Source organism: Gordonia sp. DT219 (genome assembly GCF_049847065.1).
Classification (GTDB): Bacteria; Actinomycetota; Actinomycetes; order Mycobacteriales; family Mycobacteriaceae; genus Gordonia.
The window spans coordinates 1-51,487 of record NZ_JBNCNR010000025.1 but is presented as its reverse complement, the minus strand read 5'-3'; the positions used below and the strand labels follow the sequence as shown (position 1 = coordinate 51,487).

At 68.0% G+C, this 51,487-nt stretch carries 43 protein-coding genes; 35 read left to right on the top strand and 8 right to left on the bottom strand.

The window, feature by feature from the left end; translation table 11 throughout:
* Nucleotides 1-91: 91 nt before the first annotated feature.
* Genes ACPXB3_RS19475 through ACPXB3_RS19465 form a run of 3 tightly spaced genes read left to right on the top strand, consistent with a single transcriptional unit; the run spans nt 92 to nt 2,554 of the window.
* The gene (locus tag ACPXB3_RS19475; protein ID WP_425706560.1) at nt 92-979 is read left to right on the top strand and encodes an Fpg/Nei family DNA glycosylase; all 888 of its coding nucleotides are present in this window, start codon (nt 92-94) and stop codon (nt 977-979) included.
* A 41-nt stretch (nt 980-1,020) separates the two neighbouring features.
* Nucleotides 1,021-1,800, top strand: a complete 780-nt coding sequence (locus tag ACPXB3_RS19470) for an SAM-dependent methyltransferase (protein WP_425729152.1) — start codon at nt 1,021-1,023, stop codon at nt 1,798-1,800.
* Between the two features lie 10 nt (nt 1,801-1,810).
* A complete protein-coding gene (locus ACPXB3_RS19465) occupies nt 1,811-2,554 on the top strand; it encodes an SDR family oxidoreductase (RefSeq protein ID WP_425729144.1) in 744 nt (247 codons plus the stop codon).
* Here the strand turns inward: ACPXB3_RS19465 and ACPXB3_RS19460 are convergent.
* A complete protein-coding gene (locus ACPXB3_RS19460; RefSeq protein WP_425706557.1) occupies nt 2,535-3,260 on the bottom strand; it encodes a hypothetical protein in 726 nt (241 codons plus the stop codon). The genes ACPXB3_RS19465 and ACPXB3_RS19460 overlap by 20 nt on opposite strands.
* An 18-nt stretch (nt 3,261-3,278) precedes the next feature.
* On the opposite strand from ACPXB3_RS19460, the gene ACPXB3_RS19455 reads away from it, so the two are divergent.
* Nucleotides 3,279-3,812: a hypothetical protein gene (locus tag ACPXB3_RS19455; protein ID WP_425706556.1), complete on the top strand. Its 534-nt coding sequence runs from the start codon at nt 3,279-3,281 to the stop codon at nt 3,810-3,812.
* 19 nt (nt 3,813-3,831) lie between these two features.
* Here the strand turns inward: ACPXB3_RS19455 and pgi are convergent, their stop codons facing one another.
* The 3 genes from pgi to ACPXB3_RS19440 all read right to left on the bottom strand — a co-directional run bounded on the left by pgi (nt 3,832) and on the right by ACPXB3_RS19440 (nt 6,707).
* Nucleotides 3,832-5,535 (bottom strand): glucose-6-phosphate isomerase, encoded by a 1,704-nt coding sequence (gene pgi / locus ACPXB3_RS19450; protein ID WP_425729142.1) that lies wholly within the window; start codon nt 5,533-5,535, stop codon nt 3,832-3,834.
* Between the two features lie 37 nt (nt 5,536-5,572).
* Entirely contained in the window at nt 5,573-6,337 is a 765-nt protein-coding gene (locus ACPXB3_RS19445; RefSeq protein ID WP_425729140.1) for a class I SAM-dependent methyltransferase, read from the bottom strand.
* Nucleotides 6,338-6,419: 82 nt separating this feature from the next.
* On the bottom strand, nt 6,420-6,707 hold the full coding sequence (locus tag ACPXB3_RS19440) for a chorismate mutase (RefSeq protein ID WP_425729150.1): 288 nt from the start codon (nt 6,705-6,707) through the stop codon (nt 6,420-6,422).
* Nucleotides 6,708-7,003: 296 nt separating this feature from the next.
* Between ACPXB3_RS19440 and ACPXB3_RS19435 the strand changes: the two genes are divergently transcribed.
* On the top strand, nt 7,004-8,800 hold the full coding sequence (locus ACPXB3_RS19435) for a hypothetical protein (protein WP_425729148.1): 1,797 nt from the start codon (nt 7,004-7,006) through the stop codon (nt 8,798-8,800).
* 37 nt (nt 8,801-8,837) lie between these two features.
* Here ACPXB3_RS19435 and ACPXB3_RS19430 read toward each other — a convergent pair whose 3' ends face one another.
* On the bottom strand, nt 8,838-10,436 hold the full coding sequence (locus tag ACPXB3_RS19430; RefSeq protein ID WP_425729138.1) for a hypothetical protein: 1,599 nt from the start codon (nt 10,434-10,436) through the stop codon (nt 8,838-8,840).
* Between the two features lie 378 nt (nt 10,437-10,814).
* Between ACPXB3_RS19430 and ACPXB3_RS19425 the strand changes: the two genes are divergently transcribed.
* Nucleotides 10,815-13,334: a UvrD-helicase domain-containing protein gene (locus ACPXB3_RS19425; RefSeq protein WP_425729136.1), complete on the top strand. Its 2,520-nt coding sequence runs from the start codon at nt 10,815-10,817 to the stop codon at nt 13,332-13,334.
* A gap of 46 nt (nt 13,335-13,380) precedes the next feature.
* Here ACPXB3_RS19425 and ACPXB3_RS19420 read toward each other — a convergent pair whose 3' ends face one another.
* Nucleotides 13,381-14,505 carry a M23 family metallopeptidase gene (locus tag ACPXB3_RS19420; protein ID WP_425729134.1) on the bottom strand — a complete coding sequence of 375 codons (1,125 nt, stop codon included), beginning with the start codon at nt 14,503-14,505 and terminating at the stop codon, nt 13,381-13,383.
* A gap of 350 nt (nt 14,506-14,855) precedes the next feature.
* Here ACPXB3_RS19420 and sucC point away from each other — a divergent pair, with 350 nt between their 5' ends.
* Both sucC and sucD read left to right on the top strand, forming a co-directional pair.
* Entirely contained in the window at nt 14,856-16,019 is a 1,164-nt protein-coding gene (sucC, locus tag ACPXB3_RS19415; protein WP_425706550.1) for an ADP-forming succinate--CoA ligase subunit beta, read from the top strand.
* 12 nt (nt 16,020-16,031) lie between these two features.
* Nucleotides 16,032-16,934 (top strand): succinate--CoA ligase subunit alpha, encoded by a 903-nt coding sequence (sucD, locus tag ACPXB3_RS19410; protein ID WP_425729132.1) that lies wholly within the window; start codon nt 16,032-16,034, stop codon nt 16,932-16,934.
* Nucleotides 16,935-17,035: 101 nt separating this feature from the next.
* On the opposite strand, the gene ACPXB3_RS19405 is transcribed toward sucD, so the two are convergent.
* Entirely contained in the window at nt 17,036-17,497 is a 462-nt protein-coding gene (locus tag ACPXB3_RS19405) for an SRPBCC family protein (protein WP_425729130.1), read from the bottom strand.
* Between the two features lie 130 nt (nt 17,498-17,627).
* Between ACPXB3_RS19405 and ACPXB3_RS19400 the strand changes: the two genes are divergently transcribed.
* From ACPXB3_RS19400 to ACPXB3_RS19355, 10 genes are all read left to right on the top strand, one after another.
* Nucleotides 17,628-18,383, top strand: coding sequence for a hypothetical protein (locus tag ACPXB3_RS19400; protein WP_425729128.1), 756 nt, complete (start codon nt 17,628-17,630; stop codon nt 18,381-18,383).
* Nucleotides 18,376-18,846: an RDD family protein gene (locus ACPXB3_RS19395; RefSeq protein WP_425729126.1), complete on the top strand. Its 471-nt coding sequence runs from the start codon at nt 18,376-18,378 to the stop codon at nt 18,844-18,846. The genes ACPXB3_RS19400 and ACPXB3_RS19395 overlap by 8 nt, the downstream gene beginning before the upstream one ends.
* Nucleotides 18,843-20,321, top strand: coding sequence for a carboxyl transferase domain-containing protein (locus ACPXB3_RS19390; RefSeq protein ID WP_425729124.1), 1,479 nt, complete (start codon nt 18,843-18,845; stop codon nt 20,319-20,321). The genes ACPXB3_RS19395 and ACPXB3_RS19390 overlap by 4 nt, the downstream gene beginning before the upstream one ends.
* Nucleotides 20,318-20,713, top strand: coding sequence for an NUDIX hydrolase (locus ACPXB3_RS19385; RefSeq protein ID WP_425729122.1), 396 nt, complete (start codon nt 20,318-20,320; stop codon nt 20,711-20,713). The genes ACPXB3_RS19390 and ACPXB3_RS19385 overlap by 4 nt, the downstream gene beginning before the upstream one ends.
* A 171-nt stretch (nt 20,714-20,884) precedes the next feature.
* A complete protein-coding gene (locus ACPXB3_RS19380) occupies nt 20,885-21,757 on the top strand; it encodes a MetQ/NlpA family ABC transporter substrate-binding protein (protein ID WP_425729120.1) in 873 nt (290 codons plus the stop codon).
* Nucleotides 21,747-22,808 (top strand): methionine ABC transporter ATP-binding protein, encoded by a 1,062-nt coding sequence (locus tag ACPXB3_RS19375; RefSeq protein WP_425729118.1) that lies wholly within the window; start codon nt 21,747-21,749, stop codon nt 22,806-22,808. Before ACPXB3_RS19380 ends, ACPXB3_RS19375 begins: the two co-directional genes overlap by 11 nt.
* Nucleotides 22,805-23,503 (top strand): methionine ABC transporter permease, encoded by a 699-nt coding sequence (locus ACPXB3_RS19370; protein WP_425729116.1) that lies wholly within the window; start codon nt 22,805-22,807, stop codon nt 23,501-23,503. Before ACPXB3_RS19375 ends, ACPXB3_RS19370 begins: the two co-directional genes overlap by 4 nt.
* 90 nt (nt 23,504-23,593) lie before the next feature.
* Nucleotides 23,594-24,214, top strand: a complete 621-nt coding sequence (locus ACPXB3_RS19365) for a nitroreductase family protein (protein ID WP_425706540.1) — start codon at nt 23,594-23,596, stop codon at nt 24,212-24,214.
* 10 nt (nt 24,215-24,224) lie between these two features.
* On the top strand, nt 24,225-24,863 hold the full coding sequence (locus tag ACPXB3_RS19360) for a TetR/AcrR family transcriptional regulator (RefSeq protein ID WP_425729114.1): 639 nt from the start codon (nt 24,225-24,227) through the stop codon (nt 24,861-24,863).
* Between the two features lie 199 nt (nt 24,864-25,062).
* On the top strand, nt 25,063-25,740 hold the full coding sequence (locus ACPXB3_RS19355; RefSeq protein WP_425706538.1) for a DUF5336 domain-containing protein: 678 nt from the start codon (nt 25,063-25,065) through the stop codon (nt 25,738-25,740).
* Nucleotides 25,741-25,757: 17 nt separating this feature from the next.
* On the opposite strand, the gene ACPXB3_RS19350 is transcribed toward ACPXB3_RS19355, so the two are convergent.
* Nucleotides 25,758-29,348, bottom strand: a complete 3,591-nt coding sequence (locus ACPXB3_RS19350) for an indolepyruvate ferredoxin oxidoreductase family protein (RefSeq protein WP_425729112.1) — start codon at nt 29,346-29,348, stop codon at nt 25,758-25,760.
* Between the two features lie 208 nt (nt 29,349-29,556).
* Here ACPXB3_RS19350 and ACPXB3_RS19345 point away from each other — a divergent pair, with 208 nt between their 5' ends.
* The 17 genes from ACPXB3_RS19345 (at nt 29,557) to ACPXB3_RS19265 (ending at nt 51,235) form a co-directional block, all read left to right on the top strand.
* A complete protein-coding gene (locus tag ACPXB3_RS19345) occupies nt 29,557-31,164 on the top strand; it encodes a carboxyl transferase domain-containing protein (protein WP_425729110.1) in 1,608 nt (535 codons plus the stop codon).
* 84 nt (nt 31,165-31,248) lie between these two features.
* Nucleotides 31,249-33,321, top strand: coding sequence for an acetyl/propionyl/methylcrotonyl-CoA carboxylase subunit alpha (locus ACPXB3_RS19340; RefSeq protein WP_425706575.1), 2,073 nt, complete (start codon nt 31,249-31,251; stop codon nt 33,319-33,321).
* 61 nt (nt 33,322-33,382) lie between these two features.
* A complete protein-coding gene (locus tag ACPXB3_RS19335) occupies nt 33,383-34,528 on the top strand; it encodes an acyl-CoA dehydrogenase family protein (RefSeq protein ID WP_425706535.1) in 1,146 nt (381 codons plus the stop codon).
* Nucleotides 34,525-35,031, top strand: coding sequence for a MaoC family dehydratase (locus ACPXB3_RS19330; protein WP_425729108.1), 507 nt, complete (start codon nt 34,525-34,527; stop codon nt 35,029-35,031). Before ACPXB3_RS19335 ends, ACPXB3_RS19330 begins: the two co-directional genes overlap by 4 nt.
* A 57-nt stretch (nt 35,032-35,088) precedes the next feature.
* Nucleotides 35,089-35,982, top strand: a complete 894-nt coding sequence (locus ACPXB3_RS19325) for an HpcH/HpaI aldolase/citrate lyase family protein (RefSeq protein WP_425706533.1) — start codon at nt 35,089-35,091, stop codon at nt 35,980-35,982.
* A 5-nt stretch (nt 35,983-35,987) separates the two neighbouring features.
* Nucleotides 35,988-37,637 (top strand): AMP-binding protein, encoded by a 1,650-nt coding sequence (locus ACPXB3_RS19320; protein ID WP_425729106.1) that lies wholly within the window; start codon nt 35,988-35,990, stop codon nt 37,635-37,637.
* Nucleotides 37,638-37,681: 44 nt separating this feature from the next.
* Nucleotides 37,682-39,640: an acetoacetate--CoA ligase gene (locus tag ACPXB3_RS19315; protein WP_425729146.1), complete on the top strand. Its 1,959-nt coding sequence runs from the start codon at nt 37,682-37,684 to the stop codon at nt 39,638-39,640.
* A 194-nt stretch (nt 39,641-39,834) separates the two neighbouring features.
* The gene (locus ACPXB3_RS19310; RefSeq protein ID WP_425706531.1) at nt 39,835-41,148 is read left to right on the top strand and encodes a DUF5336 domain-containing protein; all 1,314 of its coding nucleotides are present in this window, start codon (nt 39,835-39,837) and stop codon (nt 41,146-41,148) included.
* A gap of 139 nt (nt 41,149-41,287) precedes the next feature.
* Nucleotides 41,288-42,883: a DUF6350 family protein gene (locus ACPXB3_RS19305; RefSeq protein WP_425706530.1), complete on the top strand. Its 1,596-nt coding sequence runs from the start codon at nt 41,288-41,290 to the stop codon at nt 42,881-42,883.
* Nucleotides 42,884-42,987: 104 nt separating this feature from the next.
* The gene (gene purN, locus ACPXB3_RS19300; RefSeq protein ID WP_425706573.1) at nt 42,988-43,569 is read left to right on the top strand and encodes a phosphoribosylglycinamide formyltransferase; all 582 of its coding nucleotides are present in this window, start codon (nt 42,988-42,990) and stop codon (nt 43,567-43,569) included.
* Entirely contained in the window at nt 43,566-45,170 is a 1,605-nt protein-coding gene (gene purH / locus ACPXB3_RS19295; RefSeq protein ID WP_425729104.1) for a bifunctional phosphoribosylaminoimidazolecarboxamide formyltransferase/IMP cyclohydrolase, read from the top strand. Before purN ends, purH begins: the two co-directional genes overlap by 4 nt.
* Before the next feature lie 39 nt (nt 45,171-45,209).
* On the top strand, nt 45,210-45,956 hold the full coding sequence (locus ACPXB3_RS19290; protein WP_425729102.1) for a sulfite exporter TauE/SafE family protein: 747 nt from the start codon (nt 45,210-45,212) through the stop codon (nt 45,954-45,956).
* An 83-nt stretch (nt 45,957-46,039) separates the two neighbouring features.
* The gene (locus ACPXB3_RS19285; RefSeq protein ID WP_425706527.1) at nt 46,040-46,909 is read left to right on the top strand and encodes an ABC transporter permease; all 870 of its coding nucleotides are present in this window, start codon (nt 46,040-46,042) and stop codon (nt 46,907-46,909) included.
* A 6-nt stretch (nt 46,910-46,915) separates the two neighbouring features.
* Nucleotides 46,916-47,995 carry an ABC transporter substrate-binding protein gene (locus ACPXB3_RS19280; RefSeq protein WP_425729100.1) on the top strand — a complete coding sequence of 360 codons (1,080 nt, stop codon included), beginning with the start codon at nt 46,916-46,918 and terminating at the stop codon, nt 47,993-47,995.
* Nucleotides 47,976-48,848, top strand: a complete 873-nt coding sequence (locus ACPXB3_RS19275; protein ID WP_425729098.1) for an ABC transporter ATP-binding protein — start codon at nt 47,976-47,978, stop codon at nt 48,846-48,848. The genes ACPXB3_RS19280 and ACPXB3_RS19275 overlap by 20 nt, the downstream gene beginning before the upstream one ends.
* 269 nt (nt 48,849-49,117) lie before the next feature.
* Nucleotides 49,118-50,059 (top strand): TauD/TfdA dioxygenase family protein, encoded by a 942-nt coding sequence (locus ACPXB3_RS19270; protein WP_425729096.1) that lies wholly within the window; start codon nt 49,118-49,120, stop codon nt 50,057-50,059.
* A 135-nt stretch (nt 50,060-50,194) separates the two neighbouring features.
* Nucleotides 50,195-51,235 (top strand): SDR family oxidoreductase, encoded by a 1,041-nt coding sequence (locus ACPXB3_RS19265; RefSeq protein ID WP_425729094.1) that lies wholly within the window; start codon nt 50,195-50,197, stop codon nt 51,233-51,235.
* Nucleotides 51,236-51,487 lie beyond the last annotated feature (252 nt).

The window sequence follows — 51,487 nt, the reverse complement described above, 5'->3', positions numbered from 1 at the left end:
AGCGGCTTTTGGGCGTCCAGTGCGTGCCATACCCAACCCTACAACATATTCAATGAATTAACGGCGCGGAACACTAGAGCACACTGGTGTCATGCCCGAACTGCCCGAGGTTGCCGCGATCGCCGATTTCGTCGACGGACGTGCCGCCGGATTCCCGATCCGGCGCGTCGACGTCGCCTCCCTGTCGGTCCTGAAGTCCGCCGATCCGCCGTATACCGCGCTCACCGGCCGCATCGTCGAATCGGTCGGCCGGGTGGGGAAGTACCTGATCGTGCGCACCGTCCCGGGCGCCGACACCGATCCCGAACCGGTGATCAACCTGGTCGTCCACCTGTCGCGTGCGGGCTGGCTGCGCTGGAGCGAGGAGCTCTCGCCCCGGCCGTTGCGCCCCGGCGGCAAGAGCCCGATCGCGTTGCGCGTGCACTGCGGCCTACCGGGCGAGGGATTCGACGTCACCGAGGCGGGCACGCAGAAGCGGCTGGCGGTGTGGATCGTCCGTGATATCACCGACGTCGAGCGGATCGCCTCACTGGGACCGGATGTGCTCGCACTCGACCGGGACGAGTTCGCCGACATCCTCGCCGGCGCGTCGGGACGCATCAAGAACGTGCTCACCGATCAACGGGTGCTGGCCGGGATCGGCAACGCCTACTCCGACGAGATCCTGCACGCCGCCCGGTTGTCGCCGTTCGCGACCGCGAAAACCCTGACCGCAGAACAGGTCGATGCCCTCTACGAGGCGATGCGCGACATCCTGACCGACGCGATCGGCCGGCTCGAAGGCCAGGGAGTCGCGAAACTCAAGTCGGAGAAGCGCACCGGGCTCAAGGTGCACGCCCGTACCGGATTGCCGTGCCCGGTGTGCGGTGACACGATCCGGGAGGTCGCCTTCAGCGACCGCTCGTTCCAGTACTGCCCGACCTGCCAGACCGGCGGCAAGGTGCTCGCCGACCGCCGGATGTCACGGCTGCTGAAGTGACCGGGGCTGAAGCGACCGGGACTGGGGCCGCGGAGGATCCGCTGGTGACCCGGCTCCGCGCGGCGGGATGTGTGTTCGCCGAGGAGGAGGCGTCGATCCTGCGGGAGGCCGCCACCGACGACGAAGACCTGGTGCGAATGTGTGCGCGCCGGGTCGCCGGGGAGCCGATCGAGCACATCGTCGGATGGGTGGAATTCGCCGGCCGGCGCCTGGCCGTCGGCCCCGGGGTGTTCGTGCCGCGCAAGCGTTCGGAACTCCTGGCCGCGGTGGGTATCGCCGCAGCTGCCGAACGGGTGCGGCCGGTCATCGTCGAACCCTATTGCGGGGCAGCGCCATTGGCGGCGACCATCCGCGACTGGCTGCCGGATGCGCGGGTGTACGCCACCGATGTCGACGAGACCGCACTGCGGTACGCGCGCCGAAACCTCGGCGACCCCACCAGCGTGTACGCCGGGCCGGATCTGACCGCATTGCCTGCGGCACTGCGTGGTTCGGTGGACGTGATCGTCGCGGTCCCGCCCTACGTCCCCGACACCGCGCTGGCGTTGATGCCGCACGAGGCCGCCGACCACGAGCCGCACCGCGCCCTGCTCGCCGGTCCCGACGGCCTCGACCACCTCACCACGCTCGCGGCGCAGGCTCCGCAGTGGCTCGTCGACGGTGGCGTCCTCGCGATGGAGCTGAACGCCGAGCAGATGCCCGCGGTGATCGCCCGCGCGCCGCACGCGGAACTCACCGTGTTCGCCGACGACGACTCGCACACCGTCGTCGTGCGTCTGACGTTCGCCCGACCGAACCGAGGTGAGAACGAGGTCCGGTAGGTTGGCGACCGTGAGTCGACGCGACAAGATCCTGATCACCGGTGCGAGCTCCGGGCTCGGCGAGGGCATGGCCCGCGAGTTCGCCGCCAAGGGCCGATCCCTGGCGCTGGCCGCTCGGCGGACCGACCGCCTCGACGCTCTCGCGAGCGAATTGCGGAGCAGCGCACCACAGGTCGCCACCGCCGGGCTCGACGTCACCGACGTCGACGCCGTGCCGGTGGTGTTCGGCAAGTTGCGCGACGAACTCGACGGCCTCGACCGGGTCATCGTCAACGCCGGACTCGGCAAGGGCGCACCGCTCGGCACCGGCAAGATGCACGCCAACATCGAGACGGTCCAGACCAATCTCGTCGGCGCGCTGGCCCAGGTGGAGGCGGCGCTGGAGATCTTCCGCGCCCAGGGGCACGGCCACCTGGTGCTGGTCAGCTCGATGAGTGGGGTACGCGGTCTCCCCAAGGCGCAGACCGCGTACTCGGCGTCGAAGGCCGGTCTGACGGCGCTCGGGCAGGGGCTGCAGGCCGAGTTCGCGAACTCGCCCATCACGGTGTCGATCCTGCTGCCCGGCTACATCGAGACCGACATCAACCGCGGCGTCAAGACCGCCATGATGACCGACACCGACAAAGGTGTGCGCGCGATGGTCGAGGCCATCGAGGCCGAGAAGGCCTATGCGCCCGTCCCGGGGTGGCCGTGGGTCCCGATCGCGGCGGCACTGCGATTCCTGCCGTCGGCGATCACGCGCCGGATGGTCTGACAGATGAGGGCGCACCGCTCGAGGTCGGCGGGGCGGGTGTGCCCCACACGACGGGTGACGCCTTGAAGTCGAATCCGTCCGCGGTGGTGGTGTCGGCCCAGTAGATGACGCTGCCGAGCTTCTGCTCGGAATCGGCGTAGGCCACCAGACAGGTGGCGTAGGCATCGCCCCGCTTCATCGTCTCCGGCGGCGACGGATTCGCGCACGCGGCCAGCGACACCGGCGGCGGCAAGGTCAGCGCCGGAGTCTTCCCGTCGACGCTGCCGGCCAGCCCGACCACCTTCGGGGCCGGTGCCGGCCGCGCGGCCAGCGAGGTCACCGTCACGTAGATGAAGTAGGCCTTGCCGCCCTGCGTGGCCGAATCCGGTACCCCTTCGCCCGGGGTGATGCCGGTGACCGTGTACATCGCGGTCGGCCCGTTCGGTGCGAAGGCGTCGGCGGGCAGGACCGCCGAACCGCCGAAGGCCAGCGCCGCACCCGGGGACGTGCGCGGCGGTGCACCCGGCGGCACCGACACCGAGGCCGACGTCGGAAACGACGAGGTACCCGGGGCCGAGGACGGCGTCGATGAGGAACACGCGCTGAGTGCCGACACGGCCGACACGCTTGCCACGAGTCCCACCAGAAGGCGGCCGGTCACCATGCGATGGCGCCGTTGCGCCCGATTCGACAGTCGCGGCGCACGCGACGGCACAGACGTTCTCACCTGCGTAAGGTAACCGATGTGTCGATTCACCACAGTCAACTGGTAGCCCGTGGCGCATTCCAGCTCCTCGGATCCGCCGATGCCGAGTCCGTCGACGAGCTGCTCCGCGACGTGTTCGGACGCGATGACATCGCCACGGTGGGCGCCGATTGGCGCGGCATCGTCTACTTCACTCTCGCTGACGATCCGGACATCGACGCGAACGCGGTCATCGGATTCGACGCCTCCAGCGGCAATTCCGGTCCGCTCGCGACCGTCGACGAGGTGATGGCCGCCCTCGGCGACGGCGACATCGCCGAGGCGGTCGATGCCGAGAGCTTCGACGCGTGGCGCAGCGCCACCGGCACGGCGGATATCGCGGTCGGTCAGTGCGTGCCGCCGGTGATGCCCGAGTTCATCGGCGGCGATCCCGCCGAACGCGTCACCGAACCGACGTCGCTCGTCTCCCACATCGCCAGCTGCGCCGCACTGATGGGGCGGATCGAGCAACTCGGACTGGCCCCTGGCGACGAGATCCCCGAGGACATCTTCGATTCCACCCGCTGGGAGTGACGGCACGGTGCACTGGCCGTCAGGCCTGCCGACCGCGGTGGGAGCGATACCACCGGACCAGCTCGTCACTCGACGAGTCCCCTAGTGGCGCAGGGGGTGTCGAGTCGGTGATGACCCCGAGCAGTTCCATCGCCTGGGTCTTGCCGAGTTCGACACCCCACTGGTCGAAGGAATTGATGCCCCAGATCGCGCCCTCGACGAAGACCTGATGCTCGTAGAGCGCGATCAGCTGGCCGATCACCGACGGCGTCAGCTCCGGCGCGAGGATCGACGTGGACGGCCGGTTTCCGGGCATCACCTTGTGCGGCACCACATCCGGGTCCACGCCCTCGGCGGCGATCTCGTCGGCGGTCTTCCCGAATGCGAGGACCTTGGTCTGCGCGAAGTAGTTGCTCATCAGCAGGTCGTGCATCGAGCCGGTGCCGTCGGCTGTCGGCAGATCGTCGGTGGGCACGGCGAATCCGATGAAGTCGGCCGGGATCATCCGGGTGCCCTGGTGCAGCAACTGGTAGAACGCGTGCTGTCCGTTGGTGCCCGGCTCGCCCCAGAACACCTCGCCGGTGTCGGTCGTCACGTGGTGCCCGTGCGCGGTGACCGACTTGCCGTTGGACTCCATGGTCAACTGCTGCAGGTAGGCGGCGAAGCGTGCCATGTCGTTGGAATAGGGCAGTACCACCCGTGATTGGGCATCGAAGAAGTTCGAGTACCACAGGCCGATCAGGCCCAGGATGACCGGTGCGTTCTGTTCGAGCGGCGCGGTCCGGAAGTGTTCGTCGACGACGTGGAATCCGTGCAGGAACTCGCCGAACCGTTGCTTGCCGATCGCGGCCATGACCGAGAGGCCGATCGCCGAATCGACCGAATACCGGCCGCCGACCCAGTCCCAGAAACCGAACATGTTGGCCGTGTCGATCCCGAACGCCGAGACGCGGTCGGCGTTGCTGCTCACCGCCACAAAGTGTTTGGCCACCGCATCGTCGGCGGCGCCGAGCTCCGACAGCAGCCACCGCTTGGCGGCGGCAGCGTTGGTGAGGGTTTCCAGCGTCCCGAAAGTCTTGGACGCCACGATGAACAGCGTCGTCTCGGCGTCGAGACCGGCGAGGGTGGCCACCATGTCGGCGGGGTCGACGTTGGAGACGAAATGGCAGTGGATCGGTGAATCGACGTAGTGGCGCAACGCCTGATACACCATCACCGGGCCGAGGTCGGAGCCGCCGATGCCGATGTTCACCACGTCGGTGATGGCTTTACCGGTGTGCCCCTTCCATTCTCCGCTGCGGAGCCGATCGGTGAAGGCGCCCATCGCGTCGAGGACCTCGTGTACGTCGGCGACCACATGCTGCCCGTCGACGACGAGTTCGGCGTCGGCGGGCAGCCGCAACGCGGTGTGCAGGACGGCCCGATCCTCGGAGGTGTTGATGTGGACGCCGGCGAACATGGCGTCGCGTCGCCGTTCGAGGCCGGCTTCCCGAGCGAGACCGAACAGCAATTCCAGGGTTTCGCGCAGCACACGATGTTTGGAGTAGTCGATGTGCAGGTCGCCGACATCGACGGTGAGCTCTCGGCCGCGTTCGGGATCGGCGGCGAAGACCTCCCGCAGATGCATCGAGTGGACGTGATCCTGGTGGGCGGCCAACGCCTGCCAGGACCGGGTGCCGGTGATGTCGTGACCGCTGGTGTCGAGGTCGCTGCTGTCGAGGCCACTGTCGGAGACGTCGCTCATGGATGCCACCCTATTCGGTTGGCGCGTCGCGTGAAGGTCAACGAACCGTCCCGCGGGCGTACCAGGCACGGGCGGTGAGGGTGAACGGGCCGTCGGGAAGCTTGGGCCGGCACAGTTCCCGGAGTCGCTCCTGCCGATCGGCGGGCAGCGACGCGAGATGGTTGCCTGCGGGGCCGACCGCGAAGGTGAACGGTGTCCAGAAGTCGTCGAAGTCGGTGTATTCGGCGTGCGCCAACAGCTCGCCGTCGACGACGTCGTCGAGTCCTGCCACGCGCAGTCGCCGCGCGATGTCACCCCGGGAGACACCCACATTCATCTGCTCGCCCACCACATCGGGATCGAGTTCGCGGGCGGCCTGCCAGAACACGGCCAGCATCGTCATCCCGCCCTCGACGAGATCCCACATGCAGGCGGCGACGACGCCGCCCGGCCGGGTGACCCGCGCCATCTCCCGCAGACCCTGATCGGCGTCGGTCATGAACCCGACGACCAGGCAGGAGGCAGCGGCGTCGAAGGCGGCATCCGGCCACGGCAGGTACTCGGCCGCGCCCTGGCGGACATCGGCGCCGGGGACGCGCTCGCGACAGGCGTCGACGAACTGTGGTGCGGGATCGATGCCCGCGACGTTGCCGGCGCCGACGCGCTCGGCCAGCACGCCGGTGAGTCCGCCCGGGCCGCAACCCACGTCGAGCACGCGCGCGCCGGCGCTCACCCCGGCGGCATCGACGAGCTGCGGTGCGAGGGTGCGCGTGTAGCGGCCCATGAAACCGTCGTAGCTCTCGGCAGGGGAGGTGAAGCCCATGGCTCCACCCAACGCCCGGGCGGGAAACGCTGTCAATGGCTGCCGGACCGGACGTCCGACGAACGATGGATATGCGGCCGCGTCAGCGACCCAGCGGCCCTCGCCCGAGTCGCAGCAGCAGCATCGCGAGAGTGTGTCCTTCTTGGCCGAGCTCGGCGAACCGCTCGAGGACCTTGACCTCTCGGCTGTGTACCAGCCGCGGCCCACCCGAGGCCATGCGTGCCGCGCCGACCTTCTTCGACACCGCCGACCGGCGTTTCACCGCGGCAAGAATGATCGCATCGAGGCGATCGATCTCCCGGCGCGAGACATCGATGTCGTCGGCGAGACCCGAGACATCGGCCTCGAGCCCGTAGTAGCCGAGGTCGATGGAATCGGCGAATGACGCGCCCGTGCTCTTGTCCGGCCCGGATTTGTCCGGCCCGGTGGTCGCCGGGCGGGTCGGGTCGGGGCTCGACGAGTCGCTGGGGTCGGTCACCGTGCCGATTTTGCCACGCGCGCGCCGCGCCGTGGACACTGGTCGCCATGCCGAGACACCGGGAGACGACAGCCCCATCCACGCGGCCCGCTTCGGGGGCGTCGGATTCGTCGGTGCATCGGTGGGCGTCGGTGGCAGTGCCTGCGGCGATCATCTTGATCGTTGCGCAGCTGATCGTGCGCGGCTGGATGGTGGCGACCGGAAACTTCTACTGGGACGACCTCATCCTCATCGGGCGTGCGTCGACGATGCCGATCCTGTCGTGGGACTACCTCGGGCACAGCCACGACGGTCACTTCATGCCCGCGGCGTTCCTGGTGGCCGGCATCTCGACAGTGTTGGCGCCGGTGCACTGGGTCGCCCCCGCGATCACCCTGCTGGTGTTGCAGGCGCTGGCCTCGGTGTCGGTATGGCGCATGATCCGCGTCCTGACCGCGCCCGCCGACGGTGGTCCGCGCCGCGGGCTCGTCGAACTCGCGTCCGTCGGCGCGTTGGCGTTCTACTTGTTCACGCCGATGACGGTGCCGTCGTTCGTGTGGTGGGCGGCCGGACTCAATGCATTGCCGATGCAGGCGGCGATGGCATGGATCGTCGCCGATGCGGTACTGCTGGCCCGTGGTGTCGCCGACCCGCGGCGGGTGCGGCGCATCGTCATCCGGTCGTCGCTGATCTTTCTGCTCGCGCTCACCTTCTTCGAGAAGTCGCTGTTCATCCTGCCGGTCGCGTTCGTCGTCGCGGTGCTGGTGAGCCGCGCGAACAGCCGTCCCGATGACGACGCCGCCGCGCACGGCACCGGGGCATTGGGCGTGGCCTTCGTCAACGGCCGCCGGTTGTGGGCGCCGCTGGCGGTGATCTTCGTGGCGTGGGGACTGCTGTTCTTCTCGGTCTCGGATGCGACGGCCGGGCAGCATTCGCTGTCGCAGACCGCGCAATTGGTGTGGCGTTCGATCAATCGGGGAGTGATCCCCGCGCTCGTCGGCGGTCCGTGGAAATGGGAACGCTGGGTGCCCAGCCCGCCGATGGGATTCTCCGCGACGTGGATGGTCGTACTCGGGTGGCTGCTGGTGGCCGCCGTGGTGATCTGGGCGGTGCGCGCACGGGTCGGCGCCGTGGCGGTGCTCGTGTGCACCGCGCTCTACCTCGTGGCGGCGCAGATCCCGGTGATGTGGAATCGGTCGTCGGCCAACACCGCCCTCGAACTGGCCCAGACCATGCGGTACCTACCGGATGCGGCGCTGGTGCTCACCATCGCGCTCGCCCTGCTGATCGCGGCACCGGTCCGTCGGAAAGCTGGAGAGCCGCAACAGATTTCAGATATCGGCAGGGTTTCGACGGCGGCCGGGGTGGCCCTCGCCGTGGCCGCGGCGCTGGCGTTCGCGTCGTCGCTCATCTCCACGGCGTCGTATCAATCCTCGTGGACCGACGACCCGACGGGTGCCTACCTGGCCAACACGAAACGGGCGCTGGCCGCCAACCGGGACAACACGATGTTCGATCAGGCACTGCCCCTCGAGGTGCTGTTGCCGGTGGCGTATCCGTACAACCAGATCAGCGCCACCTTCGGCCGCCTCGACGACCGTCCGACGTTCGGCGACAGCACCGACCGGCTGTTCGTGCTCGACAACGCGGGCAACCTCACGCCAGGTGCGGTCACTCCGCGCCGCACCATCAAGGCGGGGCGGGGGACATGTGCGCGGCCCGAGGTGACCGGTCCCGCCGCGCTGCGGCTCGACGGCCCGCTGATCGACTGGCGGTGGACGATCGCGCTCGGCTACTGCTCGAACATCACCGGCGACGCCGAGATGTCCCTGGACGGCGGCCACGCCGTTCGGGTGCGGTTGGCCGCCGGCCTCCACGTCCTCTACGTGCAGCTCGACGGACACGGCACCGAGGTCCGAATCCGGCCGGTCACACCATCATTGGCGGTGCACACCGGTGACGGACGGGTCGGCGAGGTCGTCGACGCCCGGCTGCTCGGCCAGTAGCCGGACGGGTCGGCGGCCCCTGCTCGGCTACCTGACCTCAGCTGCCCTGACCCGTTTCGGGCGGGTCGAAGTAGACCGAGATCTTGCTCGACTGGCCGGACTGGAGGACAAGTCCCTTCAATGCGTCGGCCGTGGATTGTTCGGCCACGTAGTAGGCGATGCGCCCGTCGTCGCCGATCGCCGCCACCTGCTTGGCCATCTGGTCGCGCAGCGTGGCGGTGCCCGCCCAGCTCGGATCGAAGCTGATGCCCGTGACATGTTGGGCGTATCCGGGAGCGAAGGTGATCAGGTAGGCGCCGGCGGGTCCGTAACCGTCGAAGAGATAGTCGCCGCGTTTGACCGCGTAGCTGCTCGGCAGGCCGGTGTGCTCGGAGGCGTAGGTGGCCGCGGGTGGTTGTTTGGTTCCGGTGCGGACCATCGTGAACTGACGCTTGGTGGCCTCGCTGTTGTCGTCGAGGTAGTTGTTCAGTGTGTCGGCGCCGTAGTCGAGGAACGGCAGGTACGAGAAGGTGACGTTGGGCCGGATCGAACCCCCACCGGAGCCCAGGTTGGTCGCGGTGCAGCGGGTGGTGGCGGTGCGATCGAAGTCCACGCGGATCACCGGCGTGCAGGTGCCGCCGAGCGCCCCGGCCGGCTGGCCGTTGACCACGAAATTGACCGTCAGTCCGTAGTTGACGTGCCCGGTCTTGTTGTCCGAGCCGTTGTAGGGCTTGCCGCTCACGGTGATGTCGTATCCGCACGCCACGTTGGAGCAGTCACCGGTCTGCTTCCAGCCGACCTGGTCGAGCTGCAGGCCGGGCTGCTTGTCCATCGTCATGCCGGGCAGCGGCGCCGACGCGAGATCGGCGATGAGGCCGTGCTGCTTGGTGAAGATGGGGGACACCTGGTCGAAGGACATCGGCGTGACGTCGGTGTCGATGGAGGTGCTGACGTCGCCCTCCTTGTAGTCGCCCTTGAGATGGGTGATCGCCTTGGTACCGGCATCGAAGGTGATCTCCCAGGCCCCGGCCTTGACCTTGTTGTCCGCGAGCTGCTGGATCACCGGATCGGAGGTGGGCCAGTAGCGGGCGTCGGGGGTGTCGCGGTTGGGTGCCGGCAGCTGCGCGCCGAGCGCCGGCGGATGCACCAGATCGTTGTTGCCCATGCGTCCGGCCAGCACGATCGGCGACAGTGCGTAGCCGAGGTTCGGCAGCGCCCATTCGCCGCTGGCCCACTTGTTGTCCGTCGGCGCCAGATCCACATTCTGCTGCGACGAGCCGAGGATCGTCTTCCAGAACGCAACCGGGGCCTTGGTGAAGTAGTAGTTGCCGATCTGGGTGTAGGCGCCCTGCTGCCCGTTGACCCGGATGGTGCCGTCGACGTTGCCGGACAGCGCCACCTGCAGATCGGAGAAGTCGACCCTCAGGGTGCGGCCACTGGCATATTTGCGGGTCAGCGACCCGGTGTAGCGCGCACCCGGACTGCTGCCGTATTGAAAGGCGGTCTGATCGAGGCTCTTCTGTGCGCGGAAGGCTGCGGTCGGTTCGGCCGCGCCCGAGAGGCTCCACGGAATGAACGACAGGACCAGCGCGACGATCACCGCCACCGCGCCGACGCTGGAGAGGACCAGGCCAATGACCTTCGAGGTGTTCTTCATCGCTCGCTTCCCGGGGCAGTGGGCATCGGACCGCGCAGCGCGACGATGTCCGTTTTCGGCCGAATGGTGACAACACTAGACATCGTCGGGCTACGTCCGGGAAACCGCCTGTGATGACTGAATGACGCATCCGGGGGTAGGTGCGTTCCTGCTCGCCGGGGCGTGGTGGCGCCCACGCGCGAACGCTGTGCTGCTGACTCGCTCACTCGGCCTCCCCCTGCCCACACGCGGCCGGTCCACCGCAGACTTCGCAGGCCCCCCGCCTAATCGCCTGCGCGGTCATCGTAGCCGGTACACCCCGTCCGCCCGGACCAGGCCACGCCCGCGCCCTTGCGGGCCGGAATCGGTGTCGGTGGGCCGGAGTAGCCTGACATATCGATGACCACCAGCTCTGCACCCGACGCCCGCACCCGGAATCTGCGCCCCGCCGGCACCGCCGCACCCGTCCCGGCGACCGGCGCCGCGGCGTCCGACGACCGGATCGAACAACTCCTCGACGGACTCAATCCGCAGCAACGTGCCGCCGTCGTGCACAGCGGAGGGCCGCTGTTGATCGTCGCCGGCGCCGGCTCGGGCAAGACCGCCGTCCTCACCCGCCGCATCGCATACCTCCTGGCGGCTCGTGACGTCACGCCCGGCCAGATCCTCGCCATCACCTTCACCAACAAGGCAGCCGCAGAGATGCGCGAGCGTGTCATCGGCCTCGTCGGTCCGCGGGCGGCCTACATGTGGGTGTCGACGTTCCACTCCACCTGTGTCCGAATCCTGCGGGCCCAGTCGGCTCTGCTGGGTAATCGCAATTCCAATTTCTCCATCTATGATGCCGACGATTCAAAACGTCTGTTGGGCATGATCATCCGCGATCTCGACCTCGACCCCAAGAAATTCAGTCCACGCGGGCTGGCGGTCAGCATCTCGAATCTGAAGAACGAGCTGACCGAGCCCGAGCAGGCGCACGCCGACGCCGGTGACGAGCCGACCGCCCGCACCATCGCCGAGATCTACGCGGAGTACCAGCGGCGCCTGCGGACCGCCAACGCCTTCGATTTCGACGATCTGATCGGCGAGACCGTCGCCCTGTTGCAGCGGCATCCCGAGGTCGCCGAGTACTACCGCCGCCGCTTCCGGCACGTCCTCGTCGACGAGTACCAGGACACCAACCACGCCCAGTACGTGCTGGTCCGGGAATTGGTGGGGCGCGAGGAGTCCGGGTCGGCGGTGCCGCCGTCGGAGTTGTGTGTCGTCGGTGATGCCGACCAGTCGATCTACGCGTTCCGCGGTGCCACGATCCGCAACATCGAGGAGTTCGAGCGGGACTTCCCGAATGCCGAAACCATTCTGCTGGAACAGAATTACCGGTCGACGCAGACCATCCTATCGGCTGCGAATGCCGTCATCGCCCGCAACCCGAATCGCCGGGACAAGCGGCTGTGGACCGACTCGGGCGATGGCGAGCTCATCGTCGGGTATGTCGCCGATTCCGATCGTGAGGAGGCGACGTTCATCGCCACCGAGATCGAGCGGCTGACCGACCACACGATCGGCGGCGCGCAGTCGAACACCTACTCCGACATCGCCGTGTTCTATCGCACCAACACCGGATCCCGGGCGCTCGAAGAGGTCTTCGTCCGCCACGGCATCCCGTACAAGGTGGTCGGCGGCACCCGGTTCTACGAACGCAAGGAGGTGCGCGACGTCGTCGCATACCTGCGCGTCGTCGCCAATCCGGAGGATTCGGTGAGTCTGCGGCGCATCCTGAACACCCCGCGCCGTGGTATCGGGGATCGCGCCGAGGCCTGTGTGGCCGTACACGCCGAGAACCGGGGGATCTCGTTCTACCAGGCGCTGCTCGAGGGAGCGCAGGGCCAGGTGCCGCTGTTGAACACGCGCGCGGTCAAGCAGATCGGTGGCTTCGTCGATCTCATCGAGGGTCTGCGCAACACCTTTCTGGCGACCTTCGGTGAAGGTGGTGGCGAGGGCGCCGATGTCGCCGTCGCCGACGCGACCGAAGAGGGCGCCGATATCGGCGAACTGGTCGACGCCATCATCGACCGCAGCGGCTACCGCGCGGAGTTGGCGGGATCGAATGATCCCCAAGATGGCGCCCGACTGGACAACCTCAACGAATTGATCTCGGTGGCAATGGAATTCAGCCGCGATGCCGCCGAGGCCGCCGCCGCCGAGGACGACCCGGAAGAGGCCGCGCAGATGCGGGAAGGCGAGCCCGAACCGGGTTCGCTCGCGGCGTTCCTCGAGCGCGTCTCACTGGTCGCCGATGCCGATCAGGTGCCCGATGAGGGTGCCGGGGTGGTCACCATGATGACCCTGCACACCGCCAAGGGCCTGGAGTTCCCGGTGGTTTTCGTCACCGGCTGGGAGGACGGGCATTTCCCGCACCTGCGGGCACTCGGTGACCCGGCGGAGCTGAGCGAGGAGCGGCGCCTGGCCTATGTGGGCATCACCCGCGCCAAGCAGCGTCTCTATCTGACCCGCGCGGTCACCCGTGCATCATGGGGACAGCCGGTGTCGAATCCGGAATCGCGCTTCCTGCAGGAGATTCCGCAGCATCTTCTCGAGTGGAGGCAGAGCGGGCGGCGCCGATCCGGCCGCGGTGGCTCGTCGGGCAGCTTGTCGGGCGGAGTGTTCGGCCGCGGCGACGCGTCGGGTTCCCATGGTGCGCTGGGTCGCTCGTCGTTCTCCACCGACCCGAATCGGGGTCGCAACAAGCAGATCCACCTGGACGTGGGCGATCGGCACAATCACCCGAAATACGGGATGGGCAAGGTCGTTGCGCGCGAGGGCAGCGGTGCCACCGAACGCGTCGTCATCGATTACGGCGGCAAGACGGGACGGGTCACGCTGCTGACGGCAGGCGGCATCCCCGGCGACAAATTGTGAGAGATACGAGAACGGCCCGGCGACTGCTGGTGAGAACGAGCCGGCGTCAGCCCGTGTAGTTGGACATGCGCACGCCGTGCTCGGCGAGCCACGGGGCGGGATCGATCTTGGTCTTGCCGTCCTTCCACACCTCGAGATGGCAGTGCGGGCCGGTGGACTGGCCGTCGCTACCCACCAGACCGATGACCTGGCCGGCGGTGACGTGCTCGCCCTTGTGCACGAGGACCCCGTTGGAGAACATGTGTCCGTAGACGGTGATGGTGCCGTCGGGTGCCTGGACCTGAATCCAGTTGCCGAATCCCGACGCGGGACCGGCCTCGCGGATGACGCCGTCGGTGACCGCGTGGATCGGCGTGCCCAGCGGCGCCGCGAAATCCAGGCCGCCGTGCATCACGCCCCAGCGCATCGCATACAGCGAGGTGAGCTGATACTGGCCGAGCGGGATCGGCGACATGTACTCGGGCAGCAACGCGGCGGCCTTGCGGGCCGCCTCGGCGTCGGTGAGTTGCTTGCCGACCGTCAACTGGCTGCTGTACATACCGGTGTCCTGCGGATGCTGGGTGGACGCGGGCGCGACGCCCGGCCCGGTGTCGGCGGCACCGGCTGCCGCATCGCCGACGGTGGCCGCCGGGACCGGGGTGGCCGGGGTGGCGTCATCGGAGGACTCGGCCTGTGTCATCGCCGCGGCGACGGCAGCACCTGCGGCCACGGCCACGAGCGCGACGCGGCCGCTGCGGAGAGCGGTCGGGGGAGCGGCGATGCGGTGCTTGCCGCCCGAGCGCTTGGTCTTGCCGGCCGGAACGCGCCGGAAGGCAGGCTGTTCGGAGACGGCGCCCGCGCGGTCGTCATCGGTGAACTCGTCGACCTCGGCGCCGAGGACATCGAAGGGTTCGTGGTGGGTGTATTCGTCGAACTCGCCCTCGGGGATCAGGATGTCCTGAGTGACCTCGGAGGTCGAGGTCTTGCGCTGCGGGCCGTTCCAGTCGGTGGGGTCCCAGTCGGGAGCGTCCCACTCGAAGTCGGTGGTATCGGTGTGCACAACCGGGATGATCGTCGTCATCTCCTCGGCGGTCAGGTCATCGATCCGCTCGTCACGGCGTCGACGTCCACCGACCACCGCGGTACCGGATACCGACCGGCCTGGAAAGTCCCGCTCCGCCAAGTCGTCCACCTCACTAACCTCTGCTGTGCGCCCAGGGTTTTCCGAATGCTCGGAAGATGGCAGATGAACCACTTCTTCGCCCGGGACTGCCTGCCGACGGTAACGAAATGATTGCGACAAGTCCAACCCTGTGGTGAAAATTGGCTCGATAAAGTGAGCTGAGTCACAGGGTGGTGACTTTCGTGCAACGTCTGCATTCAGGGGGCCGGCGGAAGACGAAAGTAGGCCCGCCGACCGAGCGAGTGATCTGTCGCACAAGCGGAGGAGGTGTCCTGAACGCCGCCACGCGGCGGGTTTAGAGTCGCCTATGGCCCGCGTTACACCCAGACGAGCGGGCAAATCAACGAATGGTGAGCTGAATGGATCTCTTCGAATACCAGGCGAAGGAACTGTTCGCCAAGCATGGGGTTCCCACCACACCCGGGCGGGTAACCGATACTGCCGCCGATGCGCGGGCGATTGCCGAAGAAATCGGCAAGCCCGTGATGATCAAGGCGCAGGTCAAGGTTGGCGGACGTGGCAAGGCAGGCGGCGTCAAGTATGCCGCGACCCCCGATGACGCACAGTCGCACGCCGAGAACATCCTGGGCCTCGACATCAAGGGCCACATCGTCAAGAAGCTCCTGGTCGCCGAGGCCAGTGACATCGCCGAGGAGTACTACATCTCCTTCCTGCTCGATCGTGCCAATCGCACCTACCTCGCGATGTGCTCGGTGGAGGGCGGCGTGGAGATCGAAGAGGTCGCCGCGACAAAGCCCGAACGGCTCGCCCGGGTGCCGGTCGACGCGGTGAAGGGTGTCGACGTCGCGACCGCGCGGTCGATCGCCGAGCAGGGCCACCTGCCTGCGGAGGTCCTCGACGCCGCCGCGGTCACCATCGCCAAGCTCTGGGACGTCTTCGTCGGCGAGGACGCCACCCTCGTCGAGGTCAACCCGCTGGTCCGCACCCCCGACGATCAGATCCTCGCCCTCGACGGCAAGGTCACCCTCGACGAGAACGCCGACTTCCGCCACCCCGATCACGAGGCCTTCGCCGACCGCGACGCCACTGATCCGCTGGAGCTCAAGGCGAAGGAAAACAATCTCAACTACGTCAAGCTCGACGGCCAGGTCGGCATCATCGGCAACGGGGCGGGCCTGGTCATGTCCACCCTCGACGTCGTCGCCTACGCCGGTGAGAAGCACGACGGTGTCAAGCCCGCGAACTTCCTCGACATCGGTGGTGGCGCCTCGGCCGAGGTGATGGCCGCCGGTCTCGACGTCATCCTCGGTGACGAGCAGGTCAAGAGCGTGTTCGTCAATGTCTTCGGCGGCATCACCGCCTGCGACGCGGTGGCCAACGGCATCGTCGGTGCACTGAACAAGCTCGGCGCCACCGCCAGCAAGCCGCTGGTGGTGCGCCTCGACGGCAACAAGGTCGACGAGGGCCGCAAGATCTTGGCCGATGCGAATCACCCGCTGGTGACGCTCGCCGACACGATGGACTCCGGCGCCGACAAGGCCGCCGAACTGGCGAGCAAGTGAGGAACTAGCCACATGTCGATCTTTCTGAACAAAGACAACAAGATCATCGTCCAGGGCATCACCGGCGGTGAGGGCACCAAGCACACCGCGCTGATGCTCAAGGCGGGTTCGAACATCGTCGGCGGCGTCAACGCCCGCAAGGCCGGCACCACCGTCTCGCACACCGCCAAGGACGGCTCGGCCGTCGAGCTGCCGGTATTCGGTGGCGTGGCCGAGGCGATCAAGGAGACCGGGGCCGACACCTCGATCATCTTCGTGCCGCCGAAGTTCGCCAAGGACGCCATCATCGAGGCGATCGACGCCGAGATCCCGCTGCTGGTCGTCATCACCGAGGGAATCCCGGTGCAGGACACCGCCTACGCGTGGGCCTACAACGTCGACAAGGGCAACAAGACCCGGATCATCGGGCCCAACTGTCCGGGCGTCATCACCCCCGGCGAGTCGCTGGTCGGCATCACCCCGGCCAACATCACCGGCAAGGGCCCGATCGGCCTGGTCTCCAAGTCGGGCACGCTGACCTACCAGATGATGTACGAGCTGCGCGATCTCGGTTTCTCCACCGCCATCGGCATCGGTGGTGACCCGGTCATCGGAACCACCCACATCGACGCCATCGAGGCATTCGAGAAGGACTCGGAGACCAAGGTCATCGTGATGATCGGGGAGATCGGCGGTGACGCCGAAGAGCGTGCGGCCGACTACATCAAGGCCAACGTCTCCAAGCCGGTCGTCGGCTACGTCGCGGGCTTCACCGCGCCCGAGGGCAAGACGATGGGCCACGCCGGCGCGATCGTGTCCGGCAGCTCGGGCACGGCGGCCGCCAAGAAGGAGGCCCTCGAGGCCGCCGGTGTCAAGGTCGGTAAGACGCCGAGCGAGACCGCCACGCTGGCCCGGGAGCTCTACCAGTCGCTGTAGGCCACCCCTGGGTGAGTTCGTCGAAACTCCCACTGGCGCATGAGTGTTCATGCGTCGGTGGGAGTTCGTCATTTCCGGGGCACTTCTCGGCGGCAGGTGCGTCAGCCCTCGCTGACCGTCTTGAGCGCGGCCAGGCCCTTGGCGAAGTCCTTGCCGAGCAGCTTGTCGAAGAACCCCAGGGGCGCGGCAACGCGGCTGAACAGGGAATGTTGACCGGTCATCGTCCACGTCACCTCACTGCTGTCGCCGTCCTCGGCGATGTCGAAGGTGCTGACGCTGCTGGACTTCATCGGTTTCTCGAAGTCCACCCGGACCGCGACGTGCGACGGGGCGGTGTCCTCGATGATCTCCATCCGGCCGACGCCCGCCTTGCGGTTGCCCGACCATGCGTACTGTGCGCCGACGCCCTGCTCCGGTCCGGTGTAGGTGCGGGTCAGGTCCGGATCGACGCCCTCCCACGGGGACCAGTCGACCCAGCGGTGCAGGTCGACGACCCGCGCATGGATGTGGGCCGCGGGAGCGGCGATAGTGGTGCGGCGTGTGACCGTGTATGTGTCGGCCATGGCGGTCCCCTGTCCGGGTCGTTGTCTGTGGGTTGTCGGAAGTATGACTGACGCCGCGTCGAGAAGTCACCGTCTCGGCCCGGATCGCCGACGCCGCGGTGGATGGCGTGGCTCGTGCGATAATCCGTCGGTGGGCGACACGGCTTCGGCAGCGAGCGGACTGCAGGGAGTCTTGCGCCTGCCCTGGCAGCTGGCATCGGCGGCCGCCGACGCCGCCGAACGCGTCCCGGTCGCCGGTGGGGCGGTGACCGCGGCCCGGCGCTCCGCGCACGACGTCATCGACGGCGTCGGCACCCTCGCCGTCGCCACCACCGAGAACTCGATCGGCGCGCTCATCCGCACGATCGTCGACGAATTGAGCGCGCTGGACCTGACGCCGCTCGTCGCCGCCATCGACCTGGATCGGATCGTCGGGGCGATCGATCTCGACGCCGTCCTCGCGCGTCTCGACCTCGACGCGCTCCTCGCCCAGGTCGACATCGCGGCGCTGATCGGCCGCGTCGATCTGTCGGCGATCATCGCCGAACTCGATCTCGACGCCGTCCTCGACAACCTCGACCTCGACACGATCGTCGCGCGCGTCGACCTCGACGGCGCGGTGGAGCGTGTGGACATCGATGCGATCATCGGCCGGATCGATCTGATCGGTCTCGCCGACGACATCATCGAGGGAGTGGATCTGCCGGGCATCGTCCGGGAGGCGAGTACGTCGGTCACCGCCGACGTGATGACCGATGTGCGTGGCAGCAGCGAACGCGCCGACGATGCCGTCGCCACGCTCGTCAACCGAATGCTGCGGCGCAAGACGGCCCTTCAGGTCGCCGACGATGTCCGCGACGGCGACCGGCCGGCCGACGACGTCGCAGCAGGACGCGAAGATGACTGATTCGCAGCATGTTTCGGCAGACCGGCCGCACGTCGTGCTGGATACCGATCGGCCGGCGGGTGTCGTCAGCCGCGTGTGCGGCGCGGTCATCGATCTGCTGCTGGTGCTCGCCGTCATGGGGGCGCTGTATCTGGGCTGGGTGATGGCGCGGCTGGTCGTGGACGTGCATCGGTTCTCGCTCCCGAATGCCAACCCCTTCTTCACCGCGACCACCTTCGTCGCCGTGTCGGTGCTCTACCTGACCGTGTGCTGGAGTGTGTCCGGGCGGACGCTGGGTGCGGTGGTGATGGGACTGCGGCTGGTGAGCCGGAAGAACAAACCGCGCGTGCGGCTTCCGATCGCGTTTCTCCGTGCGCTGCTGTGCGTGTTCTTCGCCGTGGGCCTCCTGTGGGTGGCCGTCGACCGGCGCCGGCGGTCGGTGGCCGATCTCGTGGTGCGCACGCGGGTGGTGTATTCACGGTGACCGGCCGCGAAAGCCCGTCGGCCGCTTCGCTGATCGAGATGCTGGCCGACGGGGATTCGTGGCAGTCGTGGGACGACACGCCGCCACCGGTCGCGGTGCCGGCCGGATACGCCGATCAATTGCGCCGTGCTGCAGAGCGATCCGGCGCCGACGAGTCGGTGCGCACCGGCCGGGTGCGGATCGGCGGATGGCCGGTGGTGTTGATCGTCAGCGAATTCGGCTTCCTGGGCGGCTCGATCGGACGCGTCGCCGGTCACCGCATCACCACGGCGATCCGCCGCGCCACCCGCGACGGCGTTCCCGTGGTGGGCCTGCCGTGTTCGGGCGGCACGCGCATGCAGGAGGGCACCCCGGCCTTCCTGGAGATGGCGGCCATCTCGGGTGCGGTCCTCGATCATCGTGCCGCCGGACTGCTCTACCTCACCTATCTGCGTCATCCGACGACCGGAGGGGTGTTCGCATCCTGGGGATCGCTCGGGCAGCTCACCTGGGCGCAACCCGGTGCGTTGATCGGCTTTCTGGGCCCGCGGGTCGTCGCCGGACTCGCCGGCGCACCGATGCCCGACGACGTGCAGCGTGCCGAGAACCTGGCCGCGCACGCAGTCATCGACGACGTCGTCGCGCTCGGCGATCTGCGCGAGCGGATTCGCGTGATCCTCGCCGCGCTGGGTGAACGGGGCGGCGCGCCGGGCCCGGCCGAGCCACGGGTATCCGACCCCGCCGAGCCGGCCGCCGAACCCGCCGGCGGTCCGGATCGGGTGTGGACGGCGGTGACGGCCACCCGCGGCGCCGGACGTCCGGGCGTGCACGCACTGATCGATACCGAAGACACCGCCATCCTCGGCGACACCGGTCCGATCGTCTTGGCGCTGAGCCGTTTCGGTGCCGCCACGGTCGTCGTCGTCGGCCAGGACGCCGAGCGTCAACGAGCCGGTGCGCTGATCGGACCGGCCCATCTGCGGATGGTGCGCCGCGCGCTCACGTTCGCCGCCGAACTGCGTGTGCCGGTGGTCACCGTCATCGACACCCCGGGCGCCGAACTGTCGGTCGCGGCCGAGGAGGGTGGGCTGGCTGGCGAGATCGCCCGCTGCACAGCCGAACTCATCGCACTGCCGGTGATCGCCGTGTCGGTGCTGCTCGGGCAGGGTGCTGGCGGCGCCGCGCTTGCCTTGTTCCCGGCCGACCGGCGAATCGCCCTCGACGACGCCTGGCTGTCGCCGTTGCCGCCGGAGGGTGCGAGCCTGATCGTCCACCACGACACCGAGCACGCGGCCCAAGTTGCTGCGGGCCAACACATTCGGGCTGCAGAACTTGCCGGGGTCGGCGTCATCGATCGGATCGTTCCCAGTGCCGATGCGGCATCGATCGCACGACTGGTACATTCGGCGATCGCCGAGGAACTCGACGCGATCGCCGCCCCGGACCCCGCATCTCGCGTGCGGGTGCCCGTACCCGGGAGCGGACAAGCGCGATGACCGACCGTATTCTCGCCGTCGGAGCGGTCGTGCGCGACGACGACGGCCGGTTCCTGCTCGTGCAGCGCGGACGTGAGCCGCAGGCGGGTCTGTGGTCGGTGCCCGGCGGCAAGGTCGAGCCTCCGGAGACGTTGCCGCAGGCCGTGATCCGCGAGATCGGCGAGGAGACCGGAATCGAGGTCGAGGTCGGGCGCGAGGTGTGGGCGCTCGACATCCCCGACGGACGTGGTGCGGTCTTCGAGGTCCACGACTTCGTCGCCGTCGCCCGCACGACCGACGTCCTCGCCGGTGACGATGCCGCCGACGCGGGATGGTTTTCGCCCGAGGAGATGCGCGACCTGCCGCTGACGCCCGGACTCGTCGAGCACCTTCTCCGCCACGGGCTGCTGTGAGCACGTGGCCGGTGGCCGCATTGCAGGCAGGGTGAACGTAATTCGTTCGGACGGCCATCGTCGCAGGTCCACCGGCAGCCACGGCGGCTCGGCCGATGCGCGGGCGCCGACGGCGGCGAAAACGGGCGATAACGTTCGGCAGGTCGGTTTCGGACTCTTGGAGGTATCGGCGTGCGTTCGCGGATTCTGGTCGTGTTGCTCTCACTCGTGTTCGCCGGGGCACTGATCACGGCGTGTGGTAGTGACGACGACGCCCACACCGTCAAGATCGGTGTCGCCGATGCGTCGGAGTCGTACTGGAATGTCTTCAAGCAGAAGGCTTCTGCGCAGGGCATCGATGTGAAGCTGGTCAACTTCACCGACTACAACCAGCCCAATCCGGCCCTGGCCGAGGGCGAGCTGGACCTCAACGAGTTCCAGCATCTGCTGTACCTGGCGACCTACAACGCCAAGAACAACCAGGATCTGGTGCCCATCGGGGCGACCGCCGTCTACCCGCTGCCGCTGTACTCCAAGCAGTACAAGTCGGTGGGCGAGATCCCGCAGGGCGCGCAGGTGGCCATCCCGAACGATCCGACCAATCAGGCCCGCGGCCTGTTGGTGCTCGAGCAGGCCGGCCTGGTCACGTTGACCAAGCCGGGCAACGTCTTCTCGACCCCGGCAGACGTCGATGAGGCCCGGTCCAAGGTGAAGGTGGTGCCCGTCGACGCCGGGCAGACCGCGGCGAACCTCGACTCGGTGGCGGCCGCGATCGTCAACAACAACTACGCGACGTCGGCCAAGCTGACCAGCGATCAGATCATCGCGTCCGACGATCCGAACTCGGCGGGCGCCAAGCCCTACATCAATGCGTTCGTCGCCCGTGCCGGCGACAAGGACAACGCGACCTACGCGAAGCTCGTGAAGATCTACCACGATCCCGAGGTGATCGCGGCGGTGAAGAAGTCGCTCGGCGATGCCGGGGTGATCAAGGACAACGCCCCGTCCGACCTCCAGCAGACGCTGAAGCAATTGGAGGCCGACGTCCGGGCCAATGGCTCCTGAGGTCGCGACCCGCGGGCCGGACGTGACGCCGGCCGCAGTCGAATTCATCGGCGTGGCCAAACGTTTCGGCAAGAATGCGCCGAATGTGCTCGACGACGTCAGCCTGCGCATCGGGACCGGCGAGATCGTCGGGATCATCGGCCCGTCGGGTGCCGGGAAGTCGACGCTCGCGCGTTTGATCAACGGCCTCGAACGTCCCACGACGGGGCAGGTCCTCGTCGACGGCCGCGATCACGGCACCGCACGCGAACACGAACTCAACGAGCTGCGGACTCGGATCGGGATGGTCTTCCAGCAATTCAACCTGTTCAATTCCCGAACGGTCGCCGGCAATGTGGGTTTCGCGCTGCAGGTGGCGGGTGTGGCGAAATCGCGTCGGCGTGCCCGGGTGGCCGAACTCCTGGAGTTCGTCGGCATCGCCGACCGGGCCAAGGCGTGGCCGTCGGCGTTGTCGGGCGGACAGAAACAGCGTGTGGGTATCGCTCGCGCGCTCGCGACCTCGCCGTCGATCCTGATCGCCGACGAGGCGACGAGCGCCCTCGACCCGCAGACCACCGACGACATCCTGAAACTGTTGCGCCGCATCAATTCCGATCTGGGCACGACGATCGTGGTGATCACCCACGAGATGGATGTGGTGCGCGAGGTGTGCGCCCGGGTCGCCGTGCTCGCCGACGGCCGTCTCGTCGACCACGGCGAGGTCTACGATGTGTTCGCGCACCCGCACTCCGCGGTCACCCGCGGGCTCGTGCGCCACGCCGTCGCGGGCGTGCCGGACACCGATCTCCTCGACACCTTGCGCGCCCGGCACCACGGACGGCTGCTCACGGTGGAGATCCGCGACGATTCGGCGCGCTTCGATCTGCCGGCGCTCGCCGCCGCCCACGGCGGCAGTGCATCGGTGATCCACGGCGGGATCGCCGATCTCGGCGGGCGGCCGTTCGGCGCGTTGACCTACGAGGTGACCGCCGCCGATGACGCAATCGAGCAGATCGTCGACGAGAGTCGTTCGGCGCCAGGCGTCGTCGTCCACGAAAGCCGATCACGATGAGTGCGACCTCGACCGTCGCCGACGGCGGCTTCACCCGGGTATTCGGAGACGAACTGCGTCCGTTGCTGTTCGAGGCGATCGGGCAGACCTTCCAGTTGGTCGGGTTCACGTTGCTCATCGGTGGTGCACTCGGCTTGCTGATCGGGGTGGTGCTCTATGCGACCAGCCCGGGCAATCTGTGGTCGAACGGGTGGGTCTTCAACGGACTCAACGTGATCGTCAACATCGTCCGGCCGATCCCGTTCATCATCTTCATCACCGCGATCGCGCCGCTGACCAAGACGGTGATGGGCACCCGCATCGGTACCGAGGCCGCCATCTTCCCGATGACCTTGATGGCGATGGTGGTGATCGGCCGCGTCGTCGAACAGAGTCTGGTGTCGGTGGACCCGGGCGTCGTCGAGGCCGCCCGTGCGTCGGGCGCGAGTCGTCTGCGCACCCTGGTGACGATCGTGGTCCCGGAGGGCTTCGCCCCGCTCGTCCTCGGCTACACCTTCATCTTCGTCGCGATCGTCGACATGTCGGCGATGGCCGGATATGTGGGCGGCGGCGGCCTCGGCGACTTCGCCTTCCAGTACGGTTATCAGCAGTTCGACTGGAAATTGACCGTTGTGGTGATCGCGTTGTTGGTGATCCTGGTACAGGTGGGTCAGTACTTCGGCAACTGGCTGGCGCGGCGCGCACGGCACCGCTGAGACGGGTGAACCGAGACGCGTGAATCGAGACGTGAACCGACCGACCCGAATTTCCGACCGTCGCACCGTCGCGACAGAGATGAGGCACCCATGACCGAGCTCCTGCCCCTCGACCCCGACCAGCTGCTCACCACCACCCGAACGGTCCGCAAACGCCTCGACCTCGACCGGCCCGTGCCCATCGAGGTGATCAAAGAAGCGCTCGAGGTCGCCCTGCAGGCGCCCACCGGCTCCAACAGCCAGACCTGGCACTGGATCGTGCTGACCGACCCGGAGATCAAGGAGAAGGTCGCCGCCTTGTACGCGCGGTCCTTTGCCGCCTACGCCCAGCAGCGCGCCGCCGCCGACGACACCGCCCGCCGCGTTGCCTCCAGCGCGCAATACCTCGCCGATGTGATGGGCAAGGTCCCGGTGCTGGTGATCGGCGCCCTCTACACCGGCGGTGACCTCCCGGAGGGCAATCAGGCCGGGGTGTGGGGCTCGCTGCTGCCGGGGGCCTGGAACCTGAGTCTGGCGCTGCGCGCCCGTGGGCTCGGATCGGCGTGGACGACCCTGCACCTGACGTACGAGAAGGAGGTCGCCGAACTCCTCGGCATCCCGCCCACCGTGCATCAGGGTGTGTTGTTGCCCGTCGCCTACACCTTGGGCGTCGACTTCAAACCGGCCGGGCGCAAGCCGCTCGACGAGGTACTCCACCTCGACAGGTGGTGACCGACAAGTGGTGACCGTGCCGGACGGCGGCGCCGGGGCGGCCGGGACGGGTCCACGCCCGGCCACCCGTCGTAGGGCGGCCAAGGCCGCGCGCCGCGCGGAGTTGCTGACGGCAGCGGCCCGGCAGATGGCCGAACGCGGCTTCGCCGGGGTGCGACTCGAGGACATCGGCGGCGCGGTCGGGGTGAGCGGGCCCGCGATGTACCGGCATTTCTCGTCGAAGACCGAATTGCTCGACGAGATGCTCCTCGACATCTCGCGCCGCCTCTACGCCGGGGGCCACGAGGTGGTGGCGCGCGGGGGCACGCCCGACGAGACGCTCGACGCGCTGATCGCCTTCCACATCGACGTCCTGGTCACCAAGCCCGATCTCATCACCGTGCAGGACCGCGACCTGTCGTCGCTGACGCCCGCGGCCAACCATGAGGTGCGTCGCCTGCAGCGCCGTTACGTCGAGGACTGGGTCGAGGTGACGATGGCCGCCGTCGACGCGGGCACCGGCCGGCTCGACCGGGCCGAGGCCCGCGTCCGGGTACATGCCATGTTCGGCCTGCTCAACTCCTCACCACGGTTGCCCGACTTCGACGCCGACCGGTTGCGCGGCCTGCTCACCGCGATGGCAGCGGCCGCATTGCACGCCCGGGTCTGAGCGAGCGTCCCGCTCGACCATTTGCTTCGCGCTCGACGATCTCGGTGAGCGGGAAGCAAATCATCGAGCGGGAACCGTGCCGTTCCGTCGGATGAATCCGCGCCGCTGTGTCCCCGTTCCCCGTCGGCTGCCTCTACGCTGACACGCACACGAATGCCGTGAATGACCCGTTCCGGCCGAGGCGAAAGCGAGCACGCAAGTGAATCCAGGTGACCCGAACAATCCCCAGCCGGGCTGGGCCGCCGGTCAGCCCCCGACCGAGGGTCAGCCGACCGTTGTGCACGGGCAGCACGGCGGGCCGCAACCTGCGCCGGGTCCCAATACCCAGGGCTTCTATCCGCAGCCCGGTACGCCCTCGGGGCAGTGGTCGACGGCAGGACAGCAGTGGGGACCGCCGCCACCGCCGCCACGCCAATTCGACGTGCGTGCGCAACTACCGGCGATTCTGCTCGTCGCGTCGACGGTGGCCGGGCTCATCACCTACTTCATGGGCTTCGTCAGCTGGGTGGTGCCCAACACCGGCGTCAGCGAGTCCGAGCTCGACAACTGGTCGCAGAACTACGAGTCCGGCAACTCCGGAATCCCCGGATTCGCCTCCTACGAGATCGTGCTCAACCCCGGCAAGTTCCTGATCCTGCTCGGTGCGGTGGCGATCGCGGCGGCACTGGTACTGGTGCCGCGATTCCGCCGGGCGGTGCCGTTCCTCGCGGTGATCGCGGCCGGTGCCTGGCTGGCGTTGTTCTCCGCCGCCGTGATCACCACATCGGTGCCGGTCATCGGCGTCGGCGCCGGCGCGATCGTGGCGTTGATCTTCGGATTCCTGCAGGTGGCCTTCCTCATCGGTGCTGCGGTACTCGGCGGGTTGTCGAGGAATTGAATACGGCTGCGGGCCGTTCACACCCCGAGTTCGGTCCGCATCCGGTTCAGCGTCTCGTGGTAGCGGGCGACGTTGGCCATCTTGATGCTCTCGTAGCCGCGTACCGCATCGGGTAGGCCGGCGAGCTCCACCAGCGACGAATACTGTTGCGGCCCGACCCTTCCCGTCTCCCACGCGGTGATGACGGAGTCGAGGAGGCCGCGGTATTCGTCGACGAGGGCGCGTTCGGTGCGGCGGATCTCGGTGCGGCCGAACGGGTCGAGCGGGGTCCCGCGGAGCCGCTTCATCCGGGCCAGGGTGTGCAGAGCCGGTCGCGCCCAGGGGCCGAGCGCGATCTTGTCCTTCATGCCCAGCGACCGAATCGTCGGCGGGTGCAACCGGATGGCGGTCGTCGCACCGGATCCGTACCGATCGGTGACCTGCGCTTCGAACCCCGGGTCGCCGGTCAGGCGCGCCACCTCGTACTCGTCCTTGTAGGCGGTCAGCTTGTACAGGTTGCGGGCCACGGCGTCGGTGAGCTCGGGGCCCGCACCGCACCGGTGTACCCGCGCCACGGTGTCGAGGTAGTCACGCGCGCAACGCGTTCCGGAGTAGCCGACGAGATCGTCGACGCGGATCGCGATGGTGCGGGCCAACTCGGCGTCCATCGGTTCGGCATCCACCCGGGCCAAGGCCGCGACCAGCCCGCTCGCCCAGGCGCTCGGCTTCGCTTCGGTGGCGGCGGGATGCAACCGGGCGATCTCGGTGCGCACCGCGTCCGGGTCGGCGACCGCCTGCCGCCCGCGCCGGAACGCCGCGATGTTCTCGGTGACCGAGACGCCGTTGAGAGTGATTGCACGCTCGAGTGATTCGGCGCTGATCGGTAGTGCGCCCGCCTGGTAGGCGGCGCCGACTGCGAGCATGTTCGCATACTGCTCGTGGGCGAACAGCGCGCTCGACAATGCGCCCGGGTCGAGGTAGATCGTCCGCGCGACGCGAGAGTCGATCACGTCATGGATCTGCGTGTCCGACGGGAAGCCGACGGCGGTGTCCACGACCATCTTTCCGGTGGGTACGCGGGTCGTCGACACCACCGCGGTGGTGCGGTCGGGCGCGGCGACCTTGAGGTTGGTGGCGTCGGCGGCGACCAGCGAATCGCAGGCCAGATACAGATCGCAGGTGCCGGCGGCGACCTTGGCCGCCACCTCGATCGGCGCCCGCGAGATCTTCAGGTCGCTGATGACCGCCCCGCCCTTCTGGGCGAGCCCGGTCATGTCGACGGTGCGCGCGGCATGGCCGTCGAGAGTGGCTGCGGTGGCCAGGATCTGGGAGATGGTGACCACGCCGCTGCCGCCGATACCCGTGATCCGGATGGTCGCGACACCATCGGCGGAGTCCAGGAGATCGCGGCCGCCGGCCGGTGCAGTCAGGGCGGTTGCGGGCAGGGCGGTTGCGAGCAGGGGTGCGGCGGTGGCCGCTGCCTCCGTGGGGCCCGGGGTGATGGTGACAAATGACGGGCAATCGCCTTGCAGGCATGAGTAGTCGAGGTTGCACGAGCTCTGATCGATGCGGGTCTTGCGGCCGAACTCCGTCTCGACCGGGTGTACCGACAGGCAATTGGACTTCGCACCGCAGTCGCCACAACCCTCGCAGATGCGCTCGTTGATCATCACCCGGGTCGTCGGGGTGTCCATGGTGCCGCGCTTGCGTTTGCGGCGTTTCTCCGCCGCACATTGCTGGTCGTGGATCAGTACGGTGACACCGTCGACGGTCGCGAGTTCGCGTTGCACGTCGGCGAGATCGGCGCGGCCGCGGACGTGCACCTGCGACGGCAGGGCGGCGGATCTGGTGCGTGCGACGTCGTCGGAGGTGATGACGATTCGCTTGACTCCTTCGGCGAGAAGCAGTTTCGTCAACTGGGGCAGACCGAATCCGCCGACCGGGTCCTGTCCGCCGGTCATCGCCACGGTGCCGTTGTAGAGCAGCTTGTAGGTGATGTGCGCGCCGGCGGCGACGGCGGCGCGGATCGCCAGCGACCCGGAATGGGTGAACGTGCCGTCACCGAGGTTCGCAATGAAGTGATCGGCGGCGACGAAGGGCGCCATCCCCAGCCACTGCGCGCCTTCGCCGCCCATCTGGGTGACGCCGGTGACGTCACCGACCTGATCGGGGTCCATGAACAGAACCATGGCGTGACAACCGATTCCGGCGCCGACGAGGGTGTGCCCGGAATCCGGCGCACCCTCGTCTGCGGTGTGGGGCACCTGGGTGGAGCTGTTGTGCGGGCAGCCCGAGCAGAAGTACGGGGTGCGCGCGGCGAGCGGCAGTTCGATACGCGTGGGGCGACGGCTGCTGCGGTCCAGCCAGTCGATGGCGGCGTCGACGTGATGGTGACGTGCGAGCCGGGTGGCCAGGCCGCGGGTGACGGCGTCGACGTCGAGTTCACCGAACCGGGAGAACAGCGTCGAGCCGTCCTCGTTGAGTTTGCCGACGATGTGCGGTGCAACCGGATCACGAAACAGGATGTCGCGCATCATCGTCTCGATGAAGTCGCGCTTCTCCTCGACGACGATCACCTCGTCGAGGTGCCCGGCGGTGGTGTCGGTGATGAAGCGGCGCAGGATGTCCCGCTCGAGCGGATAGATCATGCCCAACTTGAGGATGCGGATACCGAGGCGGTTCAGGTCTGCCTCGGTCAGCCCCATCAGATGCAGCGCCTCGCGGACGTCGAGGTACGTCTTGCCCGCGGCGACGATGCCGATACGGTCGTCGCCGCTGCGCACCACGATTCGGTTGAGGCCGTTGAGTCGCGCGTACTCGTGCGCCCGTGGCATCCGGATGGTGAGCTGATTCTGTTCGAGCTCCATGAGATTGGCGCCGAGTAGCCGCCCGGACGGGATGTGCGGGCTCCGACCCAGTCCGCCGTATTCGGGCGTGATGCGGGTGGGGTCGAGGTGCACGGTGGACGCGCCGTCGGCGACATGCGCGGAGATCTTCATCGACGTCCACAGACCGCTGACGCGGCTCAGATGTGCCGCGTGGACACCGAGATCCAGGATGTCCTGGGAGTCGGCCGGATACAGCGTCGGGATGTAGAGGTCGGCCAGCGCCATCTCCGAGGCGCACGGCACGGTGGAACTCTTCGCGCCCGGATCGTCGCCGACGAGGACGACCGCCCCGCCGTCGGGGTGTGTGCCGATGATGTTCGCGTGCCGCAGTGCATCCGAGGCGCGGTCGAGACCGGGCGCCTTGCCGTACCAGTAGCCGACGATGCCCGAGCGGGCACGGCCGGCGGCGTCCGGAGCCAGTCCGGTGACCTGCGCGGCCACCTGCGATCCCATCACCGATGTCGCGGCCAGCTCTTCGTTGAGGCCGGGCCGATGCACGATGTCGAGGGGTTCGAGCAACGATCGGCGGCGCGCGAGTTCGAGGTCGTAACCGGCCAGCGGTGAGCCCTCGTAGCCGGAGATGAACGAGGCAGTCGGCCGGTTCATGCGGCGATCGACGAGCGCTCGATCGCGCACCATGCGGACCAGTGCGGCGATGCCACCGAGGAAGACGGTGCCCGATTCGCGGACGTAACGGTCTTCGAGACTGCTCACGGGGCGGGCATCCGGGGCGAGGGTCATGGTTTCTCCTGGCCTTCTGAAATTGTTGCGCCCCGTGGGTGGGGGCGTCCGGTGGTGAGCCCGGGGGTGGTGGGCTCACCATCACCATACGAAAAATGGTGACGGGCGTCACGCCGATCTTCATGCGGTGAAGTCCGGGGGCGTGACACCGGCCGTGATGTGCGTTACAGTCAGTTCAGTTAATGACCAGTAACTGAAAGGCGGGTCGGTGACTGTCACGACCACGACTCCCGGTGTCACGACGTCCGGTGTCACGACGTCTGGTGTCACGCACCGGCGCAACGTCGCCACGCTGCGCGCGCAGCTGCAGACCGCGGCACGTGGCGGCGGTGACCGGGCGCGCGAGCGGCACGCGTCGCGCGGCAAACTGCTGCCGCGGGATCGGGTCGACGGCTTGCTCGACGTCGGATCGCCCTTCCTCGAGGTGGCGCCGCTCGCCGCGCACGGCATGTACGACGGCAAGGTGCCCGCTGCCGGTGTGGTGGCCGGGGTCGGTCGGGTGGCCGGCCGCGAATGCATGATCGTCGCCAACGACGCGACGGTCTCGGGCGGCACGTATTACCCGATGACGGTGAAGAAACATCTGCGGGCACAGGAGATCGCCGCGGCCAACCGGCTGCCGTGCATCTACCTCGTCGATTCCGGGGGCGCGATGCTTCTACAGCAGGACGAGGTGTTCCCCGACCGCGATCACTTCGGCCGCATCTTCTTCAACCAGGCCACCATGAGTGCGGCGGGCATCCCGCAGATCTCGGCGGTGCTCGGGTCGTCCACGGCCGGCGGGGCGTATGTGCCCGCGATGAGCGACGAGACCGTCATCGTGCGCAATCAGGGGACGATCTTCCTTGCCGGTCCGCCGCTGGTGAAAGCCGCCACCGGCGAGGACGTCTCCGCCGAGGACCTCGGCGGCGGGGCCATGCACTCGTCGGTGTCGGGGGTGACCGATCACCTCGTCGACAACGACGAGCAGGCGCTGGCGAGGGTGCGTGAGATCGTCGGGACCCTCGGGCCGCGCGACCCCGCCCAATGGGAACGCTCCGCAGCGCGCCCGGCCGCCCGGCCCCAGACCGACATCTACGACGTCGTGCCCACCGACTCGCGCACCCCGTACGACGTGCGCGCGGTGATCGAGATCCTCGTCGACGGCGGTGAGCACACCGAGTTCAAGGAGAATTACGGCACCACTCTGGTGACGACGTTCGCCCGGCTGCACGGGCACCCGGTGGGCATCATCGCCAACAACGGTGTGCTGTTCAGCGAATCCGCTCTCAAGGGAGCGCATTTCATCGAGCTCTGCGACCAGCGCCGCATCCCACTCGTGTTCTTGCAGAACATCACCGGCTTCATGGTGGGACGCGCGTACGAGGAGGGCGGCATCGCCAAGAGCGGCGCCAAGATGGTCAACGCGGTGGCATGTGCGCGCGTGCCGAAGCTCACCGTGATGATCGGCGGTTCGTTCGGGGCAGGCAACTACTCGATGTGCGGACGCGCGTATTCGCCCCGCTTCTTGTGGAGTTGGCCCAACGCCCGGATCTCGGTGATGGGCGGCCCACAGGCCGCCGACACCCTCGCCACGGTGCGGCGCAACCAGATCGAACGCTCCGGCGGCGAATGGACGACCGGCGACGAAGAGACCTTCAAAGAGCCGATCCGCGATCAGTTCGACCGGCAATCCGACGCGTACTACTCGACCGCGCGCCTGTGGGACGACGGCATCATCGACCCGGCCGACACCCGGACCGTGCTCGGACTGGCCCTGGAGACGTGCCGGTATGCCCCGATGCCCGAACCGCGCTACGGCGTCTTCCGGATGTGAGGCGACATGACACTTACTCCTGACCTGGGTTCGGCCGCCACCACAAGTGATGCGTCGGCCACCGATTCCGTCGATCGGCAACCCATGCCGCCGACACCGCGGCCCATCCGTACCGTCCTGGTCGCCAACCGCGGTGAGATCGCGTGCCGCGTGATCGCCACGCTGCGCCGCCTGGGGCTGCGCAGTGTCGCCGTCTACACCGACCCCGACGCGCACGCCCGGCACGTCCGCGAGGCCGACACCGCCGTACATCTGGGATCGGCCGCGCGCAGCCCCGGCAACTATCTCGACATTGCCGCGGTGGTGCGTGCGGCGCAGGCCGCCGGCGCCGACGCGGTGCACCCCGGCTACGGATTCCTTTCGGAGAACCAGAGATTCGCCGACACGCTGACCCAGGCGGGGATCACCTTCATCGGCCCGCCCGCTTCCGCGATCGCGACGATGGGCGACAAGATCACCGCGCGCGCCGCGGTCACCGAGCGCGGGGTGCCGGTGGTGCCGGGGCTGTCCCGGCCCGGCCTGACCGACGCCGACCTCGTCGCCGCCGCACCCGAGATCGGATTCCCGGTGCTGATCAAGCCCAGCGCCGGTGGTGGCGGCAAGGGGATGCACCGCGTCGACGATCCCGCCGGACTGCCCGACGCACTGGCGGCCGCCCGGCGCGAGGCGTCGGCCGCGTTCGGCGACGACGCCTTGTTCCTGGAGCACTTCGTCGACACCCCCCGCCACATCGAGGTGCAGGTGCTCGCCGACAACCACGGCAACGTCATTCATCTCGGTGAGCGTGAGTGCTCCCTTCAGCGCCGGCACCAGAAGGTCATCGAGGAGGCGCCGTCGGCGCTACTGGACACCACGACCCGCGAGCGCATCGGTCGATCCGCCTGCGATGCGGCGCGCAGTGTCGGTTACACCGGCGCCGGCACCGTCGAGTTCATCGTCTCCGCACACCGCCCGCACGAGTTCTTCTTCATGGAGATGAACACCCGGCTCCAGGTCGAGCACCCGGTGACCGAGATGGTGACCGGAATCGACCTGGTGGAACAGCAGATTCGCGTCGCCCGCGGCGAAGTCCTCGCGATCGCACAGCAGGATGTGCAGATGCGCGGACACGCGATCGAGGCACGTGTGTACGCCGAGGACCCCGCGCGGGGATTCCTGCCGACCGGCGGCGAGATCGTGTCGCTGCTCGAGCCCGATACGGCCACCGGGCAAGGGATTCGGCTCGATTCGGCGATGCTGCCCGGACTCGTCGTCGGCAGTGACTACGATCCGATGCTCGCCAAGGTCATCGCCCATGGTGCCGACCGCGGTGAGGCGATCGAGCGACTCGATCACGCCCTCAGCGAGACCCGGGTACTCGGTGTGGTCACCAACATCGACTTCTGCCGCTTCGTGCTGGCGCGTCCGGAGGTCATCGAGGCCCGGCTCGACACCGAACTGCTCGACCGCCTGGCCGCTGATTATGCTGCGCCCGAGCCGGTTCCGGAGGCGCTCGCGCTGGTCGGCCTGGCCCGCGTCGGCAACCGGTGCACCGACGACGTCTGGGACAGTGCCGTCGGGTTCCGTCTCGGCGCCCACGCCCCGGTCATCAGCCGGCTCTCGGCGGGTGAGCACCGGAGCACCGTGTCGGCAGAGGTCCGTGGCGCCGACGAGCGGTGGGTGAGCGCCGACGTCACCATCACCGCACAAGGAGATGACGCCACGGCCGCCGCCGACGAGTCGGCATCGCCGTGGACTGCTCGCGTGGAATACCTTGCGCAGCAGGCGACGTCCGCGGGCCGGACGGCGCGCCTGATCGTCGACGGCATCAGTGCGCAATGGTCCATCGCCCGGATCGGTGATCAGTGGTGGGTATCCGGTCCGCCGGGCACCTGGGTGGTCGAACTCACCCGGACAGTCCTCGACGTCGATGCCGGCGAGGCCGCAGGCACCATTGTCAGCCCGATGCCCGGCACCGTCGTCGCGATACCCGCGACCCCCGGCGAGCCGGTCGCCGCGGGCGCACCGATCGTGGTGGTCGAGGCGATGAAGATGGAACACGCGCTGAGCGCTCCGATCGACGGGACAGCAATGATCTCGGTATCGGTGGGAGACAAGGTCGCCGCCGGGGCGACACTGGCCCACATCGATCCACCGCAAGAGCGGGACGCATCATGATGCACCCCGATATGCCCATTCATCTTTCACTTCCGACGTCCTCGGGAAAGGGCCTTCACGCATGGAATTGACCCAGGAATACACCGACCTCATCCACACGGTGCGCGACTTCGCGCAGTCGGTGGTGGCGCCGGTCTCGGCCGAACACGATGCCGAGCACAGCTTCCCGTACGACGTGGTATCGCAGATGGGCAAGATGGGGTTGTTCGGACTGCCCTTCCCCGAAGAACACGGCGGTATGGGCGGTGACTACTTCGCCCTCGCGCTGGCACTCGAGGAACTCGGCAAGGTCGACCAGTCGGTGGCCATCACCCTCGAAGCCGGGGTCGGCCTGGGCGCCATGCCGATTCACAAGTTCGGCACGCCTGAGCAGCAACAGCGGTGGTTGCCCGATCTCGTCGCGGGCCGCGCGCTCGCCGGCTTCGGGCTGACCGAGCCGGGTGCCGGGTCCGATGCCGGGGCCACCGCCACCACAGCCGTGGATGACGGCGACACGTGGATCATCAACGGCTCCAAGCAGTTCATCACCAACTCCGGAACCGACATCACCTCACTGGTGACGGTCACCGCGGTGACGGGCACCAGAGATGGTGGCCGCAAGGAGATCTCGACCATCATCGTTCCCGCCGGAACCCCCGGCTTCACCGCCGAACCCGCTTACAACAAGGTTGGGTGGAACGCCTCGGACACCCATCCGCTGACCTTCACCGATGTGCGTGTCCCCAAGGAGAATCTGCTCGGTACGCGCGGGCGCGGCTTTGCCAACTTCTTGTCCATCCTCGACGAGGGGCGCATCGCGATTGCGGCGCTCGCCACCGGCGTGGCGCAGGGCTGCGTCGACGAGAGCGTGAAGTACGCCAAGGAACGTCAGTCCTTCGGCAAACCGATCGGCGAGTACCAGTCGGTGTCGTTCGCGATCGCCCGGATGGAGGCGCGCGCCCACGTCGCCCGCACCGCCTACTACGACGCGGCCGCAAAGATGCTGGCAGGCAAGCCGTTCAAGAAGGAGGCCGCCATCGCCAAGATGATCGCGAGCGAGGCCGCGATGGACAACGCGCGGGTGGCCACCCAGATCCACGGTGGCTACGGATTCATGAACGAGTATCCGGTGGCCCGGCACTACCGGGATTCGAAGATCCTCGAGATCGGTGAGGGCACCACCGAGGTGCAGCTCATGCTGATCGCCCGCGAATTGGGATTCTCATGAGTACCGAGCCCGCCACCGGGCAGATGACGAATCGGGTGGTCCAACGCGGACTCTGGTTCGAGGAGTTCGCCGAGGGGACGCTCTACGAGCACCGCCCCGGGCGGACGGTCACCGAGGCCGACAACGTCCTGTTCACCACCCTGACGATGAACACGCAGGCGCTGCATCTCGACGCGGCGTGGTCGGCGACCCAGCCCGGATTCGGCGGGCAGCGGCTCGTCAACTCGATGTTCACGCTGTCCACGATCGTCGGACTGTCGGTCTCCCAACTCACCCAGGGCACGCTGGTGGCCAATCTCGGGTTCTCCGACATCGCCTTCCCGGCCCCGCTGTTCGCCGGTGACACTCTCTATGCCGAGACCGAGTGCACGGGCAAACGCGAGTCGCGTTCGCGTCCCGGCGAGGGCGTGGTCAGCCTGCTCCACATCGGACGCAACCAGGACGGGGTGGTGGTGGCGCGGGCGGCGCGCGCAACACTGGTACGGAGGCGCCCGGTGGACTGAGTACGCCGAGGCCGACCCCGCAACCGACATCGTCGACCGAGGAGTTGTGACGAGACCATGACCGCACCCACCCCGCAGCCATTCGGAAATGCCTGGGCCCCAGCGGGACCCGCGATGCTTTTCTGTCCCGCCGACCGCCCGGAACGTTACCGCAAGGCTTTCGACCGGGCCGACGTCGTCATCCTCGACCTCGAGGACGCGGTGTCGCCGGAGAACCGTGCCGACGCCCGGGAGGCCATGATCGCCAATCCGCTCGATCCCGACCGGGTCGTGGTGCGCATCAACCCGACCGGCACCGGCGACCATCGGCGTGACCTGGCGGCGCTGTCGGAGACGAACTATCGGGTGGTGATGCAGGCGAAGACCGAATCGGTGGAATCGATCACCGAGACGGGCCTGCAGACCATCGCGTTGATCGAGACGCCGGCCGGCGCCGTGCGGGTCAACGAGATCGCCGCCGCGGTGAACTGCATCGGCCTGATGTGGGGGGCCGAGGATCTGGTCGCCGGACTCGGCGGCAAGTCGAGCCGGTTCGGGCCGGGGGAACTGCGTCCGGGGACCTACCGCGACGTCGTCCGATTCACCCGCTCCGCGGTCCGGCTGGCGGCCGCCGCCAACGGCAAGTTCGCCGTCGACGCCGTGCACCTGGACTTCCGGGACGACGAAGGACTGGCGGCCGAGGTGACCGACGCGGTCGCGCTCGGCTATGCCGCCACCGCCTGCATCCACCCCGCGCAGGTGGCCACCATCCGCGCCGGCTACACGCCGGGCGAGGACGAGATCGACTGGGCGCGCCGCGTCATCGAGGGCTCCGAGGAGTTCGGCGGCGGGGTGTTCAGCATCGAAGGACAGATGATCGACGGACCGGTGTTCCGGCAGGCCGAGGCAGTGCTCGCCCGCGCCGCGGCATCGACCCGACCGCCAGATTCGCAACCGAGCACGGAAGAGTAACCACCATGACCGAATTGTCCTACGCCCAAGGCGAATTCGAGCCGCAACTGTTGACCGGCACCATCGGTGCGACGCTCGCGTCGATCACCGCGCGCCATGGTGACCGGATCGCGCTGATCGACGCGCCGTCGGCACGGCAGTGGACCTACACGCAGTTCCGGCGCGACGTCCTCGCGCTCGCGGCCGGGCTGCTGCGGCGCGGGGTCGGCGCCGGTGACCGGGTCGGATTGTGGTCGCCCAACCGCGCCGAATGGGTCCTGACGCAATACGCGGCCGCCGAGATCGGTGCGATCCTGGTCAATCTCAACCCGGCCTACCGCCAGCAGGAGATCGAGTTCGCGTTGGGCCATTCGGAGACCTGCGTGGTGCTCGCCGCCGACAGGTACAAGGATTCGGACTACGCGGAGATGCTCGCCGCCGCGCGACCGAACACGCCCCGGTTGCGCGAGGTCATCTTGTTCGAGAGCGACGCCTGGGCCGAGCTGACGGCCGAACCCGGCGCCGACGAGCTCGCGGCGGTCGCCGAGCGTGCGGCGGGTCTCGACCCCGACGACCCCATCAACATCCAGTACACCTCGGGGACAACCGGTTTCCCGAAGGGTGCCACCCTCTCGCATCGCAACATCGGCAACAACGGGTACATGGTCGGAGAGTTGGTCGGCTACACCGCCGACGACCGGATCTGCCTGCCGGTGCCCTTCTATCACTGCTTCGGGATGGTGATGGGCAATCTCGCGGCCACGAGTCACGGTGCGGCCATGGTGATCCCGTCACCGACCTTCGAGCCGGCCGCGGCTCTGCGCGCCGTCGCCGAGTACGGCTGCACCAGCTTGTACGGGGTGCCGACCATGTTCATCGCCGAACTCGCCCTGCTCGATTCGGGTGCCGAGTTCGATCTGTCCAGCCTGCGCACCGGCATCATGGCGGGATCGCCGTGCCCCGAGCATGTCATGCGGCAGGTCGTCGACCGGATGCACATGGATCAGGTGTCGATCTGTTACGGCATGACCGAGACGTCACCGGTGTCGACGCAGACGCGCGTCGACGATCCGCTGGAGCTGCGGGTCGGCACCGTCGGGCGGGTGGGGCCGCATCTGCAGATCAAGGTGATCGATCCGGTATCCGGAGAAACGTTGCCGCGCGGCGAGACCGGCGAATTCTGCACCCGTGGTTACAGCGTCATGAGTGGATACTGGAATCAGCCCGACAAGTCCGCGGAGGTGCTCGTCGCCGATCCGGCCGACCCGTCGGGGCCGCCGTGGATGCGCACCGGCGATCTCGCGGTGATGGATTTGAATGGCTACGTCCGCATCACCGGGCGCATCAAGGACATGGTGATCCGGGGCGGGGAGAACATCTATCCGCGTGAGATCGAGGAATTCCTCTACACCCATCCCGACATCCTCGACGCACAGGTCATCGGCGTCCCCGACGACACGTACGGAGAGGAACTGATGGCCTGGATTCGCTTGCGTGAGAGCGCATCCGAGCTGACCGCCGCCGACGTTCGCGAATTCGCCACCGGTCAGATCGCCCGGCACAAGATCCCGAAATACGTGCACGTCGTCAAGGAGTTCCCGATGACGGTCACCGGCAAGGTGCGCAAGGTGGCGATGCGGGAGGAATCCGTCGAGATCCTCGGTTCGCTGCGGTGACCGACGAGGTGGGCGCGGTCGTGCCGTCTGAACGTCGCACGCAGATGGCACGTTTCGCCGACATGGTGTCACGTCGATACGGCATCGAGGTGGGCGACTCCTACCCGGCGTTGTGGGCGTGGTCGACGGCGGAGCCGGCCGCGTTCTGGCGCTCGGTCTGGGACTTCTTCGGGCTCGACGAGATCGCCACGCCACTCGGTGACGGCGACGCGGCGGTCCTGGCATCTGTCGATATGCCCGGTGCGCGTTGGTTTCCCGACGTCCGGCTGAATTACGTGGATCAGGTGATGCGGCACGCGCGCACGATCGCGCAGGGCGACGAGCCCGACCGCCCGGCGATCGTCGGAGTCGACGAGGCAGGCAGCCGGTCGGTGATCACCTGGTCGGAGCTGCCCCGGATGGTCGGGGCGTTGGCCGGGACGCTCGCCGGCCTCGGCGTCGGGCAAGGTGACGTGGTCGCCGCGTATCTGCCCGATGTCCCGGAGGCCGTCGTCGCTTTTCTCGCCACTGCGTCGCTCGGCGCCATCTGGTCCGGGTGTGGCCAGGATTATGCGCCCGAGGGGGCCGCGGGCCGCCTGGGTCAGCTGCATCCGAAGGTGCTGTTCTCCACCACCGGTTACCGTTACGGCGGCAAGGACATCGACAAGGTCGCCGACAGTGCCGAGCTCGCCGACGCGCTGCCGGACCTGGCCGGGCACATCGTCGTCGGTGACGCCACGCGCCTCCCGCAATCGAGTGCCGAGAACATCGCTTTCGAACAGGCCATCGCCGTCGGGACGGCCGTCGAGCCGGTGCAGGTTGCCTTCGATCACCCGTTGTGGGTGCTGTTCAGTTCCGGCACCACCGGGCGGCCGAAGGGCATCGTGCACGGCCATGGCGGCGTCGTCCTCGAACACCTCAAAGCCGGTGCGCTGCATGCAGACCTCGGCGACGCCGACGTGTTCTTCTGGCAGACGGCGCTGAGCTGGATGATGTGGAACTTCCAGGTCGCCGGATTGCTGTGCGGCTCGACGATCGTCTGCTACAGCGGCTCCCCGCTGTATCCGGACGCGGATCGGTTGTGGCAGATCGTCGCCGACGAGCGGGTGACCTACTTCGGCACCAGCCCCGGGCAGTTGCAGGCCTCACGCAAGGTCGATGTGGTGCCGGGCCGCGACCATGACCTCTCGGCGCTGCGCGCGATCGGCAGTACCGGCTCGGCCTTGGCCGGTGACCTGTTCGAGTGGATCGAAAGCAATGTGGCGCACGGGCTCCCGGTGTCCTCGATCAGTGGTGGTACCGACGTGGTGTCGGCGTTCGCCGGTGGCTCGGTGGGCGTCGAGGTGGTGCCGGGCGAGTTGTCGGTTCGCTATCTCGGTGTGGCGCTGGAAAGTTGGGCGCCCGACGGTACGCCGCTGACCGAGGAGGTGGGGGAGATGGTGATCACCGCGCCGATGCCGTCGATGCCCGTGGAATTCTGGCGCGATCCCGACGGGTCTCGTTACCGTGCCGCGTATTTCGAACATGAGTGGAGCGGGGTCGGCCCGACCGCGCCCGTCTGGCGGCACGGAGACTGGGTGACCGTCACCGACCGCGGATCGCTGATCATCCACGGCCGCAGCGACGCAACCCTGAATCGGCACGGAATCCGGATGGGGTCGGCCGACATCTACGAGGTCGTCGAGAGCATCGACGACATCGCCGAGGCGTTCGTTCTCGGCGTCGACGGGCCCGCCGGTGCCTACTGGATGCCGTTGTTCGTCACGCTCGTCCCCGGGGCCGTACTCGACGACGACCTACGCCGGCGGGTGGTCGCGCAGATCCGCGCGCGACTGTCGCCCCGGCACGTTCCCGACGAACTCGTCGAGGCCCCCGGCATCCCGCACACCCGGACCGGTAAGAAGCTCGAGGTGCCGGTCACCTCGGTCCTGGCCGGCCGGCCCGTCGACATCGACCCGCGTTCGGTCGACGACCCCGCGCTGATCACCTGGTACGAGAAACAAGGTGCGGCACACACCTGGTGAGCGCGCTGTGTGCGTCGTTCAGCCGGATGACGCGCGCCCGGCTCCGTGGCTGCCGGGTACACAGCCGAATACACCGACCCCTGTGGCTGGATCGCGCAATGTATTAGCGTGGTCCCGGAGTGTGCTCGGGGGTGTGAGCAATTGTGTGCGCGCCCGGGGACCAGCGACCTACACGTAATCGGCAGGAGAATCTCATGACCTACCAGCCAGGAAGTTCCGGCTACGGGCAGCAGCCCGAGCCGGGACAGCCCTACGGTCAGCCGGCCGCGGGATATCCGCAGCCAGGGCAGACGTCCTCACCGCAGGGATACGGGCAGCAGGGATACGGGCAGCAGCCCTCCTATGGGCAGGGCTACGGCCAGCAGGATCCGGCCCAGCAGGAGCCGGCCCAGCAGGGCTCTGCGCAGTCCTACGGGCAGGGTTACGGTCAGCCGGACCAAGGCGCTGCCCAGCAGGGCTACGGTCAGCAGGATTACGGTCAGCAGGGCTATGGCCAGCAAGGCTACGGCCAGCAGGAGTACGGCCAGCAAGGTTATGGGCAGCAGGGCTACGGCCAGCAGGGCTACGGCCAGCAGGGCTACGGCCAGCAGGGTTACGGGGCCCCCGCAGCTCCCGCACAGCCGTTCGAGCTGCCGCCGATCGTGGCGCCCGTCCTCGCCGCCACCATCGGTTTCCTCGGCGTCGTCCTGCTCTTCTGTGGATTCGCGGCCGGCTGGACGATCAGCGGGCCGAGCGCCGTCGCGACTTCGCAGCGACTTTTCCAGACCGAGTTCGTCGGGGCCTACGTCCTTGTGGTGGCCACCGGCTTCATCGCTTTCACCGGTCTGATCAAGTCCTACCGGGTGGCGCCGCTCGTCGCCGCCGGGGCAACTGCGGGGGTGCTGGTCACCATCGTCAGCTATGCCGGGTTCGAGACGCCCTCCTCGTCGAACTATTCGGTCGGGCACGGCGCGGGTGCCATCATCCTTTTGGTCCTCTCGATTCTGATCTTCCTGATCGCCGTGGCGTGGCTGGTCATCGACCTCGGCCTCGTCAAGACCGCGCAGAGCCCGGCGTCGACGTCGAAGGCCGACACCGACACCACTTCTGCCGACCAGTCGTCGGCCTACGGCTCTGCTGCCGACCAGTCGGCATACGGCTACGGTTCGGCGGCGCAGGGCGCGGTGTCGCAGCCGCAGGGCGCGGTCTCGCAGCCGCAGGCGACCTCGGCGTTCCCGGGTGCCACCCAGGCGACCACCGCCTACCCGGCCGCCACGTCGCAGCCCGGCGCGCAGTCGTCGGCCGGTGTCCAGCCGTCCGGCGCCGCGCCGACCTACCAGCCGCCGACCTACGAGCCGTCGGCCTACACGGGATACGGCCAGGGTGCGCATGCCGCGCCGTCGTCGCCGTCCACCCCGGGCGCCTCGGCGAATCCGCAGTCGGGTTCGCCGGGTTCCGAGCCGGTGTCCGGTTCGGAGAATGCCACGTCGATCTTCCAGAAGCCGGAGCCGCCGCAGGCCAACGGCTGAACCGCCACACACTGCTGACCCATGGCCGGTGCGACCTCGTTGAGGAGGTCGCACCGGCCATGTGGTTTCGGGTACTTTCTGCGGGCGGCTGCGGCGCGTCTCCTACACCTCAGGGACCCCACGTGCCACGCTCGAACCAATGCCCACGTTGAGAACCGTTGCCTCCACCGACAACCTCGCGACCAGACTTCGCGACGCTCGGCAGGCCCGTCGTGCCCATCATGAGCGGCCCGAACGCGGTCCGCGCGAACTGATCCTCGTCGCGTTCGCCGTACCCGTGGTCACGGTCGTCCTCGCGCTGGTGGTCGTCTTGGCGGTCCTGCTCATGGCCGGCAGTGGGCTCTCCGGAGTCGCAAGCGCCGTCGCCGCGTGCTGGCTCGCGATCAACCAGGTGCCGATCACCGTCGCAGGCGTCACCATCGGCGTCCTGCCGATGTTGCCGACCCTGCTGGTGGCCGGCGGTACCGCAGCCGTGGTGGCGTCGAGTTGCCGAGCGCGGCACACGATCTCGGAGTTCGTGGCAGTCGTGTGCTCGGCGATCGCCGGTGCCCTACTGGTCACCGCCATCGCGCTGGCCGTGGTGATGGACGGCTCATCGGTCTTGCCGATCCAGAGCCCCAACGCGCTGGCTGCATTCGGCCTCACCTTTGTCGTCCAGGGCCTGGCCGCCGCGGCCGGTGTGGTGATCGGTCGGTCCGAACTGCTGGCGTCACGACTGAGCGTCACCGATCGGCGCGGCATCCGCTACGGATTCGTCGCGGTGCTGGGGCTTGTCGCCGCGGGCGGACTGCTGATTCTGCTCCGGCTCATCCTGCGGTTCGACGCGCTCGGCGACCTCGTCGCCGGCGGATACGACTTCGACGGTTACCTGGGACTGACGCTGCTCTCGATCCTCTACCTGCCCAACCTGATGGTCGGCGCGGCCGCCGTACTCGTCGGTTCCGAAGTACACGTCGGACCGGCGTCGGCAGATCTGTTCGCCGTGCGCGGAGCTCCGGTGCCACCGCTACCGGCACTTGCCGTCCTCCCGGCCCACTCCGTCTGGTGGGCGGCGTGGGGTCTGCTCGTGCCCGCACTGATCGCGGGATGGGTGGCCTGGCGGTGCCGTACCGCCGACCCCCTCAACTACGCGCGTTCGATCGGGATGGCCGCGGCGGTTGCTGCCACCACCATGGTGATCTTCGGCTGGCTGGCCGGGGGAACGCTCGGCGAGATCGGCACCACCGGGATCACGCTGGTCACTGCGGGTGTGTTCACGCTCGGGTGGATTGCGGCGCTGGGACTTGCGGTGTGGCTGGTCCAGCACTTCCTCCCGTCGATGCGGACCCGCACATCCGGTTCCCGGCGAGCTGATACCGCACGCACCGCCGACGACTGGCTCGACGCCGAGAACGAGACCGACTTCGACGCCGAGTACGAGACCGGCTTGGACGTCGAGGTCGAGTCAGACGCCGCCAACGACGATGATCATCTCGCCGCCGACCTCGACGACCTCGAGGACGACGGCGACCTCGAGGATCTCGAGGCCGACGGCGAGTACGAGTACGGCGATGACGATCTCGATGAACCCGATCTCGTTGCCGCGTCCGATGGCGATGCCGTCGAACCGGCCACCGAGGAGCGGCACGGCACGACGCGGCGCCGGGCGCCGGCGGCGCGGGTCGATCCGGACGACGTCGACGAGGGCACTTGGTCATTCGCCGACCCCGGATCTGGGTCCCGGGCGAATCACTGACCGCGGCCCCGACGAGGTCGGCGCCGAGCCCGCCAACTAGGCTCGCACGTGTGACTGCCGCTGCCCCCGACGCCTCGACCGCAGGTCGTGCGGCGATCGTGGTGATGGCCTCGGGGACCGGTTCACTGCTCGAGGCGCTGCTCGCCCGCGCCGCCGCGCCCGACGCACCGTTCACCGTCGCCGCGGTCGTCGTCGACCGTGACTGCCGGGCGGCCGAGATCGCGAGCCGCGAGGGCATTCCGCTGATCGTGTGCACGATCGGCGGATACGCCGACCGCGCCGCGTGGGATGCCGCGCTGAGCGAGCAGGTGGCTGCGGTCGAACCAGCATGGATCGTCACCGCCGGATTCATGAAAATTCTTGGCCCGCAATTTCTTCGACGATTCGGTGGCCGGATCGTCAATTCGCATCCCGCGTTGCTGCCGGCGTTTGCCGGCGCGCATGGGGTCGCCGAGGCGATCGCCTACGGCGTCAAGGTGACCGGGACGACGGTGCATCTCGTCGACGCGGGCGTCGACACCGGACCGGTCCTCGCCCAGATTCCCGTCGTCGTCGAGGACGGCGACACCGAGGACACACTGCACGAACGCATCAAATCGGTGGAGCGTGTGCTGCTCGCCGACGTGGTGACGGATCTCGTCACCCGAGGAGTTGTCATCGACGGACGAAAGGCCCACATTCCGTGAACGCACCGAGCACCGCCGCCTCCCGCCGCCCCATCCGCCGGGCCCTGATCAGCGTCTACGACAAGAACGGACTCGCGGAGCTGGCCATTGCACTCGACGGGGCCGGGGTCGAGATCGTGTCGACCGGATCGACAGCCAAGACCATCGCCGCACAAGGCGTTCCGGTGATCGAGGTGTCGGAGCTGACCGGCTTCCCGGAATGCCTCGACGGGCGGGTGAAGACCCTGCACCCGAAGGTGCACGCAGGCATCCTCGCCGACACCCGCAAGGCCTCGCACGTCGACCAGCTGACCGAGTTGGGTGTTGCGGCCTTCGACCTCGTCATCGTCAATCTCTATCCGTTCACCGAGACCGTCGCGTCGGGCGCCGGCCCGGACGAGTGCATCGAGCAGATCGACATCGGCGGTCCGTCGATGGTTCGCGGTGCGGCCAAGAACCATCCGAGTGTGGCCGTCGTGGTCGACCCGGACGACTACGAGGCGGTCATCGCTGCCGTGGCGGCCGGCGGATTCGATCTGTCGCAACGACAGCAGTTGGCAGCCAAGGCTTTCCGGCACACTGCCGATTATGATGTGGCCGTGGCATCGTGGATGTCGAGCGTGGTGGCGCCGCCGGCTTCGATCGCCGAGGGTGAGCACGAGCCCACGGGCACCGAGTTCCCCGAATGGGCGGGCGCGACGTGGCGCCGCTCGTCGGTCCTGCGTTACGGCGAGAATCCGCATCAGGCTGCGGCGCTGTACTTGTCGGCGTCGAGTCCCGAAGGTCTCGCGTCGGCAGAGCAGTTGCACGGCAAGGAGATGAGCTACAACAACTACACCGACTCCGACGCCGCGTGGCGCAGCGCACATGACTTCGACGAGCCCGCCGTCGCAATCATCAAGCACGCCAACCCTTGTGGTATTGCCGTCGGCGCCGATATCGGCGAGGCCCATCGCAAAGCCCATGCGTGCGACCCGGTCAGCGCCTACGGTGGCGTGATCGCGGCCAATCGGGTGATCACCGTCGAGATGGCCGAGCAGGTCGCCGAGATCTTCACCGAGGTACTCATCGCGCCCGGCTTCGCCGACGGCGCACTGCCGGTGCTGCAGCGCAAGAAGAACATCCGCATCCTGCGTGCGGTGCCGCCGGTGCGCGGCGGCATCGAGACCCGCCCCATCACCGGGGGATTGCTGATGCAGGACCGCGACATCATCGACGCCGCCGGCGACACCCCGAGCGCCTGGACTCTCGCCGCCGGCGCACCCGCTGACGCCGACACCCTCGCAGACCTCGAATTCGCCTGGCGTGCTTGCCGTTCGGTGAAATCCAACGCCATCCTGCTCGCCAAGGACGGGGCATCCGTGGGTGTCGGGATGGGACAGGTCAATCGGGTCGACTCGGCTCGCCTCGCCGTGCAGCGGGCCGGCGAGCGGGCCGGCGGGAGCGTGGGGGCCTCCGATGCGTACTTCCCGTTCTCCGACGGTTTGCAGGTCCTCATCGCCGGCGGTGTGAGCGCCGTCGTGCAGCCCGGTGGATCCATCCGTGACAACGAGGTCATCGAGGCCGCCAACGAGGCAGGCATCACCCTTTACCTCACCGGTGCGCGGCATTTCGCGCACTGACACCGCGACCGCCGGCCCGCCGAGTGGGCGCGCGGGCCGATGAGTGTCCTCGAATTCTTTCTGCTCATCGTCGCGGGATTCGGTGGCGGCCTCATCGGCTACATCACCGGTATGGCCTCGATCGTGACCTATCCGGCGTTGCTTGCCGTCGGGTTGAGTCCGATCGCGGCGAACGTCACCAATACCGTTGCGCTGGTGTCGGTCGGCGTCGGCAGCGTCGGTCAGTCCGGGCGCATCCTGCTCGACGGTGACCGCAGGCGACTCGCCAAGGGCGGGGTGGCCGCGCTCATCGGCGGCATCGTCGGTGCCGTCATCCTGCTCGTCGCGCCACCCGACAGCTTCAAGGCGACGGTGCCCTACCTCGTGGCGATCGCGTCGGTTGCACTGCTCGCCCAGCCGCGGCTGCGCGACCTCGCGTCCAAACATGTTGACAAGCCATGGATCTGGTATGTCGGCCTGGGCACCATCTCGATCTACGGCGGCTACTTCGGAGCCGGCGCCGGCATCATGATGCTGGCATTGGCGCTGGTCTTCACCAGCGAACCACTGTGGCGGGCAACGCTGTCGAAATCGTTGTTCCTCGGTATCGCGAACCTGGTGGCCGCGATCGGGTTCGCCATCTTCGGGCCGGTGCACTGGATGGCCGCGATCGCGATGACCCTCGGCTGCCTCGCCGGCGGCTGGTGCGGCCCGCCCGTCGTCAAACGTCTGCCCGCGGGTCCGCTGCGGATCGCGGTCGGCATCGCCGGGCTGGGGCTGGCGGTGTGGCTCGGCATACGGGGCTGATGTTCCGCAAGTACTGGGCACACTTTGTTTCACGGTGAGGATAACTGTGGCGTGATCGATGTCCGGATCGCTACAAACTCCCGGTGACATTGTTCGTTGACATCACCTCCGCCCCCGAGCAGGAGGGTGACCCCGGCACTGCGAAGGCCGCCGGCAGATCGCGGCTGCGGACTCTGGGTCTGCAGGTGGGTCTGCCGCTGCTGTCGCTGATCGTCTTCCTCGGGCTCTGGCAGCTGGCGGCGGTCAGCGGCGTGTGGAGCGAGGTGTTCGTCCCGCGACTCGGCACGGTGTGGAAAGCCTTCGTGGGCATGTCGACCACCCACGACGGCGTCATCGGGTATGCGGGCTACTACTGGTGGGAACACCTGTACATGACGTTGCGCCGGGTACTCGTCGGTGTGGTCCTCGGAGTCGCGGCCGGGGTGGTCCTGGGTCTGGTGATGGGGTCGATCCCGTCGGTACGGCGAGTGCTCGAGCCGTGGCTGACGTTCCTGCGCGCCCTGCCGCCGCTGGCGTACTTCTTCCTGCTGGTGATCTGGCTGGGAATCGACGAGGCCCCGAAGATCACGCTGCTGGCGCTTGCGGCGCTTCCGCCGGCTGCGGTGGCCACCACCGCCGCGGTCGGGGCCGCCCCCGTCGCGCTCGTCGAGGCCGCCCGCGCGCTCGGTGCCGGCCGCGTAGATGTGCTGCGCGACGTCGTGATCCCGGCGGCGTTGCCCGAAACCTTCACCGGCATCCGGCTTTCGGTAGGTATCGCCTACTCGTCGGTGGTGGCAGCCGAACTCTTCAACGGCATCCCCGGAATCGGCGGTGTCGTCAAGGATGCAAGCAATTACAACAACACTCCCGTGGTACTCGTCGGAATAGCGCTGATCGGCATCTCCGGTCTGATCATCGACGGGATCCTGCGGATCATCGAGCACCGTACGGTGCCGTGGCGTGGAAAGGCCTGAAATCCCATGACATCCCCTCGCAATCGCAGACCCTCTCGTCACCACAGACCGGTGCGGGCACTGCTGATCCTGCTCGCCGCCTTCATCCCGGCAGTGCTCATGATGGCCGGCTGCTCGGTCGACCGGTCCGGACAGGATTCGAGTAAGCCGACCATTCGCCTTGCCTACCAGTCATTTCCGAGTGGTGACCTGATCGTGAAGAACAATCGGTGGCTCGAGGACGCGCTGCCGAACTACAACATCAAGTGGACCAAGTTCGATTCGGGCGCCGATATCAACACCGCGTTCATCGCCAAGCAGATCGACTTCGGTGCCATCGGCTCCAGCCCGGTCGCGCGCGGTCTCTCGGCGCCGCTGAACATTCCGTATCAGGTGGCGTTCGTCCTCGACGTCGCCGGTGACAACGAGGCCCTCGTCGCCCGCAACGGCACCGGGATCAACACGGTCGCCGACCTGCGGGGCAAGCGCGTGGCCACCGCATTCGCGTCGACGGCTCACTACAGCCTGCTCGCCGCGCTCGCGCAGGCGCATGTCGATCCCAAGGACGTCGACATCGTCGACCTGCAGCCGCAGGCGTCGCTGGCCGCATGGCAGCGCGGTGACGTCGACGCCGTCTACACCTGGCTGCCGACTCTCGACCAACTGCGCAAGGACGGCAAGACGTTGATCGCAAGCCGCCAGCTCGCCACCGCCGGTAAGCCGACACTCGACCTCGGCGTGGTCTCGACGCAGTTCGCCAAGGACAACCCCACCGTCGTCGACACCTGGCGCAAGGCGCAGGCGCGGGCCCTCGTACTGATTCACGACGACCCGCAGGCCGCCGCGAAAGCCGTTGCCGCGCAGCTCGGTACGACACCGGAGGATGCCGCCAACCAGCTCCGGCAGGGCACCTACCTGACCGCTGCCGAGATCAGCTCACCCACCTGGCTGGGCACCGACGGGCAGCCGGGCAACGTCGCCGAGAACCTGCACAGCGCAGCGGTGTTCCTCGCCGAGCAGCAGCAGATCCCGAGCGCGCCGCCGCCCTCGACCTTCCAGCAGGCCGTCTACACGAAGGGACTGCCCGGTGTCCTCACCGCACAGTGAGCCGGGCGTAGACGGGGATTCGGGCGTCGACTTGGACCCGGGTGCCGGGCGCCCGGCGTCGACGGCGGCGATCTCGTTGGCCGGTGTGGTGCAGACCTACGGGTCCAAGGCCGACCGGATCACGGCAGTCGGACCCGTCGATCTCGAGGTCGAGCCGGGTGAGTTCCTCGTTCTGGTCGGCGCGTCCGGGTGCGGCAAGTCCACCCTGCTGCGGCTGATCGCCGGATTCGAGTCACCGAGCGCCGGGCAGGTCGCGGTGGCCGGTCACGAACCGATCCCCGGGCGAAGCTCCGGGGTGGTGTTCCAGCAGCCCCGCCTGTTCCCGTGGCGCACCGTCGGCGGGAACGTGGATCTGGCGCTGAAGTACGCCGGCGTGCCCAAGGGCGAGCGGCCCGCGCGACGGGATGCCTTGCTGCGCCGGGTGGGGCTCGGCGACGTCGCCAAGCGCCGCATCTGGGAGATCTCCGGCGGACAGCAGCAGCGGGTGGCCATCGCCCGCGCCCTGGCCGGGGAGTCGTCGTTGCTGTTGCTCGACGAGCCGTTCGCCGCCCTCGACGCGCTCACCCGCGAGACATTGCAGGAAGATCTGCGTTCGGTGAGCACGGAACTGGGCCGGACCAACGTCTTCGTCACCCACAGCGCCGACGAGGCGGCATTTCTGGGATCGCGCATCGTCGTGCTCACCGCACGGCCTGGCCGGGTCGCCCTCGACATCACCTCCCCGATACCGAGGACCGGGATCGGTCCGGAGGAGGTGCGCGACTCGCCCGAGTTCACCGTCCTCCGTAGCCAGATCGCCTCGGCGGTGAAAGCGGCGGCGGTCGGCGCGTCTCCGGCAGACTTGGCGTCGTAACCCCCCCCCCCCCCGGCGACGCTCCTCGCATCCTTCGCCGCAACCCATCTGCCGCAATCCATCGGGCGTTCAACTCACGGTGCGGAAAACCCTGGGTGAGTCGTCGGGCGGCGACTACACAGGAGTGATGACCGCAACCGCCGCAGCACGACCCCGCCGGAGTGACCTCGCCGGCCGGTCGTTGAGCTTCTCGGACGGTTCGCATCACGGTTCGCCGCCGGTGACCCTCGGAACCCGCACCCTTCACCACGATCCGAGTAGGAACACCGATGACCATCTCCACCCACGGCACCACCACCTCTGAGCAGACTGACCCGTCTGAGCACACCGCCGTCTCGGCGATCCCCGCCGGGACCGTCGCCTCCGGCGTCGAATTCGACATCGACGAGTTCGGGCCGAATTTCGGTGCCGAGATTCGTGGCGTCGACGTCGCCGCGGCGACCGATGACGAGGTCCGCGCCATCCGCGCGGCCCTGATCGATTACAAGGTGATCGTGCTGCGCGACCAGAACCTCGACGACGCCGCGCACATCGAATTCGGCCGCCGCCTCGGCGATGTGACCGCCGGACACCCCGTGTGGAACAGTGGCGACGTACCCGCCGAGGTCTACTCGCTCGACAGCACCGACAACGGTTTCGCCGACGTCTGGCACACCGACGTCACCTTTATGCCGCGCCCTCCGATGGGCTCGATCCTGCGTCCGATTGTGTTGCCCCGCAACGGCGGTGACACCAACTGGGCCGACGCCGAACTCGCCTACGCATCGCTGTCGGCGCCGGTACGAGAACTCGTCGAGAAGCTGACCGCCGTCCACGACGGCAGCCGCGAATTCGGCTACTACCTCAAGCAGCGCCGCGGTGGTCACGGAAACCTTTGGGACGGAAAAGAAGTCACCGAACTCCCGCCGGTGAGCCATCCGGTCGTGCGGGTGCATCCGGAGACAGGCCGCAAGTCGCTGTTCGTCAACCCGGGCTTCACCTCCCACATCGACGGCGTCTCCGACGCGGAGAGCCGCGGAATCCTGGATCTGCTCTACGCGCACCTCACCAAGCCCGAGCACATCGTGCGGCATCGCTGGCGTCTGGGTGACCTGGTGCTGTGGGACAACCGCAACACCTTGCATTACGCCAACCGCGACTACGGCGACAACCGCCGCGTCATGCACCGCATCACCCTGCGCGGCGACGAGCCGATCGGGCCGGCCCAGTAAGTCGGTGAGTGCCCAGTAAGTCGGTGGTCGCCCAGTAGGTCGGTGGTGCACCCGACGATTCAGGTGCGCGCTTCCTGGGTAGTCGAACCCAACGGCCTCGACGTTCGCGGCCGCGTGTTCGACGTGGAGGGTGCCATGACACAGTTCGCTGCCGAGGCCATCGCGGAGACAACTGCCGCCCCATCGAGCAGGGGCATCGCCGTCGTCACCGGTGGTTCGGCCGGCCTCGGCCGAGCGATCATCCGCGGCTTCGCCGACGCCGGCTATGACGTGGCGGTCCTTGCACGAGGGCACGACGGGCTGGTGGGGGCGGTCGACGATGTTCGCCGCGCCGGCCGCCGAGGTATGGGAATTGTCTGCGACGTCGGTGAGAACGAGCAGGTCGACGCCGCGGCCGAACAGATCGAACGGCTCCTCGGCCCCATCACGGTGTGGATCAACAACGCGATGGGTGGCATCTTCGCGCCGTTCCTCGAGGTGTCGCCGGCGGACTTCACGCGCGCCACGCAGACCACCTACTTCGGGCAGGTCAACGGCACCCGCGCGGCGCTGCGGCGCATGAAGCCGCGAGACCGCGGCGTCGTCGTCTCGGTGGGATCGGCGCTGGCCTACCGGGGCATTCCCCTGCAGTCGGCGTACTGCGGTTCCAAACACGCGGTGGTCGGCTTTCACGAGAGCGTGCTGACCGAGCTGCTCCACGACCACAGCCGGGTCAAGATATGCATGGTGCATATGCCGGCGATGAACACCTTGCAGTTCAGCTGGGTCCGCTCGAAGTTGCCACAACACCCGCAACCGGTGCCGCCCATCTATCAGCCGAAGGTCGCCGCGCGGGCCGTGGTGTACGCGGCCGAGCACCCGCGCCCACGGATGTGGGTGGGGGAGAGCACAGTTGGCACCATCTTGGGTAACCGGGTCGTCGCAGGTCTGCTCGACCGCTACCTCGGGCGTACGGGATTCTCTGCGCAGCAAACCGACTCCGACCCGAACCCCCAATTCGCGGACAACCTGTACGAGCCGGTGGCGGGCGACCACGGTGCGCACGGCGACTTCGACGACCGGTCCCTGCACTTCAGCCCCCAGACCTGGGCGACGATGCACCGCGGCCGCGTGCTCGCCGGCGTGGGCCTGGCAGCCGCGGGTGTGACGGCCGCGGCGGCGAGGGCTCGGCGGTAGCGGCCGGGTCGATGCCGTTCGTCTGGGATCTCCAGTGTCCCGGTGCAATCGGTAGACATTACTCTCGGAAACCGCGACCGATGTCTGACCGATCCGTCGGGGCGGCTGGTGCGGGCCGGTTTTGTCGGTGGGTGCCGATAATCTGTGGTCATCAGGTTTTCGCCGGTCGGCTTCAGGGGAGGTGTCGATGTTCTCGTTTGTCGATGCTGAGGCTGATGTGCGTGTGGTGGGGTCGATGTCGGCGACGGATCT

What these genes read in the sequence shown, in the direction of transcription:
- ACPXB3_RS19475 (WP_425706560.1), top strand. Translation starts at nt 92, where the DNA reads ATGCCCGAACTGCCCGAGGTTGCCGCGATCGCCGATTTCGTCGACGGA.
- pgi (WP_425729142.1), bottom strand. Translation starts at nt 5,535, where the DNA reads ATGAGCGACGTCTCCGACAGTGGCCTCGACAGCAGCGACCTCGACACC.
- ACPXB3_RS19445 (WP_425729140.1), bottom strand. Translation starts at nt 6,337, where the DNA reads ATGGGCTTCACCTCCCCTGCCGAGAGCTACGACGGTTTCATGGGCCGC.
- ACPXB3_RS19435 (WP_425729148.1), top strand. Translation starts at nt 7,004, where the DNA reads ATGGTGGCGACCGGAAACTTCTACTGGGACGACCTCATCCTCATCGGG.
- ACPXB3_RS19430 (WP_425729138.1), bottom strand. Translation starts at nt 10,436, where the DNA reads ATGAAGAACACCTCGAAGGTCATTGGCCTGGTCCTCTCCAGCGTCGGC.
- ACPXB3_RS19425 (WP_425729136.1), top strand. Translation starts at nt 10,815, where the DNA reads ATGACCACCAGCTCTGCACCCGACGCCCGCACCCGGAATCTGCGCCCC.
- sucC (WP_425706550.1), top strand. Translation starts at nt 14,856, where the DNA reads ATGGATCTCTTCGAATACCAGGCGAAGGAACTGTTCGCCAAGCATGGG.
- sucD (WP_425729132.1), top strand. Translation starts at nt 16,032, where the DNA reads ATGTCGATCTTTCTGAACAAAGACAACAAGATCATCGTCCAGGGCATC.
- ACPXB3_RS19405 (WP_425729130.1), bottom strand. Translation starts at nt 17,497, where the DNA reads ATGGCCGACACATACACGGTCACACGCCGCACCACTATCGCCGCTCCC.
- ACPXB3_RS19395 (WP_425729126.1), top strand. Translation starts at nt 18,376, where the DNA reads ATGACTGATTCGCAGCATGTTTCGGCAGACCGGCCGCACGTCGTGCTG.
- ACPXB3_RS19385 (WP_425729122.1), top strand. Translation starts at nt 20,318, where the DNA reads ATGACCGACCGTATTCTCGCCGTCGGAGCGGTCGTGCGCGACGACGAC.
- ACPXB3_RS19375 (WP_425729118.1), top strand. Translation starts at nt 21,747, where the DNA reads ATGGCTCCTGAGGTCGCGACCCGCGGGCCGGACGTGACGCCGGCCGCA.
- ACPXB3_RS19370 (WP_425729116.1), top strand. Translation starts at nt 22,805, where the DNA reads ATGAGTGCGACCTCGACCGTCGCCGACGGCGGCTTCACCCGGGTATTC.
- ACPXB3_RS19365 (WP_425706540.1), top strand. Translation starts at nt 23,594, where the DNA reads ATGACCGAGCTCCTGCCCCTCGACCCCGACCAGCTGCTCACCACCACC.
- ACPXB3_RS19350 (WP_425729112.1), bottom strand. Translation starts at nt 29,348, where the DNA reads ATGACCCTCGCCCCGGATGCCCGCCCCGTGAGCAGTCTCGAAGACCGT.
- ACPXB3_RS19340 (WP_425706575.1), top strand. Translation starts at nt 31,249, where the DNA reads ATGCCGCCGACACCGCGGCCCATCCGTACCGTCCTGGTCGCCAACCGC.
- ACPXB3_RS19335 (WP_425706535.1), top strand. Translation starts at nt 33,383, where the DNA reads ATGGAATTGACCCAGGAATACACCGACCTCATCCACACGGTGCGCGAC.
- ACPXB3_RS19330 (WP_425729108.1), top strand. Translation starts at nt 34,525, where the DNA reads ATGAGTACCGAGCCCGCCACCGGGCAGATGACGAATCGGGTGGTCCAA.
- ACPXB3_RS19325 (WP_425706533.1), top strand. Translation starts at nt 35,089, where the DNA reads ATGACCGCACCCACCCCGCAGCCATTCGGAAATGCCTGGGCCCCAGCG.
- ACPXB3_RS19320 (WP_425729106.1), top strand. Translation starts at nt 35,988, where the DNA reads ATGACCGAATTGTCCTACGCCCAAGGCGAATTCGAGCCGCAACTGTTG.
- ACPXB3_RS19315 (WP_425729146.1), top strand. Translation starts at nt 37,682, where the DNA reads ATGGCACGTTTCGCCGACATGGTGTCACGTCGATACGGCATCGAGGTG.
- ACPXB3_RS19310 (WP_425706531.1), top strand. Translation starts at nt 39,835, where the DNA reads ATGACCTACCAGCCAGGAAGTTCCGGCTACGGGCAGCAGCCCGAGCCG.
- ACPXB3_RS19305 (WP_425706530.1), top strand. Translation starts at nt 41,288, where the DNA reads ATGCCCACGTTGAGAACCGTTGCCTCCACCGACAACCTCGCGACCAGA.
- purN (WP_425706573.1), top strand. Translation starts at nt 42,988, where the DNA reads ATGGCCTCGGGGACCGGTTCACTGCTCGAGGCGCTGCTCGCCCGCGCC.
- ACPXB3_RS19290 (WP_425729102.1), top strand. Translation starts at nt 45,210, where the DNA reads ATGAGTGTCCTCGAATTCTTTCTGCTCATCGTCGCGGGATTCGGTGGC.
- ACPXB3_RS19280 (WP_425729100.1), top strand. Translation starts at nt 46,916, where the DNA reads ATGACATCCCCTCGCAATCGCAGACCCTCTCGTCACCACAGACCGGTG.
- ACPXB3_RS19270 (WP_425729096.1), top strand. Translation starts at nt 49,118, where the DNA reads ATGACCATCTCCACCCACGGCACCACCACCTCTGAGCAGACTGACCCG.
- ACPXB3_RS19265 (WP_425729094.1), top strand. Translation starts at nt 50,195, where the DNA reads ATGACACAGTTCGCTGCCGAGGCCATCGCGGAGACAACTGCCGCCCCA.